Origin of the sequence: Massilia rubra (assembly GCF_011682065.1) — a bacterium.
GTDB classification, from domain to species: Bacteria; Pseudomonadota; Gammaproteobacteria; order Burkholderiales; family Burkholderiaceae_D; genus Telluria_A; species Telluria_A rubra.
Map to the genome: position 1 here is coordinate 57,672 of NZ_VUYU01000025.1, position 45,383 is coordinate 103,054.

31 protein-coding genes (1 of these 31 only partly in view) are annotated in these 45,383 nt (G+C 62.9%); 8 read left to right on the forward strand and 23 right to left on the reverse strand.

Annotated elements, in window-relative coordinates:
- Positions 1-646, reverse strand: the 5' end (the start) of a protein-coding gene (locus F0185_RS26900; protein ID WP_167229867.1) for a YhdP family protein. It extends 3,548 nt beyond the left edge of the window; only the first 646 of its 4,194 coding nucleotides appear in the window; the start codon lies at positions 644-646; the stop codon falls past the left edge of the window.
- Positions 647-827: 181 nt separating this feature from the next.
- On the opposite strand from F0185_RS26900, the gene glnE reads away from it, so the two are divergent.
- Entirely contained in the window at positions 828-3,578 is a 2,751-nt protein-coding gene (gene glnE, locus F0185_RS26905; protein ID WP_167229869.1) for a bifunctional [glutamate--ammonia ligase]-adenylyl-L-tyrosine phosphorylase/[glutamate--ammonia-ligase] adenylyltransferase, read from the forward strand.
- On the opposite strand, the gene F0185_RS26910 is transcribed toward glnE, so the two are convergent.
- The 5 genes from F0185_RS26910 to F0185_RS26930 form a co-directional block, all read right to left on the reverse strand.
- The gene (locus F0185_RS26910) at positions 3,575-4,378 is read right to left on the reverse strand and encodes a phosphate/phosphite/phosphonate ABC transporter substrate-binding protein (RefSeq protein WP_229477206.1); all 804 of its coding nucleotides are present in this window, start codon (positions 4,376-4,378) and stop codon (positions 3,575-3,577) included. The genes glnE and F0185_RS26910 overlap by 4 nt on opposite strands.
- Positions 4,379-4,382: 4 nt before the next feature.
- Positions 4,383-5,357: a fatty acid desaturase gene (locus F0185_RS26915; protein WP_167229872.1), complete on the reverse strand. Its 975-nt coding sequence runs from the start codon at positions 5,355-5,357 to the stop codon at positions 4,383-4,385.
- Between the two features lie 36 nt (positions 5,358-5,393).
- Positions 5,394-7,721: a TonB-dependent receptor gene (locus F0185_RS26920; RefSeq protein ID WP_167229875.1), complete on the reverse strand. Its 2,328-nt coding sequence runs from the start codon at positions 7,719-7,721 to the stop codon at positions 5,394-5,396.
- A 238-nt stretch (positions 7,722-7,959) separates the two neighbouring features.
- The gene (locus tag F0185_RS26925) at positions 7,960-10,770 is read right to left on the reverse strand and encodes a TonB-dependent receptor domain-containing protein (protein WP_167229878.1); all 2,811 of its coding nucleotides are present in this window, start codon (positions 10,768-10,770) and stop codon (positions 7,960-7,962) included.
- Positions 10,771-11,019: 249 nt separating this feature from the next.
- Positions 11,020-13,911: a TonB-dependent receptor plug domain-containing protein gene (locus tag F0185_RS26930; RefSeq protein ID WP_167229881.1), complete on the reverse strand. Its 2,892-nt coding sequence runs from the start codon at positions 13,909-13,911 to the stop codon at positions 11,020-11,022.
- A gap of 354 nt (positions 13,912-14,265) precedes the next feature.
- Between F0185_RS26930 and F0185_RS26935 the strand changes: the two genes are divergently transcribed.
- Positions 14,266-14,727: a cache domain-containing protein gene (locus tag F0185_RS26935; RefSeq protein WP_167229884.1), complete on the forward strand. Its 462-nt coding sequence runs from the start codon at positions 14,266-14,268 to the stop codon at positions 14,725-14,727.
- A 383-nt stretch (positions 14,728-15,110) separates the two neighbouring features.
- On the opposite strand, the gene gap is transcribed toward F0185_RS26935, so the two are convergent.
- Positions 15,111-16,121, reverse strand: a complete 1,011-nt coding sequence (gene gap, locus F0185_RS26940; RefSeq protein WP_167229886.1) for a type I glyceraldehyde-3-phosphate dehydrogenase — start codon at positions 16,119-16,121, stop codon at positions 15,111-15,113.
- Positions 16,122-16,184: 63 nt separating this feature from the next.
- The gene (tkt, locus tag F0185_RS26945) at positions 16,185-18,182 is read right to left on the reverse strand and encodes a transketolase (RefSeq protein ID WP_167229889.1); all 1,998 of its coding nucleotides are present in this window, start codon (positions 18,180-18,182) and stop codon (positions 16,185-16,187) included.
- Between the two features lie 157 nt (positions 18,183-18,339).
- Here tkt and F0185_RS26950 point away from each other — a divergent pair, with 157 nt between their 5' ends.
- Positions 18,340-19,065, forward strand: coding sequence for a 16S rRNA (uracil(1498)-N(3))-methyltransferase (locus F0185_RS26950; RefSeq protein WP_167229892.1), 726 nt, complete (start codon positions 18,340-18,342; stop codon positions 19,063-19,065).
- A gap of 224 nt (positions 19,066-19,289) precedes the next feature.
- Positions 19,290-20,198, forward strand: coding sequence for a hypothetical protein (locus F0185_RS26955; RefSeq protein ID WP_167229895.1), 909 nt, complete (start codon positions 19,290-19,292; stop codon positions 20,196-20,198).
- Positions 20,199-20,872: 674 nt separating this feature from the next.
- Here the strand turns inward: F0185_RS26955 and F0185_RS26960 are convergent.
- Positions 20,873-23,635, reverse strand: coding sequence for a TonB-dependent receptor (locus F0185_RS26960; RefSeq protein WP_229477207.1), 2,763 nt, complete (start codon positions 23,633-23,635; stop codon positions 20,873-20,875).
- A gap of 466 nt (positions 23,636-24,101) precedes the next feature.
- Here F0185_RS26960 and F0185_RS26965 point away from each other — a divergent pair, with 466 nt between their 5' ends.
- A complete protein-coding gene (locus tag F0185_RS26965) occupies positions 24,102-25,727 on the forward strand; it encodes an NAD(P)/FAD-dependent oxidoreductase (RefSeq protein ID WP_167229898.1) in 1,626 nt (541 codons plus the stop codon).
- Between the two features lie 65 nt (positions 25,728-25,792).
- Here the strand turns inward: F0185_RS26965 and F0185_RS26970 are convergent, their stop codons facing one another.
- The 6 genes from F0185_RS26970 to glnA all read right to left on the reverse strand — a co-directional run bounded on the left by F0185_RS26970 (position 25,793) and on the right by glnA (position 32,361).
- Positions 25,793-26,242, reverse strand: a complete 450-nt coding sequence (locus F0185_RS26970; protein ID WP_167229901.1) for a hypothetical protein — start codon at positions 26,240-26,242, stop codon at positions 25,793-25,795.
- Between the two features lie 40 nt (positions 26,243-26,282).
- Positions 26,283-27,248, reverse strand: coding sequence for a magnesium/cobalt transporter CorA (corA, locus tag F0185_RS26975; RefSeq protein WP_167229904.1), 966 nt, complete (start codon positions 27,246-27,248; stop codon positions 26,283-26,285).
- A gap of 218 nt (positions 27,249-27,466) precedes the next feature.
- A complete protein-coding gene (ntrC, locus tag F0185_RS26980; RefSeq protein ID WP_167229909.1) occupies positions 27,467-28,960 on the reverse strand; it encodes a nitrogen regulation protein NR(I) in 1,494 nt (497 codons plus the stop codon).
- A gap of 68 nt (positions 28,961-29,028) precedes the next feature.
- Positions 29,029-30,105: a nitrogen regulation protein NR(II) gene (gene glnL, locus F0185_RS26985; protein WP_167229912.1), complete on the reverse strand. Its 1,077-nt coding sequence runs from the start codon at positions 30,103-30,105 to the stop codon at positions 29,029-29,031.
- A 136-nt stretch (positions 30,106-30,241) separates the two neighbouring features.
- A complete protein-coding gene (locus tag F0185_RS26990) occupies positions 30,242-30,751 on the reverse strand; it encodes a DUF4124 domain-containing protein (protein ID WP_167229915.1) in 510 nt (169 codons plus the stop codon).
- Between the two features lie 194 nt (positions 30,752-30,945).
- Positions 30,946-32,361 carry a type I glutamate--ammonia ligase gene (gene glnA, locus F0185_RS26995; RefSeq protein ID WP_167229918.1) on the reverse strand — a complete coding sequence of 472 codons (1,416 nt, stop codon included), beginning with the start codon at positions 32,359-32,361 and terminating at the stop codon, positions 30,946-30,948.
- Positions 32,362-32,671: 310 nt separating this feature from the next.
- Here glnA and F0185_RS27000 point away from each other — a divergent pair, with 310 nt between their 5' ends.
- Positions 32,672-33,130, forward strand: a complete 459-nt coding sequence (locus tag F0185_RS27000) for a rhodanese-like domain-containing protein (RefSeq protein WP_167229921.1) — start codon at positions 32,672-32,674, stop codon at positions 33,128-33,130.
- A 71-nt stretch (positions 33,131-33,201) separates the two neighbouring features.
- On the opposite strand, the gene F0185_RS27005 is transcribed toward F0185_RS27000, so the two are convergent.
- The 8 genes from F0185_RS27005 to F0185_RS27040 all read right to left on the reverse strand — a co-directional run bounded on the left by F0185_RS27005 (position 33,202) and on the right by F0185_RS27040 (position 44,525).
- On the reverse strand, positions 33,202-33,549 hold the full coding sequence (locus F0185_RS27005) for a hypothetical protein (protein WP_370664074.1): 348 nt from the start codon (positions 33,547-33,549) through the stop codon (positions 33,202-33,204).
- 21 nt (positions 33,550-33,570) lie between these two features.
- Entirely contained in the window at positions 33,571-33,855 is a 285-nt protein-coding gene (locus F0185_RS27010; RefSeq protein ID WP_167229929.1) for an ADP-ribosyl-(dinitrogen reductase) hydrolase, read from the reverse strand.
- A gap of 246 nt (positions 33,856-34,101) precedes the next feature.
- Entirely contained in the window at positions 34,102-37,044 is a 2,943-nt protein-coding gene (locus F0185_RS27015) for a sensor histidine kinase (RefSeq protein ID WP_167229932.1), read from the reverse strand.
- A gap of 10 nt (positions 37,045-37,054) precedes the next feature.
- A complete protein-coding gene (locus tag F0185_RS27020; RefSeq protein ID WP_167229933.1) occupies positions 37,055-38,392 on the reverse strand; it encodes a TAXI family TRAP transporter solute-binding subunit in 1,338 nt (445 codons plus the stop codon).
- A gap of 64 nt (positions 38,393-38,456) precedes the next feature.
- A complete protein-coding gene (locus F0185_RS27025) occupies positions 38,457-38,891 on the reverse strand; it encodes a hypothetical protein (protein ID WP_167229936.1) in 435 nt (144 codons plus the stop codon).
- Between the two features lie 278 nt (positions 38,892-39,169).
- Positions 39,170-42,394 (reverse strand): transglycosylase domain-containing protein, encoded by a 3,225-nt coding sequence (locus F0185_RS27030; protein ID WP_229477208.1) that lies wholly within the window; start codon positions 42,392-42,394, stop codon positions 39,170-39,172.
- Between the two features lie 397 nt (positions 42,395-42,791).
- Positions 42,792-43,583 carry a competence/damage-inducible protein A gene (locus F0185_RS27035; RefSeq protein ID WP_167229939.1) on the reverse strand — a complete coding sequence of 264 codons (792 nt, stop codon included), beginning with the start codon at positions 43,581-43,583 and terminating at the stop codon, positions 42,792-42,794.
- 69 nt (positions 43,584-43,652) lie between these two features.
- Positions 43,653-44,525, reverse strand: a complete 873-nt coding sequence (locus F0185_RS27040; protein ID WP_167229942.1) for an EI24 domain-containing protein — start codon at positions 44,523-44,525, stop codon at positions 43,653-43,655.
- Positions 44,526-44,658: 133 nt separating this feature from the next.
- On the opposite strand from F0185_RS27040, the gene F0185_RS27045 reads away from it, so the two are divergent.
- Together F0185_RS27045 and F0185_RS27050 are read left to right on the forward strand one after the other, a co-directional pair.
- On the forward strand, positions 44,659-45,018 hold the full coding sequence (locus F0185_RS27045) for an FKBP-type peptidyl-prolyl cis-trans isomerase (RefSeq protein WP_167229945.1): 360 nt from the start codon (positions 44,659-44,661) through the stop codon (positions 45,016-45,018).
- Between the two features lie 2 nt (positions 45,019-45,020).
- Entirely contained in the window at positions 45,021-45,260 is a 240-nt protein-coding gene (locus tag F0185_RS27050; protein WP_167229948.1) for a hypothetical protein, read from the forward strand.
- The last annotated feature ends 123 nt before the right edge of the window (positions 45,261-45,383 follow it).

Genomic DNA, 45,383 nt, shown 5'->3' on the forward strand with positions numbered 1-45,383 from the left:
GGTTCTTGAGCACCACGTCGACGTTCTCCAGCGCCAGCACCGGCGCGCCGCGCAACTGGTCGGTCCACTGCACGCGCCCTTCGCGGATCAGGATCTGGCGCTGCTTGAAGGCCCAGTCGGCGCCGCCGGCGTCGCCGTGCTCGCCCTGCTTGATCGGCATGCCGGCCACGAACAGCTGGCCGCTGGCGTCGCGCCGGATGTCGAGGTCGGGGCGAATGATTTCGAGGGAGTAAAAACGCGGTTCCAGGGTCGGCACGCTCCACCACGACAGGGTGGCCGACACGCTCGGCAGGCTCAGCACCTGGCGGCCGGCCGGGTCGCGCAGGATCACATCGCCCAGGAACAGGTTCGGGCGCAAGCCGCGCCAGGACGCATAAATGCGGGTGATGGTGACGTCGCTGCCCAGCGCGCGGCTGGCGATGCGCTCGATATTGCCCTTGTAATAGTCAATATTCGGCAGGATGAGGTAGCGCAGCACCAGGAACACGATGGTGAACAGAAAATACACCAGCAGCGCCAGCTTGATGGTGAAGCCCAGCACGTGATGGGTGGCGCGATTGCAGGCCCGATAGGCGGAACGCAGCCGCCGCCAGCGCTCTGCGATGGGCAGGTGCTCGGCGGGAGCCTGTGCTTCCGGTGTATGCATCAATAAGCTGATAAAGGGTCCCGCCGTATCCAAATGTAGTGCAATAAGGTAACGCTTGCGCGAATCGCGCCGGCTCCCTTACCATCGTCCTGATCCTCACCGTAGCGCGGCCCATGTTAATTTTACCTTATACAAGCGCCACCGAACCCGACTTTCACTTACCCTTTCCTGACGCCAACCAATGAATCCAGCCTCCCTGACACCGCTGTCGCGCTTTTATCAACGCTGGCTGGCGGCCGATCCAAGCCGCGCCGGCGCTGTGGCCAGCATCACCGCCGGCCCGCTCGACCAGCTTGATCTGGCGCAAGGCTTGGCCCGCGTGGCCGTGGACGACGCCAAACCGGGCGCCCCGCCGCTTCCCGCCGTGCGCGCCATGCGCCGCCTGCGCAACCTGCTGGTCTCAAGCCTGATACAGCGCGACCTGGACGGCCAGGCCGATCTGGCCGAAGTGGTGGCCACCATGACGGCGTTTGCCGACTTCGCCATCCGCACCCACCTGGCCGCCCTCATGGCCGAGCAGGTGAGCAGCCACGGCATGCCGGTCGGCCACGAATCGGGACTGCCGCAGGAAATGATTGTGTTGGCGATGGGCAAGCAAGGCGGCGGCGAGCTGAATGTCTCGTCCGACATCGACCTGATCTTCGTCTACCCGGAAGATGGCGACACCGCCGCCGGGGCCGGCCAGCGCCAGCTGTCGAACCACGAGTTTTTCACGCGCCTGGGCAAAAAGTTGATCGCCGCCCTGTCCGAGATCACCGAGGATGGCTTTACCTTCCGGGTGGACATGGCGCTGCGCCCGAACGGCAACTCCGGCCCGCTGGTCGCCAGCCTGAACATGGTCGAGGAATACCTGATCGTGCAGGGCCGCGAGTGGGAGCGCTACGCCTGGGTCAAGGCGCGCGCCGTCACCGGCGCGCCGCAAGACATCGCCGCGCTCGAAGCCATCGTCCATCCCTTCGTGTACCGGCGCTACCTCGACTTCGGCGTGATCGACGCGATTCGCACCATGCACGCCCAGATCCGCGCCGAGGTCGACCGCCAGGAACGCCTGCATCCGGACCGCAGCAACAACGTCAAGCTGGGGCGCGGCGGGATCCGCGAAATCGAATTTCTGGCGCAAGTGTTCCAGCTGATCCGGGGCGGGCGCGACAGCGCCCTGCGCGACCGTTCCACCCGCGCCACCCTGCGCGTGCTGGCCGACAAGGAACTGCTGCCGGCCGACACGGTCGAGCAATTGCTCGCTTCCTACGCCTTCCTGCGCAACCTGGAACACCGCCTGCAATACCTGGACGACGCCCAGACCCACACCCTGCCCGCCAGCGACGCCGACCGCGCCGTCATCGCGCAGATGATGCGCCTGCCCGACGTGGCCACCCTGCTGGCGCAACTGGAAGAACACCGCCATTTCGTGGCAGCCCAGTTCGACGCCATCTTCAGCGACAAGTCCGAGCAGGCTGGCGACACGGTCGACCCGGGCGCCAGCAGCTGGGCCGGGGCCGACCTCGACAACCGCGAAGCGATCGAAGCGCACCTGCGCGCGCTCAGCTTCGACGACGCCGGCGGCGCCGCCCAGCGCCTGATGAGCACCTGGCAGTCCGGCAAGGTGCAAGCCCTGCCCGAAGCGAGCCGCACCCGCCTGCTGGCGCTGGTCAACGCCGCGCTGCCGCTGATCGGCAAGACCGCGCTGGAAGCCGGCGCCGGCAGCGCCAGCTCGACCCTCACCCGCCTGCTGGCGTTTTTCGAAGCCATCGCGCGCCGCTCGGCCTACTTGTCCTTGCTGACCGAGTATCCGCACACCCTGGAACGCGTGATCCGCATGATGTACGCCAGCGGCTGGGCCGCCACCTTCCTGACCCAACACCCGATCGTGCTCGACGAACTGTTAGATGAGCGCGTGCGCAGCGCCGTGCCCGACTGCGCCGCCCTGGCCGCCGAACTCAAGGAGCAACTGGGCGCGGCCGCCGGCGACACCGAGCGCCAGATGGATATCTTGCGCGAAGCCCACCACGCGCAACTGTTCCGCCTGCTGGCGCAAGACCTGGCGGGCGAACTGACCGTGGAAAAGCTGGCCGATTACCTCTCGGCGCTGGCCGACACCATCGTCGCCGCCACCATCGACGCCGCCTGGCAAGCCATTTCCACGCGCCACCGCGAGGTGCCGCGCTTCGCCGTCATCGCCTACGGCAAGCTGGGCGGCAAGGAACTGGGCTACGTGTCGGACCTGGACGTGATTTTCCTGTTCGACGACGACGACCAGGAAGCGCCCGGCAACTACGCCAAGCTGGCCCAGCGTTTCATTACCTGGATGACGGCGCACACCTCGGCCGGCATCTTGTTCGATATCGACACCGCGCTGCGCCCGGACGGCGCCAGCGGCATGCTGGTCTCGAGCGTGGCCGCGTTCGAGCGCTACCAGGAAAATTCGGCCTGGATCTGGGAACACCAGGCGCTTACGCGCGCGCGCTTCTGCGCCGGCGACGCGGCCATCGGCGAACGCTTCGAGGCGGTGCGCGAACGCGTGCTGCGCACCGACCGCAGTGAGCGCGCGGACGAACTCAAGCAAGAAGTGCTGAAGATGCGCAAGAAGATGCACGACGCCTATCCGGCGCGCCCCGGCCTGTTCGACCTCAAGCAGGATGTGGGCGGCATGATCGATGTCGAATTCATGTCGCAGTACCTGGTGCTGCGCCATTGCGCGCAGTATCCGCAGCTCACCATCAACCTCGGCAACATCGGCCTGCTGCGCATGTTCGCCGACCTGGGGCTGATCGATGCGGATCTGGCGCTGGCGGTGGGCGACGCCTATCGCGCCATGCGCAAGCTGCAGCACCAGATGCGCCTGCAGGGCAAGGACAATGCGCGCGTGGACGCGGCGCTGGTGGCCAGGCACAGCGCACCGGTCAGGCAGTTGTGGGAAGCGGTGTTCGCCTAGGCGAGATGGGGATAGCCGCGCGCGCACGCCTCCGCTTGCAGCGCGCCGATGCGTTCGTAATCGTGCATGGAGCACGGCGCAAAGTGGCCGATCGACAGCGCCGGCAGCAGCTCGGCCAGCGCCGCCGCAGGCGCCAGCAAGGCGTCGCGCAAGCGCTGTCGCAGCGCGTCCGGCACAGCGGCGCCCGTCACGAACGGCAGGCCGGGCGATGGCGCCGAGTAGCGCAGGATCGAGATGCCATCCAGGCTGGACGGCTGCTCGCGGCGCAGATAGCCGAGCGTGACGCAGTCGATGGCCGCCAGGTCGGCCGCGCCGCTTTGCACCAGCGCCAGGCTGGCGCGGTGACTGCCCGACCATGTCACGCCGCTGAAAAAACGCCCGTCGCGCGCGAATGGCGCCACCGCATGGCGCAGCGCGTTCATGCCGCTGTTGGAGTAAATGTCGTTGGCGGCGGCCCTGCGCCCGCGCGCGTCGGCCAGGGTGGCGATGCCGCTGCCGTCGCGCACCACGAGCGCGCTGGCGTAGTCCGCCCCCGCGCAGCCGTCGAACTCGTAAGCTGGCGTCGCGAGCAAGCGGACGTGTTCGCGCAGCTGGGTCAGGTAGGGATAGCCGCAGGTCTGGCTGAGCAGCATGTCCGGCCGCTTCCAGAAGTCCGGCAAGACCGGCTCGCGTTCGAGCTCGACGGCATCAAGCATGCCATCGGCGCGCAGCACATCGACCAGCGCGTCGAACAGGGCTTCATAGTCTGCTGCGACCTGGGCCGACACGTTGTACATCGGGAATGCGACTGTCCACCTCATCTTCTTAGTCCGGCATGTGGGGATGGACCGGCGCATCGACCGCCGTCAGGCCGAAACGGCGCATCAGATCGCCGTAACCGCGCACGTAAAAGCCGCCGCTGCGGGCAATATACGCCTCGCGCCGCGTATGGTAGACGCGCGGCAGCAGATACCACGGCAGCGATGGAAAGTCATGGTGTACCAGATGGAAATTGTTATTCAAATACAGCAGGCGGAACACGAAGCCCGCTTCGTTGAGCACGATGCGCTGCTTGTGGTTTTCCGCCGGACGATGTTCGTAATACGAGCGGATCATCACCAGCGACTGGGCCGGATACGATATCGCCAGCACGTAATACAGCGCCGACACGCCGAACGCGGCCTCGACCACCCACAGCAGCGCCCCCAGCATGGCTACATGGCGCAGCCACATGTGGGCCTGGGTCCAGTCCCCGCGCAAGGGCTGGCGCACGGCCTCGATCCAGGCGGACGTGATCGCAATCGCCGGGCCGACCAGCATGCGGCCCCAGAAGGTCTTGTTAAACCACAGCAGTTGTTGCAGCGGCTTGCTCATGCCGGCCCAGGCGGCCGGCGAGACGTAATGGCTTTCGGTATCGAGCGCCGGCATGGTCAGGTGGAAATCGACGTGATGGCGCAGATGGCTGTCGCGATACAACTGATATGGATACCACACCGCCAGCGGCAGCGTGCCGAACAGGCGGTTCAGCGTCGGCCAGCGGGTCGGATGGCCGTGAATCAATTCGTGCTGAAGCGACATGTACCATGCGCACCACCAGATCATCAGCACCGTGGCGGCGGGTGTGCCGAGCGCGCGCCAGTTTGCCAGGGTGGCCAGCCAGCCGCCATGAATGACGACGATCAACAGCCAGGTGGGCCATTCCGCCAGCCATAACCAGCGCTGGCGTTCGCCGCGCATTTGCTGCTGTTGCGCGGCGTCCATGTAGTTCGTGCACACTTCCTTTGCCACTGCTGTTGTCATAAGCAAGTTCTCCCGGTAAGTGCGCTACAAAAGGCGCTAAAAACGCGATTTCACACGAATGCCGACTGTGCGCGGACGCGCCATGAACAAGGTATCGCCCGGCTGGATGGCGATGCTGTTGGTCGTCACATCGCTCACTTTATTGCCGTTGGTCAGATTGGTGCCGAACAGGCCGACTTCGACAGCGCGCGTGGTGTAGGTCAAGGTGGCGTTGAGCGTATTCGACGATGGAATCTCCGAATAGCTGCCCTGGGCGGCGGCAAAATTGGTGTAGGCGCTGCCCTTGTAGGCATAGCTGGCGGCCAGGCCGACTTCATCCGTGCCGCCGACCGGAATCCGGTAGCTGACGGTGGCGCTGGCGGCCACGCGCGGCGCATACGGCGTGCGCGCCCCGGCCGGAATGTTCTGCGCCGCGATGCCGGTCACCACCGCGTTGCGCGCGTAGGCATGGTTGTAAGCGGCATTGAAACCGATGCTGGCGCGCCGCGTCAGCTTGAAAGCGCCCTCCACTTCCACGCCTTCGCTGCGGATCTTGCCGGCGTTCTGGGTGAAGTAATACGTGCACGGCAGCTTGTTGAACACCTGCACATCGTCCCAATTGCTCAGGTAAGCGTTCACATTGAGGGTCATGCGGCGCTCGAACAGGGTGTTCTTGGAACCGATTTCGTAGCTCCACAAGCTGTCCGGCGCGAAGGTGGACGGCGCATTGAGCCCGCAAAAGTTGAACGGCACCGGCTGGTTGTTGCCGCCGTAGCGGAAACCCTTGCCCGCGTTGGCGTACAGCAGGTGATCCTGGTCCAGATGATAGGCCGCCGCCAGGCGCGGATTGGCGCCCTGCGCGGTGGCGCTGCTGCTGCTCGTCTCCGGGCTGCCGACGGGCGCCGCCGGGGTGGCGCCCACCAGGTTGCCGAACAGGCCGGAAAAATGCAGGTCGAAATCCTGGGTACCCTTGAACAGGCGCAGGCCGGCGGTCAGGTCGAGTTTCTCGAACACGGTGTAAGTGCCTTCGGCAAACAGCGCCACCTGGTGCGACTTGGTGTCTTGCCGGCCCGAAAAATAATTGTTCGGCGTCGTGGCGCCGTCGTTGCTTTGCGAATTGTAGCCGGGGAAGTTGCGGGTCTCACCGAAACGGGCGTCGAAGCCTGCGGTCGGTTGCTCCTGGCGCAGCTTGCGTTCGCCGGTTTCAAAAAACGCGCCCGCAGTCCACTTGAACGGCCCGCTGCTTTTCGAATTGAGTCGGAACTCTTGCGCAAAGTCGGTCACCGCATTGCCGATCGTGTAAGCCGACGCCATCAGCGGATTCTTGCCGCTGAAAATGAACGCCGTGGCCGGATACTGGGCCGATTGCACATAACGCGTATCGCGGTGCAGGTAGGAGCTCGACGAGACCAGCTGCGCGCCGCCCAGGTCGTAGTTGACGGCCAGGTTATACAGTTGCAGCGAATCGTTGCTCTGTTGCGGCAACAGCGCGAACGTGGTGAACGGCGCCAGCTTCGAATAGGCATCGTTGATGCCGCCCTTGATGTTCGAGGCGGTGGCGCTGGCGTCGATCACCAGCTTGGACGAGGCGCGCAGGCGCAGCGCGGCGCGGCCCTGGTTGGTCGAGACGGCATTGGTGGTGGCGCCGTTGAAGTCGTTTTTGATATAGCCGGAATCCTTGCCGGTGTAGCCGGTCAGGCGCAGGCCGGCCACGTCGGCCTTGAGGGGAATGTTGACCATGCCGCGCAGGTTGCCGTTGTTGCCGCCGAAGCCAGAGGTGCGCGAGCCGACCGCCTCCACGGAGCCGAACAGGTCGGTGGTATCGGGCTTTTGCGTGATCTGGCGCACCGCGCCGGCCATGGCGCTGGCGCCGAACAGGGTGCCCTGCGGGCCTTGCAGCACTTCGATGCGTTCCAGGTCCAGCACTTTCAGGTCCGGGTTGCCGGACTTGAGGGTCACCGGCATCTCGTCGACGTACACGGCCACCAGAGAGGAATCCTGGATTTCGGACGGCACGATGCCGCGCACGACCAGGCCGCGCATGGTGATGTTATTCACCCCGGCGCCCTGCTCCTGCACGCTCATGGCGGGCACCAGGCTGGCGATGTCGGACAGCTTGCCCAGGCCAAATTTGGCCAGGCCTTCCGGTTGCAGGACGGTAATGGCGGCCGGGACTTGCTGCACGTCGACCGCGTTAATGGCGCGGGTGGCGGTGATTTCGACCTTGTCGATTTGTTCGGAAGTGCTGTTGCCGGCGGCCTGGCGCGCTGCGGCGCGGGCGGCGGCGTCGGTGGCGGCGGCAGGCGCCTGCTGGGCCTGGGTGGGAGCGATAACGCCGAGCGAGAAGATCGCCAGTGCGCCGTGGGCGATCAACTGCTTTGCCATCGGTGTTCCTTCTTGTTTGATTGGTAATGCGTGCGGGTCTATCTCATCCGAAAAGTATATAGAAGGCGGGAAACCTCGGACACGAAGATAAACAAGTTTGCTTATTTGAATTGAGAGCTGTCTTTCCCGCCTGCGCGGGAAAGACGGTTTTGAGGTTTGCGATTCTCGCAAAATCGTCGACGGTTCTGGCCGTTGCGATTCTGCAGAATGGCGCCCTGCGGCGCCATTCATCCTGTTGTCAGAACTGGTACTGCATCGCTGCCCGCACCGAACGGCCGCGCGATGGCTCGTAGTCGGCGCGCACGTCAGGCGCCGGCGCGCGGTCGAACACGTTGTACAGGTTCATCGACAAGGTGGTGTTCTTGAACCCCGTGTAGGCCACGTGCATATCGGTCACCACATCGCGCTTGATCTGGCAGTATTCGGCGTCGATCCCCTGCCTGGCGCAACCTTCGGCGGTGTAGTTGGTGTCGTACTTGTCATTGTACAAACGGGTGCCCGGCAGGTAGGTCAGCGCGCCGCCCACATTCCATGCGCCGCGCGTCCACGCCGTCGAGGCGCGCACGCGATAGCGGTATTTCTCGTAGTTGCCGGCCAGGTTTTCGGTGAACGTGTCGGTCACCGTATCCCAGCTGCGGTAATCCAGCTGGTAGTTGGCTTTCAGGTTGCTCACCAGCTTGCCGGCCGAACCCATGTTCCAGCGGTGGTTCATTTCCATGTCGAGACCGGAAACGCGGGTGCGGTTCATGTTTTCGTAACGGTTCGATATCGCCGCGATCGGGCCGACCGGGAACACCACATCCGTGCCCGTCAACTCCTTGGCGCGCGCCGCCAGGCGCATGTCGTCGGCCGTCACCGCCAGGCGCTGCACGCTGCCCGGACGACGGTCTTCGTCAGCCAGGACCTGGCGCGTGCCGCGGGTGCTGATTTCATTGCGGCGCTCGATATGGTAGTAGTCGAACGTCAGGCTCAGGTTGGCCAACGGCTCGATCACCAGGCCAAGGTTGTAGCTGCGCGATTTTTCTGGCTCGAGTTCCGCATTGCCTTTGGTGAGCGAGGCAAAGCTGACGCTGCAACCGACATCGCGCGCGTGCAAGGCGTCGGCCTGGTCCAAGGTGGTGCCGGTTTTCAGCGCGGTGTAGAGCTGGTTGGCGGTGGCGCAACGCTTCGGATCGACGTTGGTGTTGCGGAAGGCGGCCAGGTCGACCTTGCCGGTTTCGGCCACGTTAGGGGCGCGGAAACCGTTGGCAATGGTGCCGCGCAGCATGAAGCGCTTGTTCACTTCATAGCGCATGCCGACCTTCGGCACCAGCGACAGGTCGGTGTCGCCCACCTTGTCGAGGCGCACCGCGGCATTGAGTTCGAGCTGTTTGGTCAACGGCGCATTCAGTTCCGCGAAGGCGGCGCTGACATTGCGCGCACCGTCCACATTGATCGCGCCCAAGCCTTCGATCTGGCCGCTCGAGATATTCTCGCTCACGTAGGCATTGAACGCATCGCGCCGGAAGTCGCCGCCGATGGCCAGCGACAGCGGGCCGCCATCGAGCTGCATCAGCTCGCGCGTTGCCTTGGCGTCGATAAAGGTTTGCTTCGACTCGCCGCCAACCGTCGAGGTCGGGAACATGCGCTGCAACAGGTCGTCGCTGTTGACGCCGCCGAACTTGTATTCGCCGCTCATGATCGCGGCAGTGTAGTTGACGGCATGCTTGCGGCCGCGCGATTCATTGTCGACCTTCGAGCCCATGACGCCGATCGCCGTGGTCCAGTCCCAGCCGTAATCGCTGCCTTCCAGCCCGACCAGCGCGCGGTACTGCTTCGCCTGCGCGTCTTTCTTGAAGATGCTCACATCGTCGGCGTAGCGGTAGCGCAGCGCCACCGGGAAGCTGTAGGGATTGCTCGGATGGCCGACCGGCAGCTTCGGCTCGGTGTAGGAATTGAGCTTGCCGTCCTTGCTGTTATACCAGTTGATCGGGGTGCCGGTGAATTGCATGAGGGCCGGCGGGTTGAAGTAGGTGGTATTGGTCTGGCCCAGGGTCACTTCGGAAAAGGCGACCCGGTTGCCGCCCAGCTTCATGCGGCCGCTGCCGAAGAAGTTGTAGCGCTTCGCTTCCGGGCTGCGGCCATAACCGGCCCACTGGTCGTAGCGGCAGGTGCCGTCGATCACGTTGGTGCAGCCGGCCACGGGGGTGCTGAAGGTCTTGCCTGCCAAGGCCGGATTGGCCGGGTAAGCAGTGGGATAGCGGTCGACGTAATTGCCCGGATACGAATAGGTCGATTGCACGCCGTAGCTCGGGTTGACGTACTTGTTCCACCAGCCCGGGACGGCGTTGATGGTTTCGCGCGCCGCGTACGGATCGCGCTGGTAAGCCTCGAAGTGGCCGAACACGTTGTAGCCGTCGGCTTCGAAGTCGCCCTTGCCGAGGGTCAGCGAGGCGGTCTTGTCCTTGTCCAGCTTGCTGTTGAGCAGCGACTGGCGCGCACCGGCCTTGGCCAGCGCGCCCTGGAAGTCGCGCTTGGTGATGATGTTGATGACGCCGGCGACCGCGTCCGAGCCGTACACGGCGGACGCGCCGTCGAGCAGGATCTCGATGCGTTCGATCACTTCGGACGGCATGGCGTCGATGTTGACGAAGGTTTGCTGGCCGCCGTCGGCCAGGCCGTAGTTGGCGACCCGGCGCCCGTTGAGCAAGGTCAAGGTGGAATTCTTGCCCAGGTTGCGCAGCGAAATGCCCGACGCGCCGCCGGCGAAGGAAACGCCGCCGGTCTTGTCCGACAGGGTGTTGGTGGCGCTCGACGTCAGCGTGTCGAGCACGTCCTTGACGGTGCTGGCGCCGATGGCGGCGATTTCAGCCTTGCCGACCACTTGCACCGCTGACGAGGTTTCGGTATCGACCGCGCGCTTGATGTTCGAGCCGGTGACGATGACCTTTTGAATAGGTTGGGCGGCATCCCGTTGGGCGGCTTGTTGCTGCGCCAGCGCCACCTGGGCCGCGCCCAGGGTCAGGGCGACGGCGACGACGCTACGTTTCAATGCGAGTTTCTTGTTCAAGTTCAGCTCCAGAATTGCTTTATAGGTATGGGTAAGTCTTGTTTTCCGATCCCGCCGCTGCCCGCCCCCGCAGGCGCGCGCAAAAGCGAGGGCCATGAATTTCGCACAAAGGTGGATTCATGACCAAGAGGAATTCACAAAAATGACCATATCCCGAGATTTCCGTTGTTTTCGGCACGAACTGTCACGCTGCGCAGGCGAAAAAAACCCGGCGCCAGGGCCGGGTTGTTCAACTACCGCAGCAACAGATCAGAACGCGTAGCGCGCCGTCAGCTGGAAGTAGCGGCCGTAAGGATTGTGCAAGCCCTCGTTGTAGCCGGCCAGCGGCTGGGCCGAGGTGTTGACGCCATAGATCGGATCGTAAGGCGCCTTGGTATCGAGCACATTCTGGATGTTCAGGTTCAAGGTCAGGTTCTTGATGCCGGTGTAGGTGTAACCAACCCCAAAACGGGTCCAGCTGTTGATCGAGCACTCGGGGAAATACGCTTCGTACAGGGGCATGGAGGTATCGCGATTGGCCTCGGCATCGCTATCCTTGCGCGTGCCGTATTGGCAGAACGGCTGGTCGTAGGTCACTTCCCTGTTATAGCGGCGCAGCAGCGATACGCGGCCGGTGTAGTCGATACTGGCATTGAAGGCGTGCGCGCCATGGCTCCACGACGACGACAGCGACGTCTTCCAGCGCGGCTGGTCGTTACCGCTCAGGTTCCAGTCCGCATAGCCGACACTGGTGCCGGCCAGGTTGCGTTCGGGATCGCCCGCAGTGCCGGCCAGGGCATAGTAATCCAGGAAGGTCGAGGTCAGCTTGGAGTTGAGCGTTCCCCATTCGCCCAGGTTCTTGCGGAAAGCCACGTCCAGATCGACGCCGCGCACTTCGGTCGCGCCCTGGTTCATCCATGGCGTCTTGACCATCAGCAGCGGACCGCTGTTCTGGATCACGTTACCGTTGGCGTCACGCACCCAGTTGGCCGGGTTCGGGTCGCGCAACACGTTGCCCGGGACCCGGGCCTCGTTCTTGAGCGCGTCCGCGGCCAGGCCGAGCGCGACTTCACCTTCCTTGCGGATCTTGTAGAAATCGAGGCCAATGTCGAGATAGGAGGTTGGCGAGAACAACAGGCCGAAGGAAATGCTCTTCGATTTTTCCGGTACCAGGTCGGGATTGGCGCCGCCGGTGGCGGCCGCCGACTTATTGCAATCGAGTTCGGTCGCGCCATCGCGCGGCGTTTCTTCATCGGGCTCGCAGCGGCGCGGATCGGCGATGTTAGTGAGAAAAAACTGGGCGCCGCCCGGCGTCACCTGCACCAGCGCCGGCGCACGGAAACCGCGGCCATAGGTGCCGCGCAACGCCAGGCTGTCGGTCACGGTCCACTTGGCGCCCACCTTCGGCACGAAATTGGTCTTGATGCCCGGGTACTTGTCGACCCGGCCGGCGAAGTCCATCTCGACATTCTTCAGGAAGGGCGTGCGCAGCTCGATGAAGGCCGACTTGATGTCGCGTTCGCCGTCGATCTTGGTATTGGCCAGGCCGAAAATGTCGCCGCGCTGCAGCACCGGATCGGGCATCAGCTTGATCATTTCGCGCCGGAATTCGGCGCCCAGCGCCAGGCCCATCGCCCCGCCGCCAAGTTGGCCGAACTGCGTGCTGACCTTGCCATCCCATTGCAGGATCGAGGCCTTGTCGTCGCTGACCACGTCATGCCCGACGCTCGGATCGGCGCTGATGGACGCAATGGTCGCGCCAGCATTAATCTTGCGCAAGGTCGGCAGGTACAGGCGGCCGTAATCGGTGTTTTCCTTGGTGGTCTGGTTGTACAGCACGGCCGTTTCCCAATCCCAGCTGCCAAGCGTGCCCTGCAGCCCCGCCAGCACGCGCGTATTGTCGCTCAGGGTCTTGGAACCGCCGCGCAGATTCACAAAGCGGTGGCCGACCGAAGCGCGTGCATCCGGGAACGGATTGTCGGGGTGGCCGATTTCCAGGATGGTCTGGTAGGGTTGCCCCACGCTCTCGCTGGTAAAGTTGGTCGTCGCGGACTGGCCGATGGTAATCGGGGCGCCGGTGTAGGAACGCTCGGTGCGCGAGTAAGCCGCTTCGGCGAAGGCCTTGGCGTTCTGGCCCAGTTTCAACACGCCGCGCGTCATGACGCTGGCATCCTTGCCGTCGCCGATACCTTCGAGGAATTGGGTGGTGTCGTAGTTGCAGAAGGTGCGCCCGATGAACACGCTGGTGGGAACGATGCCCATATTGGTGGCGCCGACCAGTTGCTGCGACGGATCGCAGGTGGTGCGGGTAACCAGGCGATCGGCCATATTGCTGCGGTTGACGGCGAAGTTCTTGCTGCCCGGCGCGCTTTCACGGTAAAACGAGGTCACGCCGGAAACCGTGCTGCCGTACGGCGTGGCGAAGCGTCCATTGATCTGCTGGTAGGTCTCGAATTCGATGTCCTTGACGTCCGCGCGTTTCACACGGTCACGGTTGGACACGTCGGCGGTAAGGAACACATTGTAGCCATCGCTTTCCACGTCGCCCTTGCCCCAGAAGATATTGGCGCCTTTGCGGGCGAACTTGCCATCGTCATTGGCGCTGGCGCGGGCCGCTACCTCGGTGCCCTGGTAGTTGGTCTTGGTAATGAAGTTGATCACGCCGCCGATTGCATCCGAGCCGTACACGGCCGACGCCCCATCCTTGAGGATTTCCACCCGGTCCAGGGCCGACAGCGGAATCGCGTTCAAGTCGTACAGTGTCGAATTACCCTTGTTCGGATCGGCATAGGCCGCCGGCGTCATGCGCCGGCCATTGAGCAGGATCAGGGTCGAGGTCGAGCCCAGGCCGCGCAGCGAGGCGGTCGACGCGCCGCGCGAGAAACCGCCGTCGTTGGTGTCGAGGTTGACGTCGCTGCCCATCGACGGCACTTTGCGCATCAGTTCGGTGACGGTGGCGGCGCCGCTGTCGCGGATATCCTTGGCAGTGATGACCTGGATCGGCTGGGCGCCCTCCTTGTCGATGCGTTTCAGGTTCGAACCGGTGATATACACCGTGGCGGTCGGCGTCGCGGCAGCCTGTTGCGCGAGAACGATGTGCGAGGAACCCAAGGTGAGCGCGACGGCGAGGACGCTCTGTTTCAATACAAAGTGTTTTTTCAAGATAACTCCAGGTGAGATATTCGTCCATGGAAAAAATTGACTCTTGTTTTTGAAACCCATTTATATGTATGAGTGATGACAAATTTCGCATGAACCCTACGGGGAAGCAAACAACTTAACCATACAAGTCAATTTTGCCGTCTTTAATGTTGTTTTCTGACGATTCAACCTAGGCAAAAGATGACGTTTTGCCAAATCCGCTGTAGGTAATTCAGTTCAGAAAAAACTGTGGTTTTTGCGCATGTATTCGTTCGCCAGAACGCGATATTTCAGGGAAGTGACTGACAAGCAAAAGAACCTCGGCATAATGGTTCTACGCAACAACGCGCCATTTTCGAGATGGGGAGTGTATTGATGAGAACACTGTTTTCCGCAAGCTTACTCAGCGTCGTCCTGCTGGCCGTGCCGGGAGCGGCGTGGTCGGCCGACAAAGGCAGTGCCGACGAAGCGGTTGCGATGGTCAAGAAAGCCATCGCGCTGATCAAGACCGACAAAGCCAAGGGCTTCGCGGCCATCAGCGACACGGCCAACAAGGAGTATCACGACCGCGACCTGTACGTCTATGTATACGACCTGAACGGCGTCAGCCTCGCGCACGGCAACAATCCCAAGATTGTCGGCAAAAACCTGATGGCGCTAGCCGACAGCAACGGCAAGTTGATGATCAAAGAGATGGCCGACCTGGCCAAGTCCCCCGCCGGCAAAGGCTGGGTCGATTTCAAATGGCCCAATCCGGTGACCAAGGCGGTCGAGAACAAGTCGGGCTATATCGAACGGGTGGACGACATGATGGTGGGATCGGGCGTCTACAAATAAGCGGCCGCCGCACGCCGAAAGAATCGTCCTAACGCCCCCCGCGGCAAACCCTTACAACCGGGGTCAGAGCTTTAATCAGAAATTATTGCCGGAGCCCACAACCGGGGTCTGACCTCTGATTCGAAATTTTTTCTAAGCCACATCGAAAAGCGGCGGATCCGCCCGGCGGTGGCCGGCACGCAGGGGCGCGCCTGCCTCCGGCACGATCATCGTCCCGCGATTCAGGGAAAAAATTACGAATCAGAGGTCAGACCCCGGTGGGGGATCTGGGCGAATATTGCTAATTAAAGCTCTGACCCCGGTTTGTGGGGGGCCTCCCCGGCCAGCGCCTTCCGCGCGAAAAAAAACGCCCCGGAGGGCGTCTTTGTCGATGTGGCCGAAAATTACTTGGTGTTCATCAGTGCAACCGTGGTGTCCAGCATGCGGTTCGAGAAACCCCACTCGTTGTCGTACCACGACGAAACTTTCACCAGGCGGCCCGATACTTTGGTCAGCGTCGAATCGAAATTCGACGAGGCCGGGTTGTGGTTGAAGTCGATCGATACCAGCGGCTCGGTCTGGTACGTCAGCACGTCTTTCAACGCGCCTTCGGATGCCGCTTTCATCAGGGCATTGACTTCGTCCACGGTGGTGTCGCGCTTGGCGATGAAGGTCAGGTCGACCAGCGAGACGTTGATGGTCGGCACGCGGATCGCGAAACCATCGAGCTTGCCATTGAGTTCAGGCAGCACCAGGCCGACCGCGGCGGCGGCGCCGGTCTTGGTCGGGATCATGCTCATCGTGGCCGAACGGGCGCGGCGCAGGTCTTCATGCATCACGTCCGACAGCACCTGGTCGTTGGTGTAGGCGTGCACGGTGGTCATCAGGCCGGTTTCCAGGCCGATCGCGTCGTTCAGCGGCTTGACCAGCGGGGCCAGGCAGTTGGTGGTGCACGAGGCGTTCGAAATGACCGTGTCGGTCGCTTTCAGGACGCCTTCGTTCACGCCGAATACGATGGTGGCGTCGACATCCTTGCCGCCCGGCGCCGAAATGATGACTTTCTTGGCGCCGCCCTTCAGGTGGGCCGAGGCTTTTTCTTTGGTGGTGAAGAAACCGGTGCACTCCAGCACCACGTCCACGCCCAGCTCGCCCCATGGAATTTCAGCAGGATTGCGCTGCGCGAACACGCGGATCGCGTCGCCATTGACGATCATGTTGTCGCCTTCGACCGTGACGGTGCCCGGGAACTTGCCGTGCGCCGTGTCGTAACGGGTCAGGTGCGCGTTCGACTTGGCATCGCCCAGGTCGTTGATCGCCACGATCTGGATGTCGTGTTTCTTGCCGCCTTCGTAGAAAGCGCGCAGGACATTGCGGCCGATACGGCCATAACCGTTGATTGCAACTTTGATCGTCATTACTTTGCTCCTGAGTGATAAAAATGGGTGGGCGGCGGCGCCCGGGCGCCGCCTGCGCTTCAATTAGTTCGTCAGTACCGACTTGACCTTGGCAACCACGTTCTCGACAGTGAAACCGAAGTGCTTGAACAGCACCGGCGCGGGCGCCGATTCGCCAAAGGTGTCGATGCCGACCACGGCGCCTTCCAGGCCAACGTATTTATACCAAAAGTCGGTGACGCCCGCTTCGATCGCCACGCGCGGCACGCCACGGGTCAGCACGCTGGCCTTGTAGGCGGCGTCCTGGCGGTCGTACACGTCGGTCGACGGCATCGACACCACGCGCACCAGAATGCCTTCGGCGGCCAGCGCGCTGGCGGCCTTGGTCGCCAGTTCGATTTCGGAACCGGTGGCGATCAGAATGGCCTTGGCATCAGCCACGTCTTGCAGCACGTAGCCGCCGCGCGCGATGTCGGCGATCTGGGCCGCGGTGCGTTCCTGGAACGGCAGGTTCTGGCGCGAGAAGATCAGGGTCGACGGGCCATCCTTGCGCTGGACGGCGGCGCCCCAGGCGGCAGCGGACTCGACGGTGTCGCACGGACGCCAGTTGTCCAGGTTCGGGATCAGGCGCAAGGACGATACGTGCTCGACCGACTGGTGGGTCGGGCCGTCTTCGCCCAGGCCGATCGAGTCGTGGGTGAACACGAAGATCGAGCGCAGTTTCATCAGCGCGGCCATGCGCAGCGCGTTGCGGCTGTAGTCGGAGAAGGTGAGGAAGGTGGCGCCGAACGGAATGTAGCCGCCGTGCAGGGCGATGCCGTTCATGATGGCGCTCATGCCGAACTCGCGCACGCCGTAGTTGATGTGGTTGCCTGGTTTGCCGGAACGCAGCGCGATGCACTCTTTCCAGTTGGTCAGGTTGGAACCGGTCAGGTCGGCCGAGCCGCCCAGGAACTCCGGCAGGGTCGGCGCCAGCGCCTGGATCGCGTTCTGGCTGGCCTTGCGGGTGGCGATGTTTTCTTTCTTCTCGACGCAGGCGGCAATCGCCGCGTCCAGGGTGGCGTTGAAATCAGCCGGCAGCTCGCCCTTCATGCGGCGCTCGAATTCGGCGGCCAGCTCGGGGTATTGCGCGCGGTAGGCGGCAAACTTGGTGTTCCACTCGCCTTCCAGCGCGGCGCCGTGCTCTTTCGCGTCCCAGGCGGTATACACCTCGGCCGGGATCTCGAACGGGACCGAGGTCCACAGCAGGTGCTCGCGCACGGCCGCCACTTCCTTCTCGCCCAGCGCGGCGCCGTGTACCTTGTCGCCGCCTTGCAGGTTGGGCGAACCCTTGCCGATGATGGTCTTGCAGCAGATCAGGGTCGGTTTCGACGACAGCTTCGCTTCAGCAATCGCCGCGTCGACCGCCGCCACGCTGTGGCCGTCGACGGCGGCGATCACGTTCCAGCCGTACGATTCAAAGCGTTTCGGGGTGTCGTCGGTGAACCAGCCTTCGACCTTGCCGTCGATCGAGATGCCGTTGTCGTCGTACAGGGCGATCAGGCGGTTCAGGCCCAGGGTGCCGGCCAGCGAGCACACTTCGTGCGAAATGCCTTCCATCAGGCAGCCGTCGCCCAGGAAGGCGTAGGTGTAGTGATCGACCACGTCGAAGCCCGGCTTGTTGAATTCAGCCGCCAGCAGGTATTCCGACAAGGCCATGCCGACCGCGTTGGCGATGCCCTGGCCGAGCGGGCCGGTGGTCGTTTCCACGCCTGGCGTGATGTCGACTTCCGGGTGGCCCGGGGTCTTCGAATGCATCTGGCGGAAATTCTTCAGGTCGGCCATGGTCAGGTCGTAGCCCGACAGGTGCAGCAGCGCGTAGTGCAGCATCGAGCCGTGGCCGTTCGAGAGCAGGAAGCGGTCGCGGTTGAGCCACTTCGGATTGGACGGATTGTGCTTGTAGTGGCCGGCCCACAGCGCCACCGCGATTTCCGCCATGCCCATCGGCATGCCTGGGTGGCCGGAATTAGCCTGTTGCACTGCGTCCATTGCCAGCGCGCGGATCGCGTTGGCCATCAAAGTGGTAGGGAGCGTCGTTTTCATGGGTCGAATCTGTGAGGTCGTAGGATTGGAAATGCGGGTGGCGCTGCTTGGCGTACCGGGTCAAGTATTTTACCAGACCATGGGGTGGCGAATTAAAATGAAGCACTTGCCGCGCCTGCCGGCCTCAACTAAGCCCTCAACTCTTTCCCAGGATTTCATGCCCCGTTTCTATTGTTCCGTGCCGTTGGCGGTTGGACTGACGCTCGACCTGCCCGAAGCGGTCGCCCACCATCTGCACGTGCTGCGCTTGCAGGTCGGCGCCGAATTGTGCCTGTTCAATGGCGATGGCGGCGAATACATCGCCCACCTGGCCAGCGTGGACAAGCGCCGCGCCAGCGTGACCGTCAAGGCGTTTGTGGCGCGCGATGTCGAACTGCCCTACGAAATCACCCTGGCCCAGGCCCTGCCCGAAGCCTCCAAGATGGACTGGATCATCGAAAAGGCGGTCGAGATGGGGGTGGCGGCGATCGCCCCGCTGGCGGCCCAGCGCTGCGTGGTGCGCTTGTCTGGCGAGCGCGCCGAAAAGAAACTGGCGCACTGGCAGGGGGTGATCGTGGCCGCCTCCGAGCAGAGCGGGCGCAACCGCCTGGCGCGACTGGCCCCGGTCGACGACCTGCACCAGTGGTGCGCCCAGCAGGACCTGCACAAGCGCATTTTGCTCAGTCCGCGCGGCGGCCAGTCGCTGGCCGACTGGGCCAGGCACCAGCCGCCGCAGGCGGTCTCGCTGATGATCGGCCCGGAAGGCGGCTTCAGCGTGCAGGAAGAAGACCATGCCATGGCGCGCGGCGCGCTGGCGCTGTCGATGGGGCCGCGCATCCTGCGCACCGAGACGGCCGGCATCGCCGCCGTGGCCGCGCTCAATGCCCTGTGGGGCGGCCTGTAACACCAGCGCCCTTCCCTGCCGGCGCCCTTGGTCTGCAGACCCAAGCGCTTGCCGCATATTCCCTGAGCGCCTACAATTACCATGCGCTCAGGATTGATAAAAAATCAATCATTCTGCATGGACCGGCACGGAGAGCGGCTGCGGTGGTTGGCGTCAACTATCTTGGCAAGTCCAGTGTCATTCCGTCCTGCCAGCACGTTGCACACAACCGAAGGCAATATTCAATGGGTATATGGAAAATAGGATGCGCGGCAGCGCTGGCTTTGAACATGGGAACGGCGCACGCTGTGCAAACGCCAGCCAGCTTGCGCGCCGCTGGCCTTCCGATATCGAACCTTGTGCTGCTTGACGAGGGCAATGCGAGCATGACCGTTATTGGCGAAATAACGCCGGCGCTGCTGGCATCATTCCGCGCGATCATCGTCGAGCATCCCGAGGTGACGCAGTTGTATATCGACTCGCAAGGCGGTGAGTTACCCAGCGCGCTTGAGATGGCGCGCATCATTGACCAGCGCAATCTGTCGCTGGTGGTCGACGGGCGCTGCTTTTCCGCATGCGCCAATTATCTTTTCGTAGCCGCAAGGCGCAAATCCGTGTTGCCTGGCTCGATGGTCGGCATCCACGAGTTATCGGCCACGTATGTCGACGCTCACGACAATTCCCTCCGCAAAATCGCCTCGGGACATGAAGCCGACAGGGAAATGCAGACGGCATTTAGCGCCGATCGATTGAAACAATGGCATGAAGCGCGGCGCCAGGAACAGGACTTTTACCGCGATTTCGGCATCCGGCAGGATTTACATAACGCTTATGCCGATTATGTGTCAAACAGAAAAAAATCACTTGGCGTCAGGAACATCAATATCGTTGCCGGCAATCCGCAGTGTCCGCGTTTGCGCAGCTGGATATTGAGCAGGGAACAGTTAAGCGCGATCGGCGTCAAGGGCATCGAGCGATTCTGGTTTCCCCGGAATGACAGGGAAAAGCAGGGTCTCTACAAGGCATTCGGGCTGCCGCCCGATTCGCTGTATGTGGGCAGCCCCGCCAATTTGCGCCAGTATTGCACCGGATTTGCGGGGAGCGCGATGGTGCGCCAATGGTATGCGCTGCACGACCTGATCAAAGGCCGCTAGTTGTCCATGCCACTGCCTGCTATCCCCCCGCCGGGCCGGCGGAACAGGTTCAGCGCAAGGCAAGTGCGCCCCGCAAGGCGCACATCGGCATAGGGGACGACCCAAATGGACCGTTCCTCTGCCACACCACCCGGCATACAGATCCGCACCGGACGGTCAGCGTTTCGCCACCAGCAGCGGCTGTTTGTCGCGACCTGTTTTGCGATCCAAGGTGCCGCGCCGAACTTGAAGTACCCTGTCCAGCCAACTTCGTCGGCGGGGCTGAGCCTCCCCGGCGCTACCACCGACGACGATGATCTCTGCTGAGACCCCACGGGAAGGCCGCAGTCCTTTCAGACGTGAGGCGGGGCGTCCCCAGGTAAGGGCCGCGCTCCTTCCTCACACAACCGCCGCATTTACGCCACTTCGCCTTGGCCACAAGCGCTTTGCGGTTTCTCGCCCGCTCGCCCTGCCAGCAGCGCCTTCTGTACGGTTCGTGTACCTCGGCTCATGATTTACGATTCACGCCTCCTTCCCACGGTCAGTTACCCTGCCGCAGTTGCGCTTCACTTCGCTCACTGTGGTTAGCCTGCGGCGGGACTTACATCTGCAGAAGTACGCCCATGCTAAGCGCACCAAAAAAAAGCGCGTTGCCGAAGCAACGCGCTTTTCATCATGACTGACGTCGAATCAGCTTAGAACTTGTAGCTGGTGTTGACGTAGACGGTACGGCCCATCGTGTCCGCGTAACGGGCATCGTAACCAATCTGGTGGCCCGACGACGTGCGCAGGGTCAGTGGTGGCTCTTTGTCCATCAGGTTCTTGATACCGCCACGAACTTCCCATTGCTTGCTGATCGCAAACTTGCCCTGGTAGTCGATCGTGCTGTACGACGGCACGTTCAGACGGACCGGAGCCAGCGACGCGGCTTGGGTCGCCACGTTGTACAGCGTGGTGGACTGGTCGGTGTAACCATTGCGGTAGCTGACCGTCAGCGCATTGGTCATGTTACCGGTTTCCAGGGTAGCCACGGCTTTAGCGATGTTACGGAAAGTAACTTGCGCAGTGATGCCGTACTTATCCATGTTGTCGGTCCACTCGTTGTCGGTACCCGGCACGGTGTAGTTGGCCTTGAGCATGTGGGTGCCGTTGACGTTCAGGGTCATTTTGCCGAACGAATACTTCTCGCCGACGGTCATGTCCCAGTCGATACCACGGTTGTGGGTACGGCCGATGTTGATCGGGGCGTTGATATACGCCCAGCTCTTGATACCGGTGGCAGGATCGGCGAAGTCGGTGAACAGTTCGCGGAACTTGCCGGCATTGCCGAAGGCCTGGATTTCGCTGACCGACGATACCTGGTTGGTCATGCGCACATCCCACAGGTCGGCGCCGAAGGTCACGCTCGACGATGGCTCGAGGCGGAAACCGATGGTGTACTGCTTCGATTTCTCTGGCTTGAGCTTCTCGTTACCACCCAGGTACGAGTAGTACTGCAGCTTGCCGGTGCGGCACAGGTTGGCGTCAGCGGCGCTCAGCGCTGCCGGGCAGTCGTACGCGGCGGACGTGTAGCCGTTCGACACCAGGGTGTTGGCGATGTCGTTCTGGTCGGCGACGCGGAAGCCCGTACCGTACGAACCGCGCAGCAGCACCGAGGTGGTCGGGGTGTAGCGCGCGCTGATCTTGTAGGTGCTCGCGTCCTGGGTCTCGCCCTTGGTACGGCCGGCGGCCTTGTCTTTCACGCCCGAGTAACGGTCGTAACGCACGGCGGTGCTCACTTCCAGGTCCTTGACGATCGGCAGGGCCAGTTCGCCGAACACGCCGGTCGAATCACGCGTGTAGTCGAATTCGGCGCTTGGGCTGAAACCGTAGATGGTGCCGTTCTTGGCGGCGGCCGACACGGTCTGCACCTGGTTCAGTTTGCGGTACTCGGCGCCGATACCAATGCTGCTTTTGCCGCCTGGCAGGGAGAACAATTCGCGCGAAGCGCGCGTGTCAACGCCACGCATGTCCGAGTAAGCTTCACGAACCGCGCCGTGGAAGATCGAACCGCGGATCTGGTCAGCCGTTGGCGAGCCTGCCGAACCGGTTGGCAGGAACGGGTTGAAGGTCGGGCCGGCGATCAGGCTGCGGAATTCCTTGTTCAACAGGTAGCCGCCGGTGTAGCTCTCTTCCAGCTTGTACTTGGAGTACGTCACGCCGGCGTTAAAGTCCCAGCCGCCGAAGTTGGCGTCCAGGCCGGTCACGGCGTGGATCACGTCGGTGATGGTCTTGCTGTCACGGGTGCCGAATTCGCTGGCGCGGTAGGTCGCGGTAGCGCTCTTGACATCGTCTTGCTGAGCAGGATTGATGTACGGCTTGACGTACTGGTTGTACACTGGCGAGTTCAGCGGAACTGCGACGCTGACCGGGTTGGCGGCGATACGCGCGGTCAGGTCGAAGCGGCCCAGCGACAGGTCGGCGAAGGCGGTGACGCTGTCCGAGAACTTGATGCGACCCGAGGTGTACAAGGTGTCGCGCTTCGATTCAGGCACGGTTTCGATGGTCGAAGCACTGTCCACGGCGCAGTAGTTGGCCGCAGGGGTGCTCGACAGGTACGGGAAGAAGCCTGGGGCGCACTGGCCGTTGACGGCGCGGTACGGGTTGAAGCCCATTGCCGAATTGGCCTTGCTGTTGAACGCCACGTTGACGTTGGCAGCGGTGCCCGAGGTCGAGGTGCGGTCATAGATGTAGCTCTGGCCGTCGTGGCCCAGTGGAATGTACGACGTCTTGCTGAATTCGCGCTCGGTCGCCTTGACTTTTTTCTGCTCGTCGTGGCGGTAGGTCATCAACAGGTTGTAGCGATTTGTTTCCAGATCGCCGAAGCCCCAGGTGATGCTGGCGTTGGCGTTCTTGCCGCCCGGGTTGGTCGGTACCGACACGCCCGCGTCCAGGGTCAGGCCCTGGAAGTTTTTCTTCAGGATGAAGTTGATGACGCCGGCGATGGCGTCGGCGCCGTACAGTGCCGAAGCACCGTCGGTCAGCACTTCGACGCGCTCAACCGCAGCCATCGGGATCGAGTTCAGATTGACCGCGCTGCCGCTGTCTTGCAGAGGCGCCATGCGGCGGCCGTTCAGCAGGACCAGGGTGTAGCTGCCGCCCAGATCGTGGATCGAGGCGGTCGTGCGGCCGCCCGAGTTGGTGCCGGCTGCCACGGCTTCAATCGAGAAACCCTGCATCGCTGGCAGTTTCTGGATCAGGTCGGCTACGGTAGTTGCGCCCGAACGTGCGATGACTTCCTTGGAAACCACCTGCACTGGCAATGCGCCTTCTTTCACAATCCGCTTGATGCTCGAACCGGTGATTTCAACACGCTGGATAGGAGCATCCTGGGCCAGGGCTTGACCGGCGACGAAGCCAGCTAACAGGCCGAGGGCGAGGCGAACGGAACGTACGCCAATCTTCTCTTGAAACATCATTTTTAGAACTCCGTTTAGGATGAGGATAATGACACTACAGCAGCTTGCTTGTACGACAGCCTTTCGGACCGCAAACCGCGCTGGCACATTGCCCATTAGAAATCATCAGGGCAGGCCGCGCGCGGCACGGGCGTCGCATCATTTTTTCTGCAAGGGGCATTATCGGGTCAGCGCCAAAAAAATGGAGGGCAAAAAGAACCGAAATGCAACTTTTCCTGCGACTACAGCGAAAATTCTTCCTATACGTATATGCACCGAATGAAATATTGTGCATTGCGGCAAAATAAGAATAATGAATGAGTCTGTTTTGCAACAAAATTTCTCATAGAGACAATAATGGAGGCGTAGCAACACGTTGACATCGAAAATACCCGTGTTGGATGCCCCGATTCGCCCATGCGGCGATGCAGCCGGTAAAATAGCGCCCTGCTTTGCTTTCCCCACCTTGAACGACGACCGACTTACTATGCTGCGAATTAACGAACTCAAACTCCCGCTCGACCATGCCGAGGCCGACCTGCGCCAGGCCCTCCTCGCGCGCCTGGGCATTGCCGGCGCCGACTTGCTCGGGTTTAGTGTGTTCAAGCGCAGCTACGACGCGCGCAAGCGCAGCGCCATCGTGCTGATCTATGCGATCGATGCCGAGGTGCGCGACCAGGCCGGCGTGCTGGCCCGCCTCCAGCACGACGCCCACATCCTGCCCGCGCCCGACACCAGCTACACCTTCGTGGCCGGCGGCGAGCAGTTGCAGGGGCACGACCGCAACGAGCGCCCGGTGGTCATCGGCACCGGCCCGTGCGGCCTGTTCGCGGCGCTGATCCTGGCCCAGATGGGCCTGCGCCCGCTGATCCTCGAACGCGGCAAGGTGGTGCGCGAGCGCACTGTCGACACCTTCGGCTTCTGGCGCAAGCGCGAGCTCAATCCGGAATCGAACGTGCAATACGGCGAAGGCGGGGCCGGTACCTTCTCCGACGGCAAGCTGTACAGCCAGATCAAGGACCCCAAGCATTACGGGCGCAAGGTGCTGACCGAGTTCGTCAAGGCCGGCGCGCCGGACGAAATCATGTACGTGAGCAAACCGCACATCGGCACTTTCCGCCTGGTCAAGATGGTCGAACAGATGCGCGAAAACATCATCGCGCTGGGCGGCGAATACCGCTTCGAGAGCAAGGTGAGCGATATCGAGGTCGAAGGCGAGGGAGACGCGCGCCAGATCCGCGGCGTGACCCTGGCCAGCGGCGAGCACATTCCCACGCGCCACGTGGTGCTGGCCATCGGCCACAGCGCGCGCGACACCTTCGAGATGCTCTACGAGCGCGGCGTGTATATTGAGGCGAAGCCGTTTTCGGTGGGTTTTCGGGTCGAGCACCCGCAGTCGTTGATCGACGCCTGCCGCTTCGGCCCGAACGCCGGCAACAAGATCCTCGGCGCGGCCGACTATAAACTGGTGCATCACGCCGCCAACGGGCGCTCGGTATACAGCTTCTGCATGTGCCCGGGCGGCACGGTGGTGGCGGCGGCCTCGGAGCCGGGGCGCGTGGTCACCAATGGCATGAGCCAGTACTCGCGCAACGAGCGCAATGCCAACAGCGCCATCGTGGTGGGCATTACGCCGGCCGACTATCCGGGCCATCCGCTGGCCGGCATCGCCCTGCAGCGCCAACTGGAAGAAGGCGCGTTCGCGCTCGGCGGCGGCACCTACGATGCGCCGGGACAGTTGATGGGCGACTTCGTCAAGGGGCGCGCGTCGACCGCCTTTGGCTCGGTGGTGCCCTCGTTCAAGCCGGCGGTGCATTTGACGGACCTGGCCACCGCCCTGCCCGACTACGCGATCGTCGCCATGCGCGAAGCCTTTCCGGCGTTCGACAAGCAGATTCGCGGCTACTACCAGGAAGATGCGGTGCTGACCGGCGTGGAAACGCGCACCTCGTCGCCGATCCGCATCAAGCGGCGCGACGATAACCTGCAAAGCCTGAACACGCGCGGCCTGTTCCCGGCCGGCGAAGGCGCCGGCTACGCTGGCGGGATTTTGTCGGCGGCGGTGGATGGCATCAAGGTGGCGGAAGCGGTGGCCTTGTCGATGGCCGCCTGAATATCAGGGACGGTGCGGTGCAAGCAGGCAAGCGCACCTGCCGCCGCCGACGGCCGCCGCGAGCATTAAACATACGGCGCGGCATCCGGCCTGATCAATGGCCTGCCGCAAAACACCTCCAGCCGATGGATGATATCGGCCGTTTCACGATCGTTCAGGCCGAGGCCGAAGTTGATGCGCCCGCAGGTCGTTTCAATGATCAAGCGCTGCCCCTCGAATCCCCAGCCGTATAAATTCGCGCTCCTGGCCACATACAGCGGCGGCGCCGCTGCGGTCACCGACACGATCTCCTCGCGCGCCAACGACAGCGACTCCGACAAGAACAGATTACGCCAGATCGCATACAACAACAACAGGAGCATCGCGAGGCCGCCAAACCAACCCTCCACCGAGGTGGGCGAAGGGCGTAGCGCATCGTTGACCAATAAGGCGGCCAAGCCGAGCGCCATGAGCGGGCACATCACCGAGGGGAGGATGCGTCGCGGCGGCGGTGAGGTAATCTCTATCCAGTTCATGCGCGTCTTTTAGCAGGCAGGGGCGGCGTCGGCGCTGCGGCTACAGCCAGCCCGACTTCCTGAACCGGTAATACAGGTAGAAACACACGCTGATCATCACGCACAGCGCCGCCAGGTAACCGAAATGCCATTTCAGCTCCGGCATGAATTCGAAGTTCATCCCCCACACGCCAGCGAATGCGGTAAACACCGCGAAGATCGCGGCCCATGCGGCCAGCCGTTTATTGACTTCGCCATCGTCGATCGCCACCATCGACAGATTGACCTGGATCGCCGTGCCGATGGTGTCGCGGATGGTGTCGAGCGAGGCGTTGATGCGTTGCAGATGATCGTGCACGTCGCGGAAGTATTCCTGGGTGTCGCGGCAGAACGAGGGCACGCGCCCGCCATGCAGCTTGCCGATGGCGTCGAGCAGCGGCGTGACCGCGTGGCGCAAGGTCAGCACCTTGCGTTTGAGTTCATACAGGCGCTCGATGTTGTCGCGCTGCGAGCCGCGGATAAAAATGCGGTCCTCGATCGTTTCGAGTTCGGATTCGAGCGCGTCGACCACCGGAAAGTAACGGTCGACCACCGCGTCCATCAGCGCGTACAGCACGAACGAGGATCCCTTGGCCAGCAGGTGCGGCTCGCGTTCGGCGCGCGCGCGCACGCCGAGGAAACCGCGCATGACGTTGTTGCGCACCGAGAGCACGTAATTTTCGCCGACGAACATGGCCACCTGGCCCACGCTCAGTTCATCGCCATCGGTTTCCACCGTCTGCACCACCACGAACAGCGAGTCGCCGTACTCCTCGATCTTGGGACGCTGGTGGCCGCGCAGCGCGTCTTCCACCGCCAGTTCGTGCAGGCCGAATTCGTGCTGCATGATGGCCAGTTCGTCCGGCTGGGCGTCCTTCAGGGCCACCCACACGAAGCAGTCGGGTTTTTGAATGTAGTCGCTGATGGCTTCGACGGAAATGTCGGACAGCTTTTTGCCTTCCTGGTAGGCGACGCAGTTGATCAGCATGATGGTTCCAACGATAAATTGGACAGAAGCTTACACCATGCGGCGGTTGCGCGGATACGGCGCCGAGGGATGCATTTTCAGCCGCCATTAGCCGGCGAACCGTCCCCCCCGCGCAGGCGGGGGTCCAAGTTCGCAGCACATCCCGCGACTGAGCCTTCAACTTGGGCCCCCGCCTGCGCGGGGGCGACGCTGCTGCGGTGATATCAGCGCCCCCTGCCCTACTCGTCCTTGGCGCCGTCGATCCCCAGTTCGGCGATCTTGCGCGTGATGGTGTTGCGCCCGATCCCGAGGCGCACCGCCGCATCGTTCTTGCGCCCGTGCGTGTGCTTGAGCGCCGTCTTGATCAGGGCCGACTCGAACTGCCGTCCCAGCACGTCCATCACTTCCGACTGCCCGGCGGCCAGCATGCCGGCCGCTTGCAGCTCCAGCAAACCGATCCAGCCGCCCGCCGCGTCCAGCGCCGCCATGCCGGCGCCGCCGCCCACCATGCCGGCCTGGCCGCTGGCGTGCAGCGCAGCGCCCTCGCCCGGCGCCAGCGGCAGCGCCGCGTCGGCCGCGCCGTCCTGCGTCAGTTCGAACGGCATGTCCTTGACTTCCACCGTCTGGCCGGGCGCCATCACGGTGATCCAGTTGCACAGGTTTTCCAGCTGGCGCACATTGCCCGGCAAATCCAGCCCGGTGAGGAACTGCATCGCCGGCTCGCTCATGCGCTTGGCCTCGACCCCGAGCTGGCGCGCGCTCTGCACCAGGAAGTGGCGCACCAAAAGGGGGATATCCTCGCGCCGCTCCCGCAAACTGGGCAGGCGCAGGCGGATCACGTTCAGGCGGTGATACAAGTCTTCGCGAAACAGGCCGTCGCGCACGCGCTGTTCCAGGTTCTGGTGGGTCGCCGTGATCACGCGCACATTGGCCTTCATCGGCTGGTGCCCGCCGACACGGTAGAAGTGACCGTCCGAGAGCACCCGCAGCAAGCGGGTTTGCAGGTCGAACGGCATGTCGCCGATTTCATCCAGGAACAGGGTGCCGTTTTCGGCCTGCTCGAAGCGCCCGCGGCGCGTGGTCTGCGCGCCCGTGAAAGCGCCGCGTTCGTGGCCGAACAGTTCGGATTCGAGCAAGTCCTTCGGGATCGCCGCGGTGTTCAGGGCGATGAAGGGCTGCTGCGCGCGCGGGCTGTGCTTGTGCAGCGCGCGCGCCACCAGTTCCTTGCCGGTGCCCGATTCGCCCGTGATCAGCACCGTCACGTTCGATTGCGACAAGCGCCCGATGGCGCGGAACACTTCCTGCATGGCCGGCGCCTGGCCCAGGATTTCGGGGGTTTCGGTGGGACCCGATTCGACGCTGGTCTCGCGCAGGCTTTCTTCCAGCGCGCGCCGGATCAGTTCGACCGCCTTGTCGATGTCGAACGGCTTGGCCAAGTATTCGAACGCCCCGCCCTGGAAGGCGGCGACGGCCGAATCGAGGTCGGAAAAGGCGGTGATGATAATGACCGGCAGGCCGGGATAGCTGGTCTTGACCGTTTGCAGCAGGTCCAGCCCCGACTCGCCCGGCATGCGGATGTCGGACACCAGCACTTGCGGCGTATCGAATTCGAGCGCGGCCATCGCATCGCGCGCGTTCGAAAAGCTTTTGGTGGCGAGGTTCTCGCGTGCCAGTGCTTTTTCAAGCACCCAGCGGATGGAGGCGTCGTCGTCGACTATCCAGATTGGTTTCATGTGTTCGCGCTTCCCCGCAATATGGATCTTCAATTGATGGGACCCGGACGACAAGGCTGATGCGCGGCTTATGGCAGCGGCAACAGTATCCTGAAATCCGTAAATCCAGGCCGGCTTTCGCACTCGATCACACCCATGTGCTGCTGCACGAAGGTCTGCGCCAGTGTCAGCCCCAGGCCGCTGCCGCCCTCCCGTCCCGATACCAAGGGATAGAAGATGCGGTCGCGGATCTGCGGCGGGATGCCCGGTCCATTGTCGATGATATGCAAGTCTAATGCCAGCCCGTAGCGCACCTTGGCCAGGGTCACCTGGCGCGCCACGCGGGTCTTGAAAACCAGCTGGGCGTCGCCCGCCACAATCTGCTCCGACAACGCTTGCGCCGCATTGTGGGCGATATTGAGCACGGTCTGGATCAGCTGTTCCTTGTCGCCCCTGAACTCGGGAATCGAGGCGTCGTAGTCGCGCCGGATGGAGAGGCCGGCCGGGAACTCGGCCAGCATCAGGCTGCGCACGCGCTCGAGCACTTCGTGGATATTGACGTCGCCGACGATGTGCGGACGGCGGTGCGGCGCCAGCAGGCGGTCGACCAGGGTTTGCAGGCGGTCCGCTTCCTTGATGATCACCTGGGTGTACTCGCGCAGTTGGGTCAGGTGACGCGCCGGCAGTTCGAGTTCGAGCAGTTGCGCCGCGCCGCGGATGCCGCCCAGCGGGTTCTTGATCTCGTGCGCCAGGTTGCGCACCAGTTCCTTGTTGACCTGGCTCTGGTCGAGGATGCGCTCTTCGCGGTCGAGTTTGAGTTGCTGGACGTTCTCGCGCAGCTCGATCACGATGCCCCACTCGCCGGCTTCGCTGACGATGCTGTGCACATGCAGCGGCTCGCGCCCGCTGCGCTCCAGGGTCAGGTCCTGGCGCAGGTCGGCGTATTTATGGGCCAGCGCCTGCTCGCACAGCTTGATCAACTCCTCGGCATTGAGGAACAGCGTGTTCAGTTGCTGGCGTTGCAGGGCGCGCAGCGAGCTTTCGAGCAGGTTCTCGCAGGCGGCGTTGGCGAAGGTGATGGCGCCGCCGGCATCGACCAGCAGCACGGCCGACGCCAGCAGGTCGAGGCCGGCCAGGCCGTCGCGCCGTGGCGCGGCTACAGTCATGGGAGCTCGCAAAACCGTAGCGAGCGGCGCAAGTTTCGTCCGAGAAGCGGAGCCGTACGAAGGTACGGTGAGCATCGCAGGACTTTCGTGTCCCGGACGAAAATTGCGCCGCGCAGTAGGTTTGGCGAGGCTCCCATCATTTGATGTTCGAGATTTCGCGGCGCAGCGCTTCGACATTCTTTTCGGCGCGCGCGACGTTTTCCGCCATTTGCTTGACCCGCTCTTCGTACTTGGCGTAGTTCTTCTCGTTGCCCTGGCGTTCAGGCTCGCCCTTGTTGTATTCGCGTTTGAGTTCGGCCAGCTTCTTCTCTTCGGCGCGCAGTTCCTGGTTGAGGATTTCGCGCCGGTCGGCGTCGCGCGCGCGCTGCTCGCTGCCGCCCACCTTGGGAAAATCGGTCGGCGTGGTCACCGGCTTGGCCGGCCCGGTATTCTTGCGCGCGGACGGCGCCGGGATATTGTTCGGCACGTCGAGCTGCTTGCAGCCGCTCTTGGGGTTGTCGGTCAACTCTTTTTTGCCATTGGCGTCGACGCACAAATAGATGTCGGCCCGGGCCAGCGGTTGCACGCCCAGGCCGGCGAGCAGCGCCAGCGCCAGTAAAGGCAACTTTGGCGAGCGCAGCGGGCGGAGCAGGCGAATCCGGGACATCCTCGTTATCATAAGCATCAGCGTTGTTTCACGGAATTCCGTGGAGTAATTAGATTCAACCGAATATACAACATCCAATGAAAAACGCGAGGAAAGCCGTGGCCTTCCTCGCGTTTTTATACCGTAGAGATACGTTTTGATGTCTCTACGGCCACAGGTGCTGCAAGTTGGCAATGCTTGCCAACAAAAAACAATTACAGCGAATAGTACATGTCGAACTCAGCCGGGTGCGTGGTCATGCGCATGCGTTGCACGTCCTGCATTTTGAGTTCGATGTAGGCATCGATCATGCTGTCGCTGAAAACGCCGCCGCGGGTCAGGAACTCGCGGTCCTTGTTCAGGTTATCCAGGGCTTCTTCCAGCGAAGCGCACACGGTCGGGATCAGCGCGTCTTCTTCCGGCGGCAGGTGGTACAGGTCTTTCGACGCCGCTTCGCCCGGATGGATCTTGTTGGCGATACCGTCCAGGCCCGCCATCAGCAGCGCGGCGAAGCACAGGTACACGTTTGCCAGTGGATCCGGGAAGCGGGTCTCGATGCGGCGGCCTTTTGGATTGGCCACGTGCGGAATACGGATCGAGGCCGAACGGTTCTTGGCCGAGTAAGCCAGCTTGACCGGCGCTTCGTAGCCAGGCACGAGGCGCTTGTACGAGTTGGTGCCCGGATTGGTGATCGCGTTCAGTGCCTTGGCGTGCTTGATGATGCCGCCGATGTAGAACAGCGCATCTTCCGACAGGCCCGCATAGCCGTCGCCGGCGAACAGGTTTTTGCCGTCTTTCCAGATCGACTGGTGCACGTGCATGCCCGAGCCATTGTCGCCAACGATCGGTTTCGGCATGAAGGTGGCGGTCTTGCCATAGCTGTGGGCCACGTTCCAGACCACGTATTTCAGGTTCTGGGTCCAGTCGGCGCGCTCGACCAGGGTCGAGAAGCGGGTGCCGATTTCATTCTGGCCGGCGCCGGCCACTTCGTGGTGGTGCACTTCGACCGGGATGCCCAGTTCTTCGAGGATCAGGCACATTTCGGAGCGCATGTCCTGGAACGAATCGACCGGTGGCACCGGGAAGTAGCCGCCCTTGACGGTTGGACGGTGGCCGCTGTTGCCGCCTTCGGTCTTGGCGTCGGTCGCCCACGACGATTCATCCGAATCGATCTTGACGAAGCAGCCCGACATGTCGATCTTCCAGCGCACGCTGTCGAAGATGAAAAATTCCGGCTCAGGGCCGAAGTAGGCGGTGTCGCCGATGCCGGTCGACTTGAGGTAGGCTTCGGCGCGCTTGGCGATCGAACGCGGATCGCGGTCGTAGCCCTTGCCGTCGGCCGGTTCGATGACGTCGCACTGCATGAACAGCGTGACTTCTTCCATGAACGGGTCGATGTTGGCGGTGTTCGGGTCTGGCATGAGCAGCATGTCGGACGCTTCGATGCCCTTCCAGCCGGCGATCGACGAGCCGTCGAAAGCGTGGCCCGATTCAAATTTGTCGAGATCGAAGTGCGATACGGGAACCGTTACGTGCTGCTCTTTGCCGCGCGTATCGGCGAAGCGAAAGTCCACAAAGCGAACGTGCTTCTCTTTAACCATTTCCAAGACTTCTGCGGCCGTCATTGCCATGCGTATCTCTCCTAATATAAATGGGGGGTTGCCGCCCGGGCGGCAAAACTTACAGGAATCATAGCAGAAAGCGTGCCAGCCAGACCACATAGGCCAAAGGCAATAGCAGCGTTGAAAATGCTGCCAAATGGCACTAAACTTCTGGGTCCCTGTTGGCGGCGTGCCCGTGGCGCCCGGCTGCGCTCGCACTGCATTGGTGCAAAGACTGCCGATTGCACCAGTTTGATGCGCCATGCACCGAAAAGGGAAATATGCCGCGCCATGGTGCGCCGCTCATATAATAATCGCAAACTTCACCGAGGAATACGCCATGAGTAACGTCGAGACCCTGCTTACCGCCGCCCGCACCCGCGCGCCGGGCGAACCGTATGCCGGAGCGGTGACGCCGCAGGAAGCCTGGGAACTGCTGCAAAGCGAAGCGCGCGTGCGCCTGGTCGACGTGCGCACCGACGCCGAGCGCGCCTGGGTCGGCAAGGTCGCCATTCCGGCGCAGCAGCACTGCGCGGTGCAGTGGAGCGTGTGGCCGGAAGGGGTGCCCAATCCCGATTTTGTGCAGCAGTTGCAAGCGGTGGCGCAGAAGGATGAAGTGCTACTGTTTTTGTGCCGCTCGGGCGTGCGGTCGCGCCACGCGGCCAGGGTCGCGACCGAAAACGGCTATGCGCACGCCTTCGATATCCTGGAAGGTTTCGAGGGCGACAAGGATGCGGACGGGCACCGCAAGAGCGTGGGCGGGTGGTGCAAGGCGGGCTTGCCGTGGATGGGGGCCTGAAGCGCGCATAAGTTCATGGCCCGGCGCGGCCGATCAAGCGCCTTTTTGCAGGCAAGCGAACAATTTTTCTGTCAGGCGGCAATCTTAAGACTGAGCTCAACCTCAACTTTTTGGTTGCCGTTCTCCAGCAATTCCTTCTTCCCCTCGTTGGCCATTTGAGTCAGGATTCCCCTGACCTCCGCATTGGCAAAGCGCTTGAGTGCTTCTCGCATCAAGGGCTGGTAACCGATTCCGTGAATTTTCGCGATGAGCTTGAATTGCTCGATCAAATCTTTCGGTATGCGAATAGAAATGGCTTGCAAACCGAGCGAATCGTCCAGTTCACGTTCCGCACCAACAGGGACCCGTTGAACGAACCTTTCATCGTTACCCAACTGACCGCTATCCCAAGCCTCTGTCGTATCGTCAATTTTGTCCATGTCGGCCACTTTGCAACTCCTTCAAGGTTTCGCATACTTGTTGTAGATACGGCATATTTCTTCTGTGGCTTCATAGGCTGATTTCAGCTCTACGCCATCTCTGACAGGTACAAACATTATTTTCAGCATCCGGTTTTGATCGGTTTTGGCCACGAACCAGTTTGTGAGCGGGTCGGTCAAGTGATGGGCTCGAGTATCCACACAGAGACCGCCCTCCCTATTCATAAAGCACTGCGCGATTTCGTCTGCGGTGATCTTGCGCTCTCCAATTTTGGCGAGGACACTCTGACTGATACGTATCGGCACCTGAGGTCCCTCCTTGTATATACAGCGACGGCAAAAGCTCGACAGTACAACCGTTCTGCTGTCGAAGCTTGAGGTACGTCAACGAGTCAGCAAAGGGATTTTGCCCCATTTAGTCATCGACTCGGTGGAGGGTCGGACATGCCAGAGCGCGTATATACAAGGCCTGTTTTGGCTATAGTACTATAGGTCTGCAGCGTGTGCGCTTGCGGGTGCGGGCGCCGCGGATTGACCTGAACGCCCAACACATCAGTAAGCCATCTTGCCGGGTACCGTCACCGTGATGTCCGTGCCCGCACCGGCTTTGCTGCTGATATCGAGCACAGCGCCGATGCCGCCGGCACGCTCGCGCATGCCCACCAGCCCCCAATGGCCGGGGCGCTGGCCGGTCGCGGCGACAATGTCATCGAGTCCGCGCCCGTTGTCGCGAATGCGCACAAGGAACGCACTGGCGCTGTAAGTCAGTTCGAGGTCGATCCGCGTGGCGTCGGCATAGCGTGACGCATTGAACAGCGCTTCGCGCGCGATCGCGTAGACTTCCGCATGCACGTCCGGGCGCAACTTGACCGGCTTGCCATTGACCTGCATGTCGAACGCGTGCGGCCAGTATTCGGCCAGCCCCTGGCCGAACTGTCCCAACGTCTGTTCCAGCACCTCGTCCGAAGATGGGGTGCGCAAGCCCATGATCTGGTCTCGCCCTTCCGCCAGCAATTGCTCCGCCAGATTGAGCGTCTGGTCCAGGCGCGTGCGCTCCTGCGTGCCCTCTTCCACCTTGCGGCTGTGGGCGTCGAAGGACATCAGCAGCGCCTGCACGCTTTGCAGCAAGGTGTCGTGCAAGGCGCGCGCGACGCGCGTTCGTTCCGCCAGCCGTTCCTGCGAGCGCTCCTGCATGCGCTGCGTAAGGTAGCGAATGCGCAGGGCATAGGCGGCATACAACAGCACTACGCCAAGCGCCGCCGCCAGCAGTTTGAACCAGCCGCTTTGCACGAACGTCGGGGGAATCTCGATGTCCACCGTGGCGCCCACGCTATTCCACACATTGTCCTCATTCGATCCGATGACCTCGAAGCGATATGTGCCCGGCGCCAGGTTGGTGTAATACGCCTGGCGACGCCCGATCGCTTCCTGCCACATGCGCTCGAACCCAAGCAGCCGGTAGCGCAGGCGCACACGCTCGGGAATCGACAAACTCAGTGCGGTGAAGTCGATCTGCAGAGTGCGCGCCCCTTGCGGCAGGGTGGGCACGCGCCCATCGGCAAGCGGGTAACGCACGCCGTCGGCCATCACACCGGTGACGTGTACCGGCGGCGCCAGCCGGTTGCGCAGGATGTTGGCCGGATCGATGGTGCCCACCGATCCCGCGGTGGCGTACCACAGCACGCCGTCCTGCGCGCGTTTCAGCGATGGCACTGGCCGCAATTGCGGCGCGTGGCCCTGCATGCCGTCCTGCGCATCGAAGCGCTCGAACGCCACCGCGCTGCGCGGGTCCTTCAACCATCCATGCAGGTCGGCGGCGGCGATGCGATACAGGCCGTCGGCGCCGTGCAGCCACAGGTCGCCGCCGGGCTCGCGGATGATGCCCGACACGCCCCGAAACTGCTCGTTGCGTTCGCCGTGCAAGGCGCTGAAGCGTCCATCGCGATACAGCGCAACGCCGTTTTCGCCGCCCGCCCACATGCTCTTCCCGTCGGGATGGAGCGACAGGATCGTACCGAGTTTCAGCCCCTGGTCCGCGCCAAGCTGGCGTACGGCGCCGTCGCCGACGATGCTGACCTGGCTGCGCAGATGCCCCATCCAGACATTGCCGTCGGCATCAACCGCCATCGACGTCGTCAAGAGATCGGGAACGCCTCCCGGCTTGGTCCACGCACCCTCGGCCAGCTTGTACACACCTTTGCCAGCCGAGAACGAGACCCACAGCGCGCCGTGACGGTCCTGCTGCATGGCGTGCACGCGCAATCCCGCCAGTTCGCCAGGAAAGGGGAACGTGGTCAGCACGGCGTCGCGATCGCGCCGCTGCACGCCCGCCATCCCGCCCAGCCACAGCACGCCGTCGGGGGACGTGTAGCTGGCGGTCAGCTGGCCCGGCACTTCGCGGCTGATGCGCCCTTCGCGGCCGAAACGCCACAGGTCCCCGGCATAGTCGCCCACCCACATCCCGCCCGACGGCCCGCTCACCAGCGCGGGAGACTCCAGTTGCCGGGCCAGGGGCACGGTGCGCAGGCGATTCGGGCGCAGCCGGTCCATCCCGCGCTGCGTGCCGATCCAGAGATTGCCTTCCCGGTCTTCGAACCGTGTGCTCGGGAGCGGGCCGCTGATGCCGTTTTCCTTCGACAGGCGCTGGTCCGGCAGGTTCGGGGCCAGCCTGCGTTCCAGTCCATCGGGATGCATCATCCACATGGTTTCGTGGCGGTCGAAGTACATCCCGTAGCCTTCCAGTTCAGGCCCGGCCGGCTCGCCGGCGGCAGGCGCTGTCGCGCGAACGCGGTAGTAACCCTGCTTGAAATCGTTACCCCAGATGGTGCCGTCGGGCGCCTCGCACAGCCACACCAGCGCCACGTGCGGCCATGCGCGCGTGAAGCGGGTCTCGCCCCGCTTGCGAAACCAGGCGCCCGTGTTGGTGCCGACCCAGGTGGTGCCGTCGCGGGCGAACAGAATCTGGAACACGCCAAGGGCCGGCAGCCCGGAGTCGGGGCCAAGGTAGCGGAAACGGGACTCGCCAGGCGCCAGCACCGCCACGCCGTCGCGCATGGCCGCCCATATCGCCCCATCGGGCGCCGCTTCGATGTGCATCACGCCGACCGGTTGCAAGCCGCCGCCTTCCGCATAGGTATGCGCGCCACCCTGCCTGAACACCGACACGCCGCCGACACGGTAGCCGATCCAGAGCGCGCCGTCGGGCGTGGTGGCCAGCGCCATGATATTGCTGGACTCGAGCCGATGGCCATGGACGGTGTCGGTGCGCTCGAAGCGCACGCCGTCGAAGCGGTACAAGCCGGTCGGCGTCGCGATCCAGAGCCAGCCGTCGGGGCCTTGCGCAAATTTGGTCACGCCTGTCGGCGCGCCATCGAGCTCGGTCCAGGCCGTGTGGGTGTAGTCGGTGAGTAAAGGCCGGGGAGCGGCCGCGTCAGCGCATTGACAGCCGGCAGCCAGCACCAGCAGACACCAGGCCCTCCATGCGCGCAAGATCATCGGTGGGCCGCTATTTGGCCGGTGCGATCGCGCTATCGGCGTTTTTTACCCGCTGCCGCACAAAATTGATGTGGCTGCGCAGTCCGTACAAGCCATCTGCAAACGCCAGCGGAATCGAAATCTGGTTTACCATTTCTTCGATTTCATCGAGGCGCTTCAACAGGCCCGCGCACACTTGCGCGCGTTGCGGCCCTTGCGCCGCTTCCAGCTCCTGCTCCACCGTGCGCAGCTGCCCGTACCAGCGGTACACGCGCGAGCGGATGCGCCATACGTACAAGGGCGGCACCACTTTTGACAGCGGCAGCACCAGGGCGGCCAGCGCCACCACCACGACCCACATGCGGTCGAAAAAATTGGCCAGCCAGAAGCTCATGTAGTGCTGCAGCAGCGGCGCGCCATCCTTGTAGAACTTGGCCGCTTCGCGCGCCACGGGAATTTCGGTGTAGCGCGCCGACGGGAACTGCCCCTGCTGCTGGAACCAGCCGGTGCCGCCATGGATCTCGCTGGCCGCCTGCACATACAGGTCGATCAGCGCCGGATGCAGATCCTCGCGCGCCACCAGGGTCGCGGTGGGGGCGATCAGATGGTAATCCTGGGCGGGGATGTCGCGCCCGACGTCGACAATCCCGCGCGGCAGCACCACGTGCGAGACGAACGGCAAGCGCCGCGAATAGGCCTCGGCCTGGGAAAAATCGAACAGCTTGAAGCCCGGCGTTTGCAGCAGCATCTGCACCAGCGGCGCGTCCGGACCGGAGCTGAAGACCAGGCCATCGATGCGCCCTTCCAGCAGTTCCACCGTGCCCGGCGTGTTCTCCAGCGCGCCGATGGTCAGGTCGCCTGGTTCGACGCCGTTGAGCGCCAGCACCTGGCGAAACAGCTTCGGCACGCCGCTGCCTTCCGGTCCGAGGTTGATTTTCAGGCCCTTGAGCCCGGTGAGCTGGGTCACGTGGGCGTCTTCGCGCAGGAACAGCCAGACCGGTTCGGTGAACAGGCTGCCGATCGAGACCAGTCCCTTGCGCTGGGCTTCGGCCTGCTCGGTCGATCCGCTCTGGACAAAGGCGATATCGACCTTGCCTTCATTGAGGTGCTGCAGGTTGTCCTGCGAGCCGAGGGAGCGCTGCAGGGTGACCTTGATGCCATGCTTGCCTAGTTTGGCCGCGTATTTTTTGCCGAATTCTTCGTAGGCGCTGTTTTCCTGGCCGGTGCCGAGCGTGACGCTGCGCGGCGGCGAAGGATCGACCAGCAGGTAGGCGAGCGCGCACAGGGCGACGATGGTGAGGACGGTGGGACCGGCGGTGGCAACCAGGTCGCGAAACGAGAACTGGGTAAACTTCCGGATTTTGGACATCGCACGTTGCAAAGGTTTCATGGTTCGGTACGATGCCAACAATCGCACAAACATGCAAGGGCAATCATTTCGGGGCGGGGTCGGCTCCGAGCAACAGAGGGAACATGCCCAGGATATTCCACAGCGACAGGATCGAAGCACCCGCCGGCGCCCAAATCTTTACGCCGGCAGGGCCAACATGCAAATATTGCGAATACAGTTTGGTCGATTGCGGGTGGGTACCCTCGACTGGCTCGAGTTTGATCTGCTTTTTAATGCAGTCGAGCTTAATGCTGCTGGCTTTCTTGCCGTTCCAGGAGATGATTTCCCGGTTCGTCAGCAAGGTCCACAGGCTGCCATCGGACCAGAACAGCAAGACCGGATCGCCCACGCACTGCGCCTGCGCGCATACCTGTGTGCGCCGATCGGCATCGATATCGGCGACAAGATGACAGTTTCCTCCGATCATACCGTTCTTGCGGGCCTTCCAGAGAATCCGGCTGGTATAAAAGTCATTCACTGGGCACGCTCACACCTCGCTGTTATTTACCTACACATTTACCGGTCCATTTTCATATAAATTTGCCGATACATTTACCGATACATTTACATATACCGTTAACCTAAAAACCGTCTTTCCCGCGAAGGCGGGAATCCAATTTTGTCGAGCCGCCTGTGGCTGGGGCACGAACTTGGATTCCCGCCTTCGCGGGAAAGACGGTTTTTAGTGTAACGCTATAACGCTGCCGGTTTTTAGCTTACGGCTCCATGTCAAATGATCTTGAATTGCCGCCGCGATCAACGCACGCACTGCTTGGCAGTGCCATCCGTCGGCGGCTCGATCATCGGCATCAGGGTCGGCGCCAGCACCGTGAGCAACTGCACTGGCAAGGCACTGGTAAAGTCGTAGTCGGCCGACGACGGTCCGTGCACATACGCCGTCATGCTGCCGAAAAAGCGCTCGCCGATGTTGAAGACGAACGTCGCCGAACGATTCACGTAACGCGATTCGATCAACCGCCCGCCAGCGCCATACACCTCGAAGCGCTGGTCGCCGGTACCGGTCTTGCCGCCCACGGCGATGATGCTGCCGTCCGCCATCTTGAAGGCCGTCTTGACCCGCTTGGCGGTACCGTCCGACACCACGCCCCGAATCGCATCAGCCACCGCGCGCGCCACTTCCGGCGACAGGATTTGCTCGCCCGGCGCGCTCTTGGCCTGCTTGACCAGGGTTTCGTACGGCGTACTTTCGGCAAAATGCAGCGAGTCGATGCGCTGCACCGGTTTGCGCACGCCCTTGTTGACGATAATGCCCATCATCTCGGCCAACGCCGCCGGGCGGTCGGCCGACGCGCCCAGGGTCGTCGCATACGACGGCACCAGCGAATCGAAGGGATAACCCATCTTCTTCCACTGCGCGTGGATCTTCAAGAACGCTTCGACTTCCAGCAAGCCGGCGATGCGGCGGTCCTGCGCGTGCTTGCGGTGCGTGTTGAACAGCCAGGCATACACTTCCTGGCGCTGCTTGACGCTGGCCCCGATCATGTCCGAGTAAGTCGCGGTCGGATTGGCGCGGAAGTAACCGACCAGCCACAGTTCGAGCGGGTGGATCGAGGCCAGGTAGCCGCGGTCGGCCAGCGACATGTTGGCCGGGGCGTACTGGTCGTACATGCGGGCGATGCGATCTTCCGGCACTTCGTTGGCCGAGACCAGGTTGTCCTTCACAAAAGCCGAGAACTGGGCCAGGGTGGCGTTCGGGGCGATCGTGCGGTGCACGTTGGCCAGCCGGGTCGGGGTCGGACGGAAGCTGGCCAGCAGCACTTTTTCGGCGTCGGCCGCGTTCTTGCCCTTGTACTTGTTATAGAAGCGGCCGAGGAACTCGCGCCCCTCGCGGTCGGCGAAGCGGGCCAGGTATTCGGCGCGGCGCGGATCGTCGGCGTCGGCCAGCAGCGCGGCCGAGGAACCGGGCAGCTGGAACATGTAGTAGCGCACCACGTCGCGCATCAGGCGCACGAACACCAGGTTGGTCGAGCTGCGCAAGGCCTGGCGCACGCTCATGACGCGCGAATTATCGAGCTTGCTGAAGTTGCCGAAGGTGTGCATGCCGCCGCCGGTGAAGAAGCCTTCGCCCGGGTTGCCCGAGTACTGGCGTTCGATCGCCGCTTCCAGCATGGCCGGCAGGTCGCGCGCGGCATTCGCCGGTAGCGTCAAAAAGTATTCGATCGCCCATTGCGACAGGCGGTCCTTGGGATCGACCACCACCTTGCGCAGCTCGGCGGCGCTCATGCCGTTGTAGCGCTGGTACAGCTGGTCGATGATGTCCATGTAGGTCACCAGGGTGCGCAGCTTGGCGGTGGAGCCCAGATCGAGCTTGGCGCCTTCGTTGATGTCGAGCGGCTGGTCGTAGTTATCGGTCTGCACGCGCAGGTAGTTGGCTTTTTCGCCGCGTTCCATCAGCGTGAAGCTGTACACCACGTTGGCCGGGTCGCCGTTGCCCAGCATGCCCTTGCCGGTCAGGCCGGCCTCGCGCGCCGAGTCGGCGTCGCGCAGTTTGCGCAGCATGGCGGTGACGGCTTTTTGCGCTTCCGAGTCGAGCGTGCTGACCACCGACAGGTCGAGGCGGTCCACGTTGTACAGGCGCGGGTCGCCCAGCAAACCGGCCAGGTGCGTGCGCACGGCGTTCGAGGCTTTGCGCGACACGAAGGCATTGGCCGCCGGCGGCGCCACGCCGGAACCCTTGGCCGGTTCCAGCTTGACCGCCAGCGCGGCGTCGCGCAACTGGGTCGTGATCACGCCGGCCTGGGCCAGCACGCGCAGGTGGGTGTTGGTCAGGTTTTCGAGGTCGTTGGCGCCGGCGCCCAGGTAGTGGGCCGGACGGCGCTGGGCGATCATCAGCGACAGCGCCTGTTTGTACACCAGCGCGGCGTCGGGCGAATGCGGCTCGTCTTTGAGCAGCTTGTTCATGGCCGCGAAATCGCGTCCGTACCAGACCCACATGCCGTCGCCGATGCCGTTGACTTCACCGTAGCCGAGTTTGGCCGACAGCGGCACCGTGTTCAGGTAATCGATGACGATCTGGCGCCGCGCTTTAGTGGTGTCTTCGCCGTACTGGTAGGCGCGCAGGGTGGCGGAGACCATCTGGCGCGCTTTTTCCGACAAGGAGCTGGTGCGTCCATCCGGCGAATGGCGGTATTTTTCGATCTGGGTGGCCAGCGTACTGCCGCCGGCCGAGCGTTTGTCGCCGCCGCTGAACACGTGCAGCGACTTGTCGAAGACGGCCTTGCTGAAGCGGTCCCACTCGACCGCCGGATTGCGTTTCGGGTAGGTCGGGTCGAGCAGTTCGCGGTTTTCGATGAACAGCAGGCTTTTGACCAGCGAGGATGGCGCGTCGTCGAACTTCTCGTAGAAACGCTCCGGGTAGCGCGCCAAAAACAGCGGCTCGCCGCGGCAGTCGAGGATTTCGAGGCCGACCTTGGTTTTTTCGCGGTAGGTGGCGAACAGGCCCTGGTCGGCCAGTTCGACCATCTTGGGCGACAGGCGCGCCTGCGAATCGATCATGAAGTCGCGCGCCTTGAGCTTGGCCAGGTACTCGGGCATGTTGGCGTAGCCGAGCCGCTCGTCGTACGGGCTGTCGTGCGGGAAGCGGATGTTGGTGCTCGGGCCTTTTTCGACCTTGTAGTTGATCTTCTTGGCGATGCCGGCGAAGTACTTGGCCTGCATCGCCGAGGTGCGCACTTCGTCGAGCAGCCACCAGACGCCGGCGCCCAGCAGGACCAGTAACAGCAACCACAGGACCAGCTTGATGCGGCTGCGGCGGCGCGGAGGGGTGCCTTGCGGCTCGGTGGCGTGTTCGGAATCGGGCAAGGTAGCGCTGTCGGTATCGGAAGTGAGCAAGGTGTCGGTATCGGTATCGGTGGGCGTGGCGGCGGCGCTGGCGGCGTCGCCGGACACGAGGGACAGGTGGGAATGCGGCGCCGCCGTGCCGTCGTCCGGCGCGGGCGGCACCTGGCCGAGTTGGATCATTGCCGCACGGGCGCGCAATTTGCGCACTGCGCTGGCGACGATGCGGGGCCGTCGAGAACGACGATTACTTTCCATGATGGCTCAACCGGTTCAAATCAATCGTACCTGCAATCACCGCATCAACCTTCGCCATCGTGCAACGGGTCGCTTCGTGTGATCGGGTGGTCAATCGCATTCCTGAAATATTTAAAATGTCACGCATTCAATTCTCACTCGAATCTCACGCAAGAGTCATGCGCAAACGAGTGCTGCACGGTCACCATTCCACCACATCGGGTGACCGTGGCGAAGGCATGTTCAAGAAAACTTGATCTGGTCGATTGTTTTTCGCAAAAAAACAACGGCTCAGCGCGCCGCGCAAAAGCGCTGCCGCAAAACGCGTCACATGCCGGTCACACTATGGCCCGCACGGAGCGAACTCGATCCGCATGGCGGCCAGCTGCGCGCACATGTCGGCGAAGGCCGTCGCGGTCAGCGCCGGCTCGCCCTTGACGCCCAGTTCGATATGGCTGCGCGTGAGCGCGTCGCCCACGCTCGGCAGGCTGAATACCTTGACCGGGGCGTAACGCGCTTCGAGTTCTTCCATCAGCGGATTGAGGGTCGACTCCATCGAGCCGTACACCAGCACCGACTGTTCGCTGTGCGGCTGGCGGTTGAACAGGTGGCTGTAGCGGTTGTCGAGCACCCAGGCGATCATCGGCCAGGCCATCACCGGAAAGCCCGGCACGAAGTGGTGGGTGCCGACCGTGAAACCGGCGATCTTGTTGTAGGCGTTGGGGATCAGCGAGGCCCCTTCGGGGAACTCGGCCATTTTGAGGCGGTGCAGGTTTTCCGGGGAACCGAGGTCGACTTCCTGGCCCGCTTCGCGCGCCATGTCGCCGATGCGCTCTTCAATGTTGAGCCGTCCCTGCGGGTGCAAGACCAAGGGCACGCCGAGCGCGCTGGCGGCGCACTGGCGCGTGTGGTCGTCCGGGGTGGCGCCGATGCCGCCGCAGGAGAACACGATGTCGCCGCTGGCCATGGTGCGCTCGAGGGTGGCGCTGATGCGCGCCGGATCATCGCCCAGGTACTCGGCCCAGTCCAGCTTGAGGCCGCGCTCGGCCAGCAGCTCTAGCACTTTGGGAAAGTGCTGGTCGCGCCGCTTGCCCGACAAAATTTCGTCGCCGATGATGATCAAACCGATTGCCATGTGATTCTCCGTTGTTGCTAACGCTGTTGCAAACGCTATTGTAAAAGTCGTCAGTGTGCCATGAAAGACTCAGGCCGGTGGCGGCGTGTCCGCCTCGACCGGGACGGCAGCGCCGGCCAGCGGCGGGGCCTGGGACGCGCGCAGGTCGGCCAGGGCCTGCATGCAGTAGTACTGGAACCAGAGCGCGGTAAAGACGAAGATGAGCACATACAGCCAGATCGAGATGGCCGCCAGGAACGGGAACAGCACGAACGACATCACCGCGCCGCCGAGCCAGACGATGCCCGGCAACGCGCCGATAAAGCCGGAAACGATGCCGATAAAGGTCAGTTGCGCGCGGTGGCGGCGCCGGATGGCCTTCATTTCGTCGGCGCTGGCGTAGTCTTCCAGGGCGTCGTAGACCATCACGCGCGTGGTCAGGGCGCCCCACAACACCACCTGCACCAGCACCGCCACCGGCGGCACGATGTACAGCGGCAGGGTCGCGATCCAGACCACCACGAACAGCAGCGAGGTGCTGATGTTGATCGCCAGGCCGGCCATGAAGCTGCCTTCGTTCTTGGCTTCGAGCGTGCTGAAATGGCGCGTCGCGACGTGGCGCGTGATCGGCGGCATGGCGGCCACGCCCATGAAGATCAGGGAGGTGGCGATCATCAGCGGCAGCAGGAGCAGCATGGCGATCAGCGGCACGATCATGGTTTTTACAGCGCTCATGCCGAATGTGCCGAGCATGCCGCTGGTGGTCTTGAACCAGTCGTGGTCCTGGAACAGGGCCTGGACGTAGTCGAGCAGCGGCTGGAAGCCGAAGGCCAGCAGGACGGCCCACAGCAGCACCGACAGCACGAAGGGAATCACCGTCAGCAGCAGCATCTTGGGATTGGCCTGCGAGACGAGGGCGCGGCGGTAGGCGGTGGCGACGGGGCGCCAGGGAGTCTTGGTCATGGAAAGCGGTGGATGATAGTCAAAAAGTCTACGCAGTGTAGCGTGCTTTGGACGCTTGCGGGGGTGGCGTCAATAGCGCTTCGGCACGGCATGCACTACAATCGCCAATCACATCGATCTACTAAGGAAAACCATGTCCACTATTACTACCGAATCGGGCCTCCAGTACGAAGACACCACCGTTGGCGAGGGCGCACAGGCGCAAGCCGGCCAGCGCGTCACCGTTCATTACACCGGCTGGCTGCGCAACGACGACGGCACTGCCGGCGCCAAGTTCGACTCCAGCAAGGACCGCAACGACCCGTTCAAGTTTTCGCTGGGCGCCGGCGAAGTGATCAAGGGCTGGGACGAAGGCGTGCAGGGCATGAAAGTCGGCGGCGCGCGTCGCCTGACGATTCCGGCCAGCCTCGGTTACGGCGCGCGCGGCGCGGGCGGCGGCACGATTCCGCCGAACGCCACGCTCATTTTCGACGTCGAACTGCTGAAGGTTTAAGCATGTCGACGGGCGCCCTGCGCTACGCGCTGGCGCTGCTGGTGGTGGCCGCCTCGAGCGGCTGCGCCGTCGTTGCGGTGACCGGCGCGGTGGTTGGCGCCGGCGTGGCGGTCGGCTCGGCGGCGGTTGGCGCCGGGGTCGCGGTGACCAAGGGCGCGGTCAAGGTGGCCACCTACCCGTTCCGCGACAGCGATGAGGAAAAGGCGGCCAAGGCGAAGGCCGAGGCCGAGGGCAGGAACTAGCCTGAATTTTGCATAAAAAGGGGCAAGAATGCCGTAAGTGATTGATAAAATGTGAGTTATCTAGAAACACAGTTATCAACAAAAACGCCACCTTGCCCGACATGAATTCTACCTCAGAGCAGC

Coding starts and splice junctions, on each gene's coding strand:
- glnE (WP_167229869.1), top strand. CDS start 828: ATGAATCCAGCCTCCCTGACACCGCTGTCGCGCTTTTATCAACGCTGG.
- F0185_RS26910 (WP_229477206.1), bottom strand. CDS start 4,378: ATGAGGTGGACAGTCGCATTCCCGATGTACAACGTGTCGGCCCAGGTC.
- F0185_RS26915 (WP_167229872.1), bottom strand. CDS start 5,357: ATGACAACAGCAGTGGCAAAGGAAGTGTGCACGAACTACATGGACGCC.
- F0185_RS26920 (WP_167229875.1), bottom strand. CDS start 7,721: ATGGCAAAGCAGTTGATCGCCCACGGCGCACTGGCGATCTTCTCGCTC.
- F0185_RS26935 (WP_167229884.1), top strand. CDS start 14,266: ATGAGAACACTGTTTTCCGCAAGCTTACTCAGCGTCGTCCTGCTGGCC.
- gap (WP_167229886.1), bottom strand. CDS start 16,121: ATGACGATCAAAGTTGCAATCAACGGTTATGGCCGTATCGGCCGCAAT.
- tkt (WP_167229889.1), bottom strand. CDS start 18,182: ATGAAAACGACGCTCCCTACCACTTTGATGGCCAACGCGATCCGCGCG.
- F0185_RS26950 (WP_167229892.1), top strand. CDS start 18,340: ATGCCCCGTTTCTATTGTTCCGTGCCGTTGGCGGTTGGACTGACGCTC.
- F0185_RS26955 (WP_167229895.1), top strand. CDS start 19,290: ATGGGTATATGGAAAATAGGATGCGCGGCAGCGCTGGCTTTGAACATG.
- F0185_RS26960 (WP_229477207.1), bottom strand. CDS start 23,635: ATGATGTTTCAAGAGAAGATTGGCGTACGTTCCGTTCGCCTCGCCCTC.
- F0185_RS26965 (WP_167229898.1), top strand. CDS start 24,102: ATGCTGCGAATTAACGAACTCAAACTCCCGCTCGACCATGCCGAGGCC.
- F0185_RS26970 (WP_167229901.1), bottom strand. CDS start 26,242: ATGAACTGGATAGAGATTACCTCACCGCCGCCGCGACGCATCCTCCCC.
- corA (WP_167229904.1), bottom strand. CDS start 27,248: ATGCTGATCAACTGCGTCGCCTACCAGGAAGGCAAAAAGCTGTCCGAC.
- ntrC (WP_167229909.1), bottom strand. CDS start 28,960: ATGAAACCAATCTGGATAGTCGACGACGACGCCTCCATCCGCTGGGTG.
- glnL (WP_167229912.1), bottom strand. CDS start 30,105: ATGACTGTAGCCGCGCCACGGCGCGACGGCCTGGCCGGCCTCGACCTG.
- F0185_RS26990 (WP_167229915.1), bottom strand. CDS start 30,751: ATGTCCCGGATTCGCCTGCTCCGCCCGCTGCGCTCGCCAAAGTTGCCT.
- glnA (WP_167229918.1), bottom strand. CDS start 32,361: ATGGCAATGACGGCCGCAGAAGTCTTGGAAATGGTTAAAGAGAAGCAC.
- F0185_RS27000 (WP_167229921.1), top strand. CDS start 32,672: ATGAGTAACGTCGAGACCCTGCTTACCGCCGCCCGCACCCGCGCGCCG.
- F0185_RS27005 (WP_370664074.1), bottom strand. CDS start 33,549: ATGGACAAAATTGACGATACGACAGAGGCTTGGGATAGCGGTCAGTTG.
- F0185_RS27015 (WP_167229932.1), bottom strand. CDS start 37,044: ATGATCTTGCGCGCATGGAGGGCCTGGTGTCTGCTGGTGCTGGCTGCC.
- F0185_RS27020 (WP_167229933.1), bottom strand. CDS start 38,392: ATGTCCAAAATCCGGAAGTTTACCCAGTTCTCGTTTCGCGACCTGGTT.
- F0185_RS27030 (WP_229477208.1), bottom strand. CDS start 42,394: ATGATCCAACTCGGCCAGGTGCCGCCCGCGCCGGACGACGGCACGGCG.
- F0185_RS27035 (WP_167229939.1), bottom strand. CDS start 43,583: ATGGCAATCGGTTTGATCATCATCGGCGACGAAATTTTGTCGGGCAAG.
- F0185_RS27040 (WP_167229942.1), bottom strand. CDS start 44,525: ATGACCAAGACTCCCTGGCGCCCCGTCGCCACCGCCTACCGCCGCGCC.
- F0185_RS27045 (WP_167229945.1), top strand. CDS start 44,659: ATGTCCACTATTACTACCGAATCGGGCCTCCAGTACGAAGACACCACC.
- F0185_RS27050 (WP_167229948.1), top strand. CDS start 45,021: ATGTCGACGGGCGCCCTGCGCTACGCGCTGGCGCTGCTGGTGGTGGCC.